The sequence below is a fragment of the Methylicorpusculum oleiharenae genome, from assembly GCF_009828925.2.
Lineage (GTDB): Bacteria > Pseudomonadota > Gammaproteobacteria > Methylococcales > Methylomonadaceae > Methylicorpusculum > Methylicorpusculum oleiharenae.
Genome location: NZ_WUTY02000001.1, coordinates 4,785,249 through 4,842,919, shown reverse-complemented (window position 1 = coordinate 4,842,919; position 57,671 = coordinate 4,785,249). Strand labels below are relative to the sequence as shown.

Sequence of the window (57,671 nt, the reverse complement as noted above, 5' to 3'; positions counted from 1 at the left end):
TCGGGGCGATGATTTCCACGACTGTTAGCGGTAAAGTCATCGCGATGTGGATGCCGATTATGCTGTTCTTTGGAATGACCTTTGAGCACTCCGTTGTCAACATGTTTCTGTTTCCATCCGGTTTAATCATGGGTGGCAATTTCTCGATTATGGATTACTTTGTCTGGAATGAAATTCCAACGGTTTTGGGTAATTTGGTTGGCGGATTGGCGTTTACCGGTTTGACGTTATACTCCACGCATATCAAAACAGCGCCTAAACGTGCGTTCAACTAAGCAACTTCAAGATAATAGAGTTTCAGGTATTAAATTGCCGAGACTCCTTAACAATCGCTCTAATTTGTAAAGGCATTCATCATGACACGCAACGAAGTTACCGAATTAGTCATCTTGCAAAAACTGCGTAAACAACTGACTTGGCCTCAACTGGCTGAGGTTATGGGTCAAAGCAAGGAATGGACAACCGCCGCTTTGCTCGGACAGATGACATTGACTGCTGAACAAGCCGTCAAGATTGGCGACGTGCTGGAATTACCCGCAGACGCTGTTGAGCAGTTGCAAGTGGTTCCCTACAAGGGGTCGCTCCCGACGTCGGTACCGACCGATCCGTTGATTTACCGTTTCTACGAACTGGTCAGTGTTTACGGCACTACCTTTAAGGCATTGATCCACGAAGAGTTTGGCGACGGCATTATGAGCGCTATCGATTTCAGCATGGATCTTCAGCGTGAACCCGATCCAAAGGGAGACCGCGTCAAGATCGTGATGAGCGGCAAATTTCTTCCTTACAAGAGTTACTGAGGCTGCTTTGGCCTGAATAAATGTCCGGTCAATTAAAAATATCGGTAGGGCAGCATTCTGACAAAGGCCGCAAGGCAATTAATCAGGATTTTCACGGCGTTTACAGTCCTAAGGAACCCCTGTTAAGTGCAAAAGGAATTGCCATTGCCTTGGCCGATGGGATCAGTAGCAGTGACGTGAGTCATATTGCTAGCGAAGCGACTGTCAAGGGGTTTCTGGAGGATTATTTTTGCACCTCCGAAGCCTGGTCGGTCAAGAAGTCTGCGCAACGGGTTTTGACGGCAACCAATTCCTGGTTGCATTCGCAGTCTCAGCAAAGCCAGTTCCGCTACGATAAAGACAGAGGCTATGTGTGCACCTTGAGCGCCATGGTTATCAAGTCGACAACTGCGCATATTTTTCATGTGGGTGACACGCGAATCTACCGCCTGCATGAAAACGGGCTTGAACAATTGACCCATGATCACCGGTTTTGGTTGTCCAAGGACAAAAGCTATCTCAGTCGCGCCTTGGGAATCAATCCTTATCTGGAGATAGATTATCAAACGCTGTCAGTCGATGAGGGGGATATTTTCGTATTTGCGACAGACGGTATTTATGAATTTACCCCTGATCTTTTCATAATCAATGCTATTCATCAGTACGGTAATGATCTGGATGCTGCTGCTAAAGCCATTGTGGACGATGCCTACCAGCTAGGCAGTACGGATAATCTTACTGTTCAGATTGTCAGAATTGAGCAATTGCCGAGTCAGGATGCCAAAGAGCTGTATCAGCAGTTAACCGAATTGCCGTTTCCACCGATACTGGAAGCAAGAGCGGTTTTTGATGGTTACACCATTATCAGAGAAGTGCATGCCAGCAGCCGCAGCCACGTTTATCTGGCAGTGGATAGCGAAACAGACAGGCCGGTCATCTTAAAAACTCCGTCAATTGATCTCAGGGATGATCCGGCTTATCTGGAACGCTTTCTGATGGAAGAGTGGATTGCCAGGCGCATTAATAGTGCCTACGTACTCAAGCCTTGTTTGCAGACCCGGAAGCGCCATTTCCTGTATATCGCCATGGAATTCATTGATGGTCAGACATTGACTCAGTGGATGATCGATAACCCGAAGCCAGACCTGGAAACAGTGCGTGGAATAGTCGAACAAATTGCCAAAGGGTTGCGCGCTTTTCACCGCCTGGAAATGCTTCATCAGGATCTGCGGCCAGGCAATATCATGATCGATAAGACCGGCACGGTAAAAATCATAGATTTTGGTTCTACCCGCGTGGCCGGTATCATGGAAATCACCAGCCCGATCGAACGTAGCAATTTGCTGGGCACGGCTCAATACAGTGCCCCGGAATACTTGCTGGGAGAGCATGGATCATCGGGTTCGGATATTTTTTCTTTGGCTGTTATTGTCTATCAAATGCTGACTGGAAACTTGCCTTACGGAACTCAAGTGGCCAAAACCAAAACCAGGGCAGAGCAAAGGAAATTAAAATATCAGCCTCTCCCTGAAAATAGCCGGGAAATTCCTGCGTGGATCGATGAAGCCATCAAGAAGGCCGTTAATCCCGATCCACACAAGCGCTATCAGGAAGTCTCCGAGTTTATATTCGACCTGCGCCATCCCAACAAAGACTACCTGAATAAAACCCGCTCGCCGCTTATGGAGCGCAATCCGGTGCTTTTCTGGAAATCCATTTGTTTAATTCTGAGCTTTATCATTGCACTCTTGTTGGCCAAGTAACCACATTTAACCCCTTTACTGTATCTGCTCACCCCCTCCAATTATAGTGGGTGTAGGTGGTTGATTGAAAAGGCTTCTGCAACAGGGATGTTGCAGAGAGCTACAGGGACGTATTGATGCGTCCTTTGAAATCAAGCACCTACAACCATAATTCAAAGCGAGCGAGTAGTTACCGTTTACTTTACTCACTCGGCTGATTTGATTTTTTTAATGAGCGCATCAGAAAATAGGGCGCGGCAATACCAACCAAACATGAAAAAAACAGCACTGCAAAGGTAGAGTTGTTCCAGTCTACCGGATAAATATCGGCTTTAACCGGCTCGCTTATGCCCGGAATTCCGGGCAGATCGACGTCCCCGCCATCGACCTTGAGTTGCGCTTTCATGCCTTTTTCCATGTGCTGTGGGATTTCGCAGTGGACCAGATAGGTTTTTTTCTGGGCAGGCACAATCAGCGATGCCTTGAGTTCACCTTTTCCATACAACTCCAGATGAAACATGCCCTGCGGGTAGAGGTAGCCGGGTAATCCGTGAATCATCAATTGATGGCGAATCTGATCATCATTAATGAAGGTGATATTGATGCGTGAACACGGCGCAACATCCCACTCCTGCTGATCAAAAGCATACATTTTTCCGTTGAATTTCTGGGCATGTTCATGGCCTGCGCGGATAGTAATGTCCACATCCCCGGCAATTTTTTGGCAATCCTGAGGCACTTTATCCTTGTTGGCGTTCATGATCATGCCTGTTTCGTCCATCATCATGCCGCCATGGTCCATCATGGCCGTTGATAACCCCGGATAACCCAATGTCAGAAGGCTGATTAGAACAAATGTGAGTGCTGGGTTGATCTTCATTGGGTGTTTCTCCTTTTCAGAACGATCACGAGGAAAATAGCCAGACCTATGACTAAGCCGCATGTCAGTCCGAAAACGATGATCAGCAAATAGTCAGGCGCGAATTGACCGGCTTCACCCAGGAAATGAGCGAAGTCGCCTTCACCCCAGACAGCTTTTTTCTTTGCATAGTAATTTTTATTGAACACCTGATCAAAGACGGCGTCATGATGGGTTGGCATGCCTTGTTCATCGAGTAACTGTTCATAGGCTAATATGGACATGTTGCCGCCCGGTTCCATGCCGTCCGTCGTCGTTCCGGTTTCGACGTGGTCATGAAACATCCAAAGGCCGGGTCCATAACTGTTTAAACCGTCATTGACTGTTTTAAGCAGTAAGTCAATGCGTTGCGCGGGAGCTATATCAAACACATCCCGCGTGATTTGCAACCCCGCCGGTGCCTCTACGCCATCGTAAGCCGTTATCGCCGCTTTGTGTCCGTGAAAATGGACCGCGACAGAAGAGCGTTGAGCGTTGGCTAGCCGCAATTTTATTTTTTCGTTCTCACCGGCCACAATTAAACTTTCACGCAAGGTGTAAGGAAATGAACGTCCGTTCAACATGAAATAATTTTCAAATGATTCGGTGATGTTGTATTCCCGGGACATCCTGTGCGCAATAAGCCTGGGATCATTGGCGTTTTGAATGATCTGAGCCAGACGTTTGTCCACCGATTGATAATACAGATCGTATTCCTGCGCTGCGGTTTCCTTGACGGCGACGGAAGGGTGACGGACTTGTCCGGCGCCGATGTTAAACGTCTGTACCCAGTTGTTGGGCCGGTTTTCCTCGACCACAATCATCCCGTTCAAACCCATCGCAAAGTGTTGAGCGGTCTGGACATGGCAGTGATAGAACATCGTTCCGGCATGGCGGGTCTGGATTTCATAAGTATGGTTTTTGCCGGGAAACACCGGATGCTCTTCGCCGCCGTCATTGTCGCCATTGGCCGTATGCCAGGGATGATCGACGCCATGCAAATGAATGGTATGCGGTAAGTAATGTGTGTTTTCCAGCGTAATCATCACCTTGTCGCCTTGCTCGACGCGAATGACCGGTGAAGGCGCTCTCAGCATAGGATTGGCAACCGGCGAATTAAAGTTTTTGACACCCATGCCTACCGATTTGGGCGCGTAAACCCATAATCCGGGTTGTATGCCGGGCGCAATATCGAATGTGTTGATCAAAAACTCGCCTTCAGGCGTTGCGCCGTTGAGTTCAATCACTTCCAGTTTGATATGGATGACATCTGGGTCGCCGTCGCCGTCCAGATCGTCGGTTTTTGTCAAGGCATCCTGAGCCATATGGGTCTGCATCAAACTGTGCATCGACAGGTTATTGATTCCTTTTACTGATGCTGCAATGTCATAAGGATTATCCGGTTCACAGAGTTTGGATGCTTCAATCTTCACGCCGTCAATGACTTGTTCTTCCCGCCATTCCGGATGTTCATTGGAACAAGGCTTTTCCGCGCCACTGGTTTCTCCTGCGATACCGATGAGGGTTCCCGGTGGGTTAATGCCGGATTTTTGCTGTTGTGTTGGCGCTAAATACACCGCAATCACGATCAAAATCGGGATCAGGGCACTGATTAACAGGTAATAGGTTTTCTTCATTTTCGGCAGAGAGGTATCTAGGGTATTAATGTAAGGATTGAAAAAGTAAACCGCTTGTGGCTTTTTTTGACTATCTGGCTATGAACAAGTTCTTAATTTACGGCGTTCGCTATTCGCTTTATCCTCATCTTTTTAATTATTGAGTAGGGGTTGCATGCTTTTAGCAAGCCAACAATAAACGCCATGGCCTTTAATGTTGGGTTGGCTATCGCCAACCGCAACCTACGTGTAGCATCACCTTTGTTTTTTGCTCCGCTGAATACACACTGATTGTTTCATCAGGAAACTGAATTTTTTACTGTCTTTATTATACCACTGGATTTTTTTAATCTCTGTTTGGCTGCAAGGCTGTCGGCAATTGCCAGTTTGAACTTTAATCGGGACTATGAAGGTGTGAAAAAGCCTTACAAGGAAAGCCAACGTATCCAACATAAGGGCTTGTTGAGTGACAGTAGCAAATTAAGTCAATCGGAACGTATAATTTGCACACTTTTTATAATGAGCTCATGACACTATGAAAGATCAAGCCTTAAGCACACCCGATTCCGATTATTTTTCTTCCGCTTTTATGATCCCCAATGTGGGTGGTCCTTTTCTTGTAGGGCTTGCTGTCGGTTATTTTGCTAAAAAAATGTTGAAGATGGCTCTATTTGTCGGGGGCGCCGCTATCGTAGCCATGTTTATTTTTGAATATTACGGTATTGCTTCGATCAGTGATGCTGATCTGGAAAACGCGGCAAAGAGTGCTGCTGATGCGGCGGAGCAATCCGGTGATTATTTAGTGTCACGATTGTCGCAAATCACTTCGCGGGGTGTCAGTGCAGCCGTCGGTTTTTTTGCAGGTTTAAAAATCGGATGAACTGTCAGTGCCGTATTCCATGTTTTCCCAAGGGAGCGGCAACTGCCTTTTCCCAGAAGGATAGCTCTCTTACGATGGGGTTGATACAAGCTTCGTATCCCTGATATTCAATCCCTTTAAATACTTCATCCTTAAGCCATAAGTAGCTGGACGGGGATTGTGTTTTTAGCTGAAAGGGAATCAAAATATATTGCGCGAACAATTCGGCCAATTTTTCATTTATTTTTCCATTGTAGCGGCCGTTATTGACTTCCCACATAAATTCAAAAGCTTCAAACCATTTTGATGGCCAAAGTGCCAGATCGGCATCTTTGATCAAGTAGATGTTAACAATGTCGCTAGACAACTTTTTGTACCACAGAAAAAAATACAGTTCCGTTTTGCCATCCCAGAAATGAAAATTATCAATGACATGAGCGAATTCATGCACCATAAGCGGTAGCCTGAAGTCGACCAAATAAGTGAGTTCGATATCTCTGTACGCGTTTTTTTCTTTGGCCTTGTCAAAATTGTGGATGGTAATCAGAACGCGATTGCTGCCGCTGTAGACTTGGGCAACCACCTGAGCGCGAAAGCCCAGCCCTGGCTCGATAGCCAGCGGCAGCGTCCCGTCCAGCCATACGCGGGTATCGGCATCATCCGGCGCAGCTTCTCTTATCAACGCTTGTGTAGCGGGTTTTATTTGATGAGTTTCAATGGCGTGTTCAAGCTGGCTCATAGGTTTTGCCTTCGTCATGGATGCCCTCATAAAAGGCGGTATTTTACGAATGGCTTTTTCGAATAATCTGAGATGATCGGCTTCAAAGCGGGGTAAATCAAAGTCATTGCTGTGTTTGATCAGCGTTTTCGTGTCGTAAAAAAGCGCTAACGCCCGCAACGCCGCCTCGCGGCTTTCCCAATAATTTTCCAAAACGCACAGGCTATCGGCTTGATCTTCTTCGCATTCGCTTTTGATCTTCCGGAGACGGCCAAGGTGTTCCGGGTGAGAGTGACGGGTTAAAAAATCGATCGCTGTTTGCCGTAAAGCGGGCTGCTGCTTTTCGTAATAGTCAATAATCTCAAGCAACTGAGCTTTCTTAAAATAACCGGAATGACTGGTCGTGCATAAGAGCTCAGGGCCTTGTGAAAGCGTGAAAAAGTGATGTTGAAATAAATCGGGAAAGGTATTGCCTTGGACTTCTGGATGAACAGATCCCGGCAAAAACAGGAGGACCACCAGTGTCAGTCGCGATAGCATAGGTCTTGGCGCTACAGGTCTTTTTCACGGATTTTCAGTAATAAACTGACCCTGCGGTTTTTTTTGCGCCCCTCGGCTGAATCGTTGCCGGCAATCGGTTGTGTATCGGCGTAACTCACGGCCCGCAGACGTTTGGCGTCAAGTCCTTGCGTGGTCAGATAGTGTAATACATTGGTGGCTCTGGCCGCACCCAGCTCCCAGTTAGTTGGAAACTGCTTGGTTTTAATGGGGCGGTTATCGGTGTGGCCCTCAATAAAAATAAGCCCGGTTGCCTGATTGAGAAGTCCTGACAGACTATTGAGCAAAGTTTGTCCTCCGGGTGTCAGTATCGCCTTCGATGACTCAAACAGTATATTGTCCTGAATTTCCAGCTGGGCGTAGTCTTCAGTGACTTTAAGATTGACTTTTTGATCCAGGCCTAATTGATCCAGTTTTTCGGATAATTTGATTTGCAGTTGATTTTCTGTGTTTTCGATATCCGGCGGTACCTCGCTTTTTGTTTCAATGGTTTCAATGGTTTCAATGGGCGGAACGATCGGTTTGTTAGCCGGGGCCGGGGCGGTTAAAATTTCATTCGTCAGTTTTTCTGAATCGGCCTGTTCGAGTTCAATAGGGCTGGGTTGGGCTTTGGTGACGACGCCTGTGATGATTTTTTGGGTCGGTTTTTTAGCCGCCTCTTCGGATTGCTTGGGGACAACAGGTTTTGATTTTTGCGGAGAAGAGGCTTTTTCTTCTTCTGTTTTAAATTCACTGACTGAAATAAGGGAAATGATCAGCATCACTATCAAAACAAAAACGTCCAGATAACTGAGCAGCCAGTTTTGCCGGGTGGATGGATCCGGATCATTCAAAAGATCTTCCATTATTTTGGAAGACTCAAGTTTAAGAAAGGGATCTTTATTCATAGAGATAACCGGAAAAACAGGCTTTTGTGCGATTAGTTTGAGCCGTTATTGAGTTCATTTTCATAGCGGACAATAAAAGAGCGCAAGGTCTCACGAACGAATGATGGGCTCCGTCTTTCCGCGATCAGCGTGATGCCTTCCATAATCATGCTCATGATCATGATGCGTTGCTCGGTGCGTCTTTCCAGCTTGAGCGCGATAGGTGTGAAAATTAGATTGGCAAAAATCAACCCGTAAAAGGTCGTGATCAAGGCCACGCCCATATTCAAACTCATCGCGCCAACGTCTCTAAGATCAATTATTTCCAGCATGTTAATCAGACCAACCAGCGTACCGAGCATCCCGAAAGCCGGAGAAAATCCGGCCATACTATGAAAGATATTGGCGTCCGCTTTTTCCTGAGCCCTGAGTCTGGCGATTCGCCATTTTAATAAGGACAAAATATCTTCGGTGGGTGTTTGATCGACAACCAGTTGAAATCCGGTTTTAAGATAAGGGTTATTGATAGTGTCGATGACATTCTCTATCGCGACAAAATTTCGGTTAAACCACATTTTCGAAACAGAGATTATTTCTTCAGCTTCTTTCTCGGGGTTCAGGCTTTCATAAAGGAAAATCAATTTAACTGACTTGATGCCTTGTTTAATGTCTCTCAGCGGGTAGCTTAAACAGACGGCCGCGATGGTTCCGATCACGACGATGAAAAGTCCATAAAGGTTGAGGTATGACCGGGCATCGTTGGCGGCAACAAAGACGATAAATAAAAATAAAAGCAAGCTGAATATTAACCCTAATGCCGTTGAATAATTAAGCGAACGGGTTTTATATGCAGTGTAATTGAATAGGTCGAATTTGTTCATGGCTTGATGATAACAGACAGTCCGTATTATGTAGATAGTAATGTAGCGACTGGTGAAGGAAAATGGCAAGGCTTAAAAAGATGCGGGTCACTCAGGCGGAGCTGCCGGTTTCATCCGTTTAATTTTACAAAGAATCCAATGTGTTTTTGACTGAAAGTGTTCAAAAGTCTTGCTGATAGGGGAAAACACTATTTCTGGTATCTAAAGTCATTCGACAAAAATTGATATATCAATCCGATTTTGGCAAACTATAAAGGTAGCATCGTAGATTATCAGAATTTTCAAGTAGCAAGCCCATCAGGAGAATTTCAGGCATTATGATTAAAGTGTTACTTGTCGATGATCATGAAATTGTTCGTTCGGGTGTTGAATCTTTGCTCAACGGTACTGGGGATATTTCGGTAATTGCCGTTGCAGGTTCAGGTGAGGAATGCCTCGAACTGTTGGCCGAAAATCAGCTGGATGTAGTTCTGATGGACATCAGTATGCCGGGAATCGGCGGGGCAGAGGCCAGTCGTAGGATTTTGCTGGAGTTTCCCGCTATAAAAGTGATAGCGCTTTCTGTTTACAGTGACGGCCATGTCCCTCATCAGCTCATGAAAATGGGTGCTGCCGGATTTATTTCAAAAAGCTCGCCTGTTGAAGAAATGGTTATCGCCATCCGGAAAGTCATGAACGGGGAGCGTTATCTTTGCTCTGAAGTAGCCAGAAATCTGGCATTTTGGGGCCTGGATCCCGATGATAATTCACCTTTTAGCCGCTTATCTCAACGCGAATCAGAAGTCGTGGTGATGATCTTGAACGGCAAATCAATAAAAGAGATGTCCGAATCATTGACGCTTAGCGATAAGACCATCAATACATACCGTTACAGGCTTTACGAAAAACTGAATGTTAAAAACGATGTGGAACTCACTCGTTTAGCCATTAAGTTTAACTTTATGAATTAGGCTTAGGCTTCCAACCGCTTATGCAATAAAATCAAATCAACCAGATGTTATTGCCAGCCATTCCATTATTGTTAAAAAAAAAGCCGAGGTAAGGTCTTTCCAGTCTGTTACAATAACCTCCTTTACACCGCTCAGTCTGCGGTGTTCCTCGCGGTCACCTCTTCCGGTACACTTCGATCTCATCCACCCTACACGAATTCCGCCTAGACTGACCCAGGGTATTCCCCGGTTAGGCCATTCCAGGAGCTTTATCCAAAATGTTATTTTCAGAACTCGGCTTAGCTGCCGAATTAGTCCGTGCTGTGTCCGAAGAAGGCTACACCACCCCAACTCCGGTTCAACTTCAGGCCATTCCTGCGATTCTTGAAGGACGCGATGTCTTGGCCGGTGCTCAAACCGGTACCGGTAAAACTGCCGGTTTTACACTACCCCTGTTACATCGCTTACACACCCGCAAGCCACTCGGCAATCGCCGCCCCGTCCGGGCGCTGATTCTCACCCCGACCCGTGAGCTTGCCGCACAAGTTGCCGAGAGTGTCGCTACCTATGGCAAATATTTATCATTCAAGTCAACGGTTATCTTCGGTGGTCTGAGTATCAATCCTCAGATTGCGCAATTGCGCCGAGGCCCAGAAATCGTTATTGCTACGCCCGGCCGTTTGCTTGATCACATCGCTCAGAATACAGTCGATTTATCGCATCTGGAAATTTTGGTTCTGGATGAAGCTGACCGTATGCTGGATATGGGCTTTATTCGCGATATCCGTAAAATTCTTGCCTTGTTGCCGCCTATTGGTGTCGACGGACGTCAGAATTTGTTGTTCTCGGCGACTTTCTCCGATGAAATACGCCAGCTTGCCAACGGATTGCTGCACAACCCTGCGCAGATCGAAGTAGCCCGACGCAACACCACTGTAGAAACAGTCAGTCAGGTCGTTCATCTTGTCGACCGTACTCGTAAACATGAGCTTTTGTCTCATTTGATCAGTAAACAAAACTGGCGTCAGGTGCTGGTTTTTACACGCACGAAACACGGAGCCAACAAGCTTGCTGAACAGCTTAACCGCGACGGATTAGGTTCGGCCGCTATTCACGGCAATAAAAGCCAGGGTGCGCGCACCAAAGCCCTTGCGGATTTTAAGAGCGGAGCGGTTCGTATTTTGGTTGCTACCGATATCGCCGCGCGCGGGCTGGACATCGATCAGTTGCCGCATGTCGTTAATTTCGAGCTGCCCAACATACCGGAAGATTATGTTCACCGGATTGGACGCACCGGGCGCGCCGGAAATGAAGGGGAAGCGGTTTCTCTGGTTTGTATCGATGAGCGTGATTTTCTTCGGGACATTGAGCGGCTGATTAAACACGAAATTCCCAAGGAGGCGATTGAGGGTTTTGCGCCAGATCCTACTATCAAATCCGAACCGGTTTTTAAACAGCGTCAACAGCGGCCTTCCCGTTCTTCTAATGGTGCCAGGTCCAATAGCAGCCATGGCAAACAGCCCGAGCAGAAACCGCAGGCGAAGCAAAGTCATCACAATCCTCGCAACAATAGCGGTCAGCAGCGGGTTTCCGATCAGAGCAGTCGTTCTAACGACAGCCGGACCGGGCAACGCACTTCTCAGCGCCGTGTAAGCGCTTGACAGCGAACGGGCCGGTTCCAATTTAAATTGTCGCCGTTACGGCATTCGATCCGTAACGGCGAATATTTGATTCTTGGTAACTGTTCAGAGCAAAGCACAACAGTCACTCTCCAGCGGAGCAACAAAAAAGGTGATGCACCGCGTAGGTTGCGGTTGGCGATAGCCAACCCAACATTTCAAGGCCATGATGTTTATTTTGGGTTGCGAAAAGTATGCACCACAGCCTGCGCTGAATAATTACTTCTTATCAAGAAATCAAAATGCTGACGATTGGCTGAAAATTATTCATAATCGGGCTCAATTTTATTTTTGACGGAAATTCCAGATGAAAGCTGTTGTCATGACTGCCGTTGGTGGTGCCGAAGTTTTGCAGGTTAAACAGATTGATGAGCCGCAAATTACTGAGCCTCATCAGGTCAAGATCCGGATCAAAGCGGCTGGCGTCAATCCGGTAGATACCAAAATCAGGCGGAAAGGCCTTTTTTATGGAGCCTTGCCGCCCGCTGTTTTGGGGTGTGACGGTGCCGGAACCGTTATCAGTACCGGTGCTGACGTTATTGGTTTTAAACCGGGCGATGACGTGTGGTATTGCCATGGCGGCTTGGGTCGTGAGTCCGGTAACTATTGCGAATATACAGTTATTGACAGCCGTTGGCTCGCTGCAAAACCGCAGTCCTTGACCTTCATCGAAGCCGCAGCAGCGCCATTGGTTCTGATCACGGCCTGGGGCGCTTTGTATGACAGGGGAGCTTTGCAGCCCGGACAGACCGTTTTAATCCATGCCGGTGCCGGCGGCGTCGGCCATGTCGCTATTCAGTTGGCCAAGTTAAGAGGAGCGAGGGTCATTGCTACGGTAAGCTCCCAGGAAAAGGCCGATTTTGTGGCTGCATTGGGCGCCGATGTCATCATCAACTATCACGAGATTGATTTCGTTGAGGCTATCATGCAGTTAACTGATAACCACGGCGTTGATTTAGTCTTGGATACTGTGGGTACCGAGGTGTTCCAAAGCAGCATTTATGCAACAGCCTGTTTTGGAAGCTTGGTGACACTATTGGATCCGGGCTTGGTCGATCTTGCCGAAGCAAGGGTCAGGAATCTTAAAATTGGTTTTGAATTGATGCTGACACCGCTTTTGCGTGACTTAAGACCGGCCCGTGAGAAGCATATTGCTATATTGAATAGCTGCAAAAACTTGATAGACAACAACCGGCTTATGGTCTCCGTAGGGCGTATTTTTCCACTGGAGCAAGTGACCGATGCTCATCGATTGATAGAAGAAGGGCACTGTACGGGCAAAATTGTGCTGGAAATTTGAAAGGAAAAAGTAGCTCAGGTCAATATTTGCTTCAACGCTTGGGATAAAAAATTGCGAATATTTCTTCAAATTGGTCATGAACGGAATTCATTATTTCAACCAGTAAGCTTTGGGAAATATTAAAACGTCCTAGTTCATTATCAATGCTGTCCTCTAATTCCATCTTGCTTAATTTTGCAGCCAGTCTGACAATGGCCGCTGTTTCGTTGAAAGGGCCGGTATTATAGGGGGCATTGTGTTGAGCAATGGATTCGGTAATGACTTCCGGCAATTTCCATAAGCGGCTGAGTTCAGCGCCGACCTGATAATGGTCGAAACCTAAAAGTCTGCGTTCCAATGCACTGTCCGTTTCATCGGAGGATTCGATTAACAAGCTGATCTCTCTAGCTAATTCCGGTATCCGCCTGAAGAGAACCAGTTTGCCTATTTCATGCAGCAAACCACAGATAAAAATCGTTTCCCGTTTCTCTGCTGATTGAGTTCTTTTTGAAATTTCTTTAGCGGCCAACGCTGTTCTAACGCTTTGTGCCCAATAGTCATTTAGCGAAATAGAACCTGCAGGCACATTTGAAAATTTTTCAATAATCAGAGTGCCCAATACCAGGTTTTGCAGTTCCTGCGTCCCTATAATGGATATGGCTCTGGAGATGGTTGAGATTTGAGATTGAAAACCAAAAAAAGCACTGTTAACCAGTTTTAACAAGCGCATCGTAAGCCCCGGATCCTTATCTATAACGCTTCCTGCATCGGCTGTAGTTTTATTAGGGTCATCAATTACTTTTTTCAATTGAAAATAGATGGCAGGCGGTGAACTCAGCTGCAAATCGCCTTTAAATAGATCCGATATGGTTAAATCGTTGCTGTTCAGTGAAAAAGACGAATAGGGTTTGTTCATGGGAATCATTTGGAATTTGTAAATACATGACTATGATTACCTGAAAGCATAGGGGAGCATTTTTCATAATGCAAGGAAGCATCGGTGGAATCAAATACACTAAGAAACGGACTGTTTAAATGGGATCTGTTGATGGGGTAGATAATCCGAACTTACCAAAAGTCAGATGCTCAGCAAATCATTACAACGCAAGAAAATAATCATAGCCGGTATCGATTCTAAGCTAGTGATAGCCATAGAATCGATGCTTTTGAGAAAAGGCTTTTCCAATTTATCATTTGCGAGTGAATGTGCAGATATTTATCGTATCATTCGTCCGTTTGCAGAGAATTCAGTGGATCTGGGTCTGGTCATCGTCGATGAGTTTTTGCCTGGAGGCGATGTGGAACACATGTGTACCTCACTCTCGCGCGAAAATAACGGTATTGCCTTGCCTTTTATTATTTTAAAAGCTGAGTCTTCGGATGAATTAAATGTCTCCATCCAGTCTTCCGGGGATTTGATTTACGATCTTTATGCGTCGTTCAGAGAGTCTGAATTACTCATTCTGGTCGAATTACTGTTAGTTTTAAAGAATGAGCGTTATTTACGTAATCAGCAGCAGGAAAAATTAATCACTGAACTGGCAACCCGCAAACTGCTGGATGCCAAACTAAAATATTTGATCGCCCATGATGAACTGACCGGCTTGATGAATCGTGCCAATCTGGAGCAACACATTCGGTTGAGCCTGATGCGATTTAGAACGCTGCATCAGAATGGTGCACTGTTATTGATTGATCTTGATCGCTTTGGTCTCATCAATGATCTGGAAGGCTTTGATATTGCTGACCGATTGATTATTGAGGTGGTCGCATTAATCAGAAAGACACTGACGAGAGACGTTTTTTTTGCGCGTATCGATTCAGATGAGTTTTGTCTTTATTTCGAAAACTTTTCTCTCACTCAGGCGAAGGAATCGGCTGAAGCTATTCGCAAAAGTCTGGAAGACTGCCGCTTCACTACCGGAGATGTTTGTTACAACATCACTGCATCGATTGGCATCGCTGTGTTACCCACTCAGAGAGTGATTGTCCATCCTGAGGAATTGATTTCCAAAGCCCATCAGGCCTGCTATCTGGCAAAACAAAACGGCCGTAATATGGTCTGGATCTATAACGAAGACGATAAAGCCATCAAGGAAAGGCACCGTGATGTTTACTGGGTTCCGCTGATTCGGGAAGCTTTGGTCGACAAAAATTTCTTTCTGGTATTTCAGCCAGTTATTAACCTGAAAACAGGCATTGTCTCGCATTATGAGGTACTAATAAGGATGCGGGGGCAGGCCGATAGCGTGATTCATCCCATAGAATTTATTCCGGTAGCCGAAAGGATGGGCTTGATTCATTGCATAGATATCTGGGTGGTTGAAAACGCATTAGATTTTTTGGCCGCTTTGCCCGTTGAATTGTCAGATGTTTGTCTTGCGATTAATTTGTCCGGTTTTGCTTTTCAGGATGGGAGTTTATTACCGACGCTGAAGCGAAAGCTGGAACTCACATGGGTTAATGCGGACCGGATTACTTTTGAAATTACCGAAACTGCCGCCGTTGATAATTTCGACCAAACCCGGCAAATGATTAACAAAATAAAAGCGCTTGGGTGTCATTTTGCTTTGGACGACTTTGGCGCAGGGTTTTGTTCATTCAACTACCTCAAAAAATTTCCTGTAGATTATGTCAAAATTGATGGCCAATTCATTCGCAATCTGGTCAATGATGAAACTGATCAAGTCCTGGTAAAATCTATGGCGGATGTCGCCAGGAAACTGGGGAAAAAAACTGTGGCAGAATTTATAGAGGTATCGCAGGTCATACCGATATTGGTCAGCCTGGGTATTGAGTACGGACAAGGCTATCTTTTTGGTAAACCCAGTCGCTATTTAATTGATGGAGGGCGGGTTCCTCTTGCGCAATTATTAAATGAAGGCCAAACAAAATCGCATTTTTCGTATAATAGGCTGGATTAAGGAAATTCAATTCGAGCTTTCTTCTCATACAGGCAATCTTTGCACCTCAACTTAATTTTTATTGAATTGTTAAAACTAACCTTGTTCAGGTTTACTTCATAACGTTGAGTTATTTTTATCCAACACGCAAGGCTGTATTCTGGAAATTCCTAGCGATCAAATTGTCATCATTAGGCAGTTTTATACCTTAATGTTGTTTCCTTTGCTGCCGGTAATATTCATCCGTAGCTTTCAAGGAGTGCTGTGTTATTAATGGCGGCATTGATTTAATTCGCCGGAAAGCCCAATATAAATAATAACCTGATAAACCTCCATAAAGTCCGGTTAATGACTTTAAATCAGGTTCATCCTTGCTCCAAGAATCAACTATCAACACTTTGGCTTCGCTGACAGGTTCTCTTGAGTATTGATGCGGCTGGTTATTCTTCGGCAAATAGGAAGCGTATACCGATTAATCAATTTTTTAAAATATGGCCACAAGACCTCAAAGTACACTAAAAAGAAAATCAACGGTTCGCAGAAACAAAAAAAAACAGCCCGTCAATCCTGTTAAAAGATGGCTGGTCAAATTAGTGGTGTTGTCTCTGGTTTTCGCCTCTTTTTTGTTGGCCAGTTACATCGGTTATCTTGATTACAATGTACGCAATCAGTTTGAAGGTAAACGCTGGGCAATTCCTGCTCGCGTTTATGCCAGTCCGCTTGAATTGTATACCGGACATAAAATGACTTTAGCCAATCTGGAAAGTCATTTGCAATTTTTACATTACCGTGAAGATCCGCAGCTTTCTTCCGAAGGCACTTACTCCAGGCAAGCGTCTCAGATAACAATTAAAACGCGCACGTTTAGTTTTTGGGATGAAAAACAGGATAGCCGTTTGGTCAAGGTGCAGTTTTTCGATAGTGAAATAGCGCGAATATTTGATGCAACCTTGTCAAAAGACCTGACCATTTTTCGGCTGGATTCATTGCAGATCGGCAGTTTTTATCCTACCCGCAAGGAAGATCGCGTGCTGATCAAGCTGGCCGAAGCGCCGCCGACGCTGATACAGGGATTGTTGGCGACTGAGGACAGGGATTTTTACCAGCATTACGGTATTTCCTTAAAAGCGATTGCCAGAGCCATGTGGGCCAACGTCAGAGCCGGAGGCATCGTTCAGGGTGGAAGTACGATTACGCAGCAGCTGATCAAAAATTTCTATTTGACCAACGAGCGCAGTTTTGTCCGAAAAATCAATGAAGTGTTCATGTCGTTAATCATAGAGTACCGCTATGACAAAGACGAAATATTGGAAGCTTATCTTAATGAAGTGTATCTGGGGCAGGACGGAGCCAGCGCTGTGCATGGATTTGGCTTGGCCAGCGAATTTTATTTTGGTCAGCCGTTAAAAAACCTTCCTTTAACCCAGGTGGCCTCGCTGGTGGCTTTAGTGCGAGGACCGTCTTACTATGACCCACGGCGCTATCCGGAGCGAGCGCTTGAGCGTCGTGATCTGGTCCTCGATAAGATGGCCGAGATGAATTACATCAATGAACAGCAACGCGCCGAGTCAAAAAAAGAACCGTTAAAAGTCATTGCCAACACGCACCGTTCTGTAAACCGTTATCCGGCGTTTCTGGATTTGGTTAAACGACAATTAAAAGAGACCTACAAGGAAGAAGATTTGACCTCGGAAGGGCTTAATATTTTCACGACCTTGGAACCCCATGTGCAAGACGCGTTGGAAAAAACTGTTGCTGAAAAAATCAAAGAGTTACAAAAAAATCCAAAAGCGCGGGAACTGGAAACTGCTGTGGTCGTTACCCGTAAAGAAGACGGCGAAATCGTCGGCCTGGTGGGCGGCAGTGATCCGAAATCAGCCGGTTTTAACCGGGCGGTCGATGCGGTGCGCCCTATTGGTTCGTTGATTAAGCCTTTTGTTTACCTGACCGCGCTTGAGTATCCGTCAAAATATACGATTACTACACCGGTCAGCGATACTACCATCAGAGTCAAGGCGGCAAAAGGCCAGCTATGGGAGCCCAAAAACTATGATAATACCCAGCACGGTATTGTTCCGTTTCATAAGGCTTTGGCCAACTCTTACAACCTGGCCACAGTCCGTATTGGCATGGATATAGGTGTTGCGCGTGTTGCTAAAACGTTAAGAAGCATGGGTATTACGCGCTCGTTAGAACTGTTTCCGTCGTTTCTTTTGGGCGCTTCGCCCTTAACTCCGATGGAGGTAACGCAAATCTATCAAACACTTGCTGGTGATGGCTTTACATCGCCCTTGAGATCCATCAGGGGCGTTGTCAACAGTGATGGTGAACGCTTGCAAAGTTACCCTTTTACCGTCAGGCAAACGGTTGATCCGTCGGCAACTTATATTACCAACACGATCATGCAGGAAGTGATGAACGAGGGAACGGGTCGTTCTGCCTACAATTATGTGCCCAGAGAATTTCAGCTGGTGGGCAAAACCGGAACAACCAATGAAATGAGAGACAGCTGGTTTGCCGGATTCAGCGGCGATTATCTCTCGGTCGTGTGGGTTGGCAGAGACGACAATAAACCGGCAGGACTAACCGGTTCAACCGGTGCGCTGAAATTATGGGCTAGTCTTATGCAGAAAATCAGTACGCGTCCTGTGCTGTTGACGCCCCCTGACAATGTCGATCTGGTCTGGATAGACCCTTTCACCGGTTTGTTGGCAAACAAGGACTGTCCCGGCGTCAGCCAATTTCCCTATATTCGCGGTTCTGCTCCTAAAGCCAGTTCACCCTGCGTCAATGGCGGCGGTACTGAGAATCCGGATACCTGGTTAAATAATCTTTTTCAATAAATTAAAGCGAGCATTATGTTGCGATTTAACGTGTTTCAGTGGTTAGGTATTTTGTTAATGTTAACGGCTCTGAATGCTCAGGCCCAGGAAAAACCGGTAAGCCAGTTACGAGCTTTTTTAACGTCATCCAAGGCGCTGAAAGCCGATTTTAAACAAATAGCTGTCGATGAAGCAGGCAATGCCCGTCAAGCCAGTTACGGGGTGTTTTATTTGCGCAGACCCGGAAAGTTTCGCTGGCAGTACACCAAGCCTTTTACACAGGAAATTATTTCCAATGCAGGCAAGGTCTGGTTTTACGATGCGGACCTGGAGCAAGTGACGGTTAAAAAGCTGGACCAGTCGGTAGGCTCAACTCCCGCTTTGTTACTTAGCGGTGACATCGACCTGGAAGAAAACTTTATCATACAGGATCAAGGCACCGACGAAGATATGCAGTGGATCAAATTGCTACCCAAAAACGAGGACAGCGGCTTTAAATATGTTTTGATCGGCCTGGATAAAGGCACCTTGGGCGGCATGGAATTAAGCGATAATTTTGGTCAATTAACCCGTATTTATTTTTCGAATATCGCTGTCAATCCATCATTGGATGATGAGTTGTTTATATTCACGCCGCCACCGGGGTCGGATGTATTTGAAGAATGACACTTCTCTTAGTGTACAGACAACGATTGGAATGACATGGTAAGTTTTTTATCTTACTCGGGGCCGGGCGGTGATGATACTTTGATCAAGCCCTTGGCAGAGCGAATGCGGCCTACTCAGCTGGATGAGTACACCGGTCAGCGGCATCTGTTGAGTCCGGGTAAACCGCTGTATGAAGCAATAGCGGCAGGACGACTGCACTCAATGATTTTCTGGGGCCCGCCCGGTACCGGTAAAACCACGTTGGCAAGGATGATTGCCAACCATTCTGAAGCACTGTTTATTCCTATTTCAGCGGTGTTGGCCGGTGTCAAAGAAATAAGAGCGGCTGTGACAGAAGCGCAAGCCGCCAGGGAAAGTCGACGGCAACGCACCATTTTGTTTGTTGATGAAGTGCATCGATTTAATAAAGCCCAACAAGATGCCTTTTTACCGCATGTCGAGGATGGCACGTTCTATTTTATCGGGGCTACGACTGAAAATCCGTCGTTTGCGCTGAACAATGCGCTTTTGTCCCGGGCCAGAGTTTATGTGTTGAATGCACTGTCAACAGAGGATTTACTGGCGGTATTAATCAAGGCGTTAACTGAAAAGGAAAAAGGCTTGGGCAATCTGGCCATCGAGATGGACGATGAGATCAAGCGTCAGTTTGCAGCGGCCGCCGATGGTGATGCCCGGCGAGCGTTAAATCTGCTTGAGATTGCAGTGGAGTTGGCGGCATCGCAAAACAGCACCTGTATTAATGAGGCCGTCTCCAAAGAAGTGCTGTCTGGCGGAACCCGCCGTTTCGATAAGCAAGGCGAAGAATTTTACAATCAGATTTCAGCATTACATAAGTCGGTTCGGGGCAGTTCGCCGGATGCCGCGTTATATTGGCTGTGCCGGATGATGGATGCCGGTTGTGATTTGTCTTATCTGGCCCGCAGAATTGTCAGGATTGCTTCCGAGGATATCGGCAATGCGGATCCAAGAGCGTTGCCGCTGGCCATAAGCGCATGGGAAGCGCAAGAACGGCTGGGTAGTCCCGAGGGAGAATTAGCCTTGGCGCATGCCGTCGTTTATCTTGCTTGCGCAGCTAAGAGCAATGCGGTTTATAGGGCCTATAATGCGGCCATGCGCGATGCCAAGGAAAGCGGCAGCCTGCCAGTGCCGGTTCATTTGAGAAATGCGCCCACTTCGCTGATGAAATCGTTGGATTACGGAAAAGCCTATCGTTATGCGCATGATGAGCCCGATGCTTATGCTGCCGGTGAGAATTATTTTCCGGAAAGTTTGAAGGGTTCTCAGTATTACACGCCGGTCAATCGTGGATTAGAAATAAAAATTGCAGAAAAATTAAAACATTTACGGAATTTAGATAAAATGTCCCGTACTGATAGGAGCTGACCTTTAACAAAGGTGATCCTGGACGATCCGAATCATTTTATCTAGTTTATGTAGGATTATGGACCTTAAATTTCTCGATTTTGAACAACCCATCGCCGAATTGGAAGCCAAAATAAAAGAACTTCGCCGAGTTCAGTTCGATAACGATATCAATATTTCCGATGCGCTGGAACAACTGGAAAGTAAGAGCAAGGCGCTGACCGAATCAATTTTTTCCGGGCTTAGCGACTGGCAGATTTCACAATTATCAAGACATCCCGGGCGTCCTTATACCCTGGATTACATTGATTTGATATTCTCCGACTTTCATGAGTTGCATGGCGACCGGACGTATGCTGATGATCCGGCCATTATATGCGGACTGGCTCGTCTTGAAGGTCAGCCGGTTGCACTGATAGGGCATCAAAAGGGCCGGGATACCAAGGAAAAAATTTATCGAAACTTTGGAATGCCCAGACCTGAGGGTTACCGCAAAGCCCTAAGAGTCATGAAAATGGCCGAGCGCTTTGGTTTGCCTATTATATGTCTGATCGATACACCGGGGGCTTATCCCGGTATCGGTGCTGAAGAACGCGGCCAAAGCGAGGCAATAGCCCGTAACTTGTTTGAAATGGCGCGTTTACACACGCCGATCATCTGCACGGTCATCGGGGAAGGCGGTTCTGGCGGCGCATTGGCCATCGGCGTCGGCGATCGCTTGATTATGCTTGAATACAGCACTTACTCGGTGATTTCGCCTGAAGGTTGCGCATCGATTCTTTGGAAAAGTGCTGATAAATCCCAGTTGGCGGCTGAAGCGATGGGAATTACTTCCGATCGTATCCGTGAACAGGGCTTTCTCGATGAAGTGGTCAGAGAGCCTTTAGGCGGTGCACACCGTGATTTTCAAAAAACGGCAATGAATCTGAGAGAAACCTTGTTAAGGCATCTGGAAGAACTCAAGCGTGAATCGATGGAGCGTTTAATGGAAAAACGTTATCAACGGATTATGGCTTTTGGCGTTTATACCGAGTAATTCGAAAGACAGCTTTTTCGTCTACTCCCAAATAATCTAAAAAACGTTTAAGAATTTAAAATGTGCTAAGGCTGGCAGCAATGACCAGATTGATTGCCGGCATCACCAAATGTTTATCATGGCTCAATAGCGGTTTTTAAGATGATCGATTATTAAGTTAAATGGAAGTCAATCAAAAGCTCGCTGTTGGCGAGCTTTTTTGTTTGGGGCTTATGACCAACATTCATGCACAGTCAGTGGAATCTCATTTAATCGATACCATCCGTCCTTATCAGGGCTCTCGCCGCGTATTTGTGGCTTACAGTGGCGGCGTTGATTCCCATGTGTTATTGCACCTCTGCGCGCAGCAGCATTGGTTGAAAGAAAAGCTCACAGCTGTTTATGTTCATCATGGTTTGCAGGCGATAGCCGACCACTGGGCCCTTCATTGCCAAGCAACAGCAACAGCTTTGGATATTGCTTTTAAGGAATTGCGAGTCGATGCACGGCCGGTCAACGGACAAAGCCCTGAAGAAGCCGCCAGAAATGCACGGTATGGCGTATTAAGCAGTTTGCTGGATGATCAGGATCTGTTGTTGGTGGCCCAGCACAGGGAAGATCAGCTGGAAACTGTTTTATTGCAACTGTTTCGAGGCGCCGGATTGCCCGGTTTATCGGGGATGCCGGTAGTGATGCCGATGGGGAAGGGTATCCTTTTGCGGCCTCTGTTGAATGTTTCTAAACAGGAAATTGAGGCCTATGCCGCCGGACATGAACTTGATTGGGTGGAAGATCCCACTAATCAAAGCACCGAATTCGATAGAAATTTTCTTCGAAATGACGTTTTGCCGGTATTAAAAAAGCGTTGGCCGGCGCTGGACAAAACTGTATCTAGGGCGGCCGGACATTGTGCAGAAGCTCAGGCAGTGATTCGGCAAGAGGGTGGTGAACTACTCAAAAAATACCTGGACATTGAGTTTCAAGCCTTGTCACTGGAGCTTTGGTCGTGTCTTGAGAATGCCCGGCAGGCCTTATTGTTACGCGCCTGGTTTGGCTTTATGGGGTTGAGAATGCCTTCCCGGCGGGTCATTCATCAGATTATCAATGAAGTGATTGATGCGGCAGAAACCGGTAAAGCTGAGGTTTTTACCCAAGGTTATGCGATCAGGCGGTTTCGCAATCGTCTCTATTGCTTTAAATCTAAATGCTTTCAATTGCCGGAAATACACGATTTTGAGTGGTCCAGCCAACAAGCGTGTCTTGACTTATCTGAGTACCTGAAATTGCAGCGAATTGAAGACTCCTGCGGCATTGCGATTGATCAGTGGAAAAATGCAAAAATCACCGTAGCATTTCGCCGAGGGGGTGAAACCATCAGGTTGCCGGGTCGAAAGGGACGGCATACGTTAAAAAATCTATTTCAGGAAGCGGCGATACCGCCCTGGGAAAGGCCGGTCATTCCGCTTGTCTATCTGGATGGACAGCTTGCGGCCGTTGCAGACCGGTGGATCAGTGACGAATTTTACACAGTGTCTCCAGGCGCTTGTTACCGCATCAAATTCATCAAGCAAACGCCAGGCTGATCACGCGTTATCAGCAATCCCAGGTTGATGATAAAAAAGGGTAGGCGTAAGCTTTGCGGGAATGTCGGCAGCAGGGTTGCTGCAGTCAAGCTCCCACGAATGGGTCTGCGGGGTTCAACGCAAGGCTTACGCCAATCCTAAAAGCCACATAAAAGTTCAAGCTGGGAATTGCTGAGGCGTTATAGGTGATTGTTTTTTCTGGTGCCGCACTGATGCCTGTTTACAAATGGCATCGGGAAAAAAAACAGTAAAGGCAATGACTAAGCACGCATTGTCGATTAGAATATACCAGCTTTAAATGGCTGCAAAAGTCACCCTCTAAACGCTTTTCTTCATTACATGACAAAATATATTTTCATTACCGGTGGCGTCGTCTCATCCTTAGGTAAAGGCATCGCTGCGTCGTCACTTGCTGCCATTCTTGAAGCCCGCGGGCTTAAAGTCACGATGACCAAACTGGATCCCTACATCAATGTCGATCCAGGAACCATGAGTCCTTTTCAACACGGAGAGGTTTTCGTCACTGACGACGGTGCAGAAACCGATCTTGATCTGGGTCATTATGAGCGTTTCATCAGAACGACCATGACCAAGAAAAATAACTTCACGACCGGTCAAATCTATGAAAACGTTCTGCGCAAAGAACGTAAAGGCGATTATTTGGGCGCGACCGTTCAGGTAATTCCGCATATAACGGATGAAATCATCAGACGCATTCACGAGAGTGCGGTGGGCATGGATATCGCCATCATTGAAGTCGGCGGGACGGTAGGTGATATCGAGTCACTGCCGTTTCTTGAAGCGATTCGTCAGATGCACGTTGAATTGGGGCGCGATCGTGCCATTTTTATTCATTTAACGCTGGTGCCTTATATCCGTTCTGCGGGTGAACTCAAAACCAAACCAACTCAGCATTCTGTAAAAGAACTCAGAACGATAGGGATTCAGCCCGATATTTTAATTTGCCGTTCCGAACAACCGATTCCGGTCAGCGATCGCAGAAAAATTGCGCTTTTTACGAATGTGGCAGAAAAAGCTGTTATTTCCGCTATTGATGCTGACACGATTTACCGCATCCCTTTATTGCTGCATGAACAGGGATTGGACGATATCGTTGTTGAAAAATTACGTCTGGATGTGCCGCCCGCCGACCTCACCGAATGGAAGAATGTGATTGACGGACTGACTCATCCGGTTGAAGAAGTCACCATTGCGATTGTCGGTAAATATGTCGATCACAGCGATGCCTACAAGTCACTCAACGAGGCATTGATTCACGGCGGTATTCACACCAGAAATAAAGTTAAAATCCGTTATATTGATTCTGAAACCATCGAAGATGAAGGCGTTGAACACCTGAAAGGACTGGATGCCATCCTGGTGCCTGGCGGCTTTGGTGAGCGGGGCGTAGAAGGAAAAATTGCGACAGCCCGTTTTGCACGGGAAAACAAAATTCCCTATTTAGGCATTTGTTTGGGAATGCAGGTTGCGGTGATTGAGTTCGCCAGAAATGTCGCCAAGCTGGAAGGTGCGCACAGTACCGAATTCCTGCCCGATTCGCCGCATCCGGTTATCGGTTTGATCACTGAATGGATGGATGCAGAGGGGCAGTTGGAAACACGCAATATTCATTCTAATCTGGGCGGAACAATGCGTCTTGGTAGTCAAAAATGCAGGCTTGAATCAGGATCTTTGGCCTTTGCGATGTATAAAAAGGAAGTCATCAAAGAGCGTCACCGGCACCGTTACGAATTCAATAACAAGTATCTGGAAAAAATGGAGCGAGCTGGGCTGACTTTCGCAGGTAAATCGATAGACGGTCGTCTGGTCGAAGTGATTGAATTGAAAGATCACCCCTGGTTTTTAGCCTGTCAGTTTCATCCGGAATTCACTTCGACGCCACGAAGAGGCCATCCGCTCTTTTCAGGATTTGTAATGGCCGCTGCTAAACATAAAAAGGAAACCCATCAATGAAATTATGTAACTTTGAAATCGGCCTTGATAAGCCTCTATTTTTAATCGCGGGTCCTTGCGTCATTGAGAGCGAAGCTCTGGCACTGGAAACAGCCGGCTATTTAAAAGAAATAACCGATCAATTGGGCATTCCTTTTATTTACAAATCTTCATTCGACAAAGCCAATCGTTCTTCACATAACACCTTCCGTGGCTTGGGCGTTGATGCGGGGCTAAAGATCCTCGAAAAAGTCAAACAACAAATCGGCGTGCCTGTTTTAACCGATGTACATGAAGACACACCCTTGGAAGAAGTGGCAAAGGTCGTCGATGTGATGCAAACGCCAGCTTTTTTATGCAGACAGACCAATTTCATTCAGAATGTCGCCAAACAAGGCATTCCGGTCAATATCAAAAAAGGCCAATTTTTAGCGCCTTGGGATATGGTTCATGTGGCCGAAAAAGCCAAGGCCACAGGCAATGAACAAATTATGGTGTGTGAGCGCGGCGTTTCATTCGGCTACAACAATCTGGTGTCTGATATGCGATCACTGGCGGTGATGCGAGATACCGGTTGCCCGGTAGTTTTCGACGCCACCCATTCGGTGCAACTGCCCGGAGGTCAGGGCACCTGTTCAGGCGGGCAGCGTGAATTTGTTCCTGTTTTGGCCAGAGCCGCTGTTGCTGTGGGCATTTCCGGATTGTTCATGGAAACGCACCCAAATCCGGCCGAGGCGAAAAGCGATGGTCCAAACTCCTGGCCTATGCACCGCATTAAAGAATTATTAGAGATTTTAATCACCCTTGATCACGCTGTTAAAGCAAGCAGTTTGATCGAAACAACCTTATAGGAAAAACGATGGCGGCAATAGTAGATATTAAAGCAAGAGAAATCCTGGATTCGCGTGGTAACCCGACGATCGAAGCCGATGTCATTCTTTCATCCGGAGTAGTCGGCAGCGCGATGGTGCCATCGGGCGCCTCCACCGGCGAACGTGAAGCGATCGAATTACGCGATGGCGATAAAGCACGTTATTTGGGTAAAGGTGTTTTGAACGCAGTAAACAACGTCAAAACTGAAATTCGTTCAGCCGTTTTAGGAATGGATGCGGCGGATCAGGCCGGCATTGATCAAAAAATGATAGTACTTGATGGTACCGATACTAAAGCCCGTTTAGGCGCAAACGCAATGCTGGCTGTTTCTATGGCTAGCGCACACGCTGCTGCAAAAGAAGCGGCACAGCCTTTGTATCGCTATCTGAACAAATCCGGTGAATTCGTTATGCCCGTACCGATGATGAACATCATCAACGGCGGCTCCCATGCCGATAACAGTGTCGATTTGCAGGAATTTATGATTTTGCCTGTGGGTGCGCCCACTTTCCGCGAAGCGATTCGTTATGGAACTGAAGTTTTTCACACGCTGAAAAAAGTATTGTCCGATAAAGGTTTGGCAACAACCGTAGGCGATGAAGGTGGTTTTGCACCGAATCTTTCTTCCAATGAAGAGGCCATCAGCGTCATTCTGCAAGCGATTGAAAAAGCTGGTTACAAACCAGGCGTAGATATCTACCTGGGTCTGGATGCGGCTGCTTCTGAATACTATAAAAACGGCGTATACGATCTGGCTTCAGAAAAGAAAACCTATACCTCCGAAAAAATGGTCGATTTCCTGGCTGATTGGGTTAATAAATATCCGATTATCAGTATTGAAGACGGTCTGGACGAAAACGATTGGGACGGCTGGAAATTACTGACTGAAAAACTGGGCGGTAAAATCCAATTGGTTGGTGATGATCTGTTTGTCACCAATCCGGCTATTTTGAAACAGGGCATAGAAAAGAACATTGCCAACTCTATTCTGATCAAAGTCAATCAAATCGGTACCTTGACCGAAACTTTGGCCGCAATCGATATGGCCCAGGCTGCAGGTTATTCTGCCGTTGTTTCTCATCGTTCAGGTGAAACCGAAGACACCACTATTGCTGATTTAGTGGTTGCTACCGGCACCGGTCAGATAAAAACAGGTTCATTGAGCCGTTCCGACCGTATTGCCAAATACAACCGCCTGATGAAAATCGAGGATGAGTTGGAAGGCAAAGCCCTTTATGCAGGCCGCAAAGCCTTCAGAATGCTCTAGGATTGACTGGTGAGAGCGGTCCTGCCGGGCCGCTCTTGACTAATCGTATTGATCATATGAGCGCTTATAAAATTATTTCAATCATTATTGTTCTGTTGATAGCCCATTTGCAGTATCGTTTGTGGTTAGGTGATGGCGGTATCAAGCAGATTGAACAATATGACCAAAAACTGCAGGATTTAAGCTTGCAGGTCAAGGAAAAAAAAGAACGCAACGATCAGCTTTACAGTGAAGTGCTGGACTTGCGCAAAGGCCAGGACGCCATTGAAGAAAGAGCCCGTTACGAATTGGGAATGATTAAGGAAAATGAAACTTTTTTTCAGGTTCTGGAATAAAAGGTCTTTTTCTTTTAATCCGGCACTTCCAAAATGCGCTTCGCGCATCACCTCACTAAACCGCTTTTTGCTAACGCGCTATTTTTAAATGAACACAATACACTCCCGATTTTGGGCTATTGTTCCTGCGGCCGGGGTTGGCAAAAGGATGCAAGCCGATAAGCCCAAACAATATCTCTCCCTGGCTGGAAAAGCCGTATTAGAACAAACTCTGCTGCGTTTGTTGGACGTTGAACAATTGAGCGGAATAGCGGTTGCTATTTCTCAGGAAGACCCCTATTGGCCTGAACTGGGAATTGCCGGACACCCCAAGGTTATCACTGCGCCCGGCGGTAAAGAACGGGCCGACTCAGTGCTGTCCGGTTTAAGATCGATTCGCGAACGTGCTGATGACAATGATTGGGTGCTGGTGCATGATGCTGCAAGACCTTGTATTACTCGTAGTGATGTTGTTTTGTTGATGGCGTCCTTGAAAGACGATGCTGTTGGCGGCATTTTGGCTTTAGCTTCGCATGACACACTCAAGCAGGTTGAAGGACGAATCATTCATGGCACTCTGGATAGGACACATATTTGGCGGGCATTGACACCGCAAATGTTTCGCTACGGAATGTTGAAAGCTGCACTGGAAGCAGGGGAGGGCAATCCGGCGATTACCGATGAGGCCAGCGCACTGGAATTAATGGGTTATCAACCCAAAATAGTCGAAGGCAGGCCGGATAATATAAAAATCACGCGTCCCGAGGACTTGGCGCTGGCGCAATTTTATTTGGAGCAACAATGATTCGAATTGGTCAAGGCTATGATGTTCATCGGTTTAAAGACGATGGCGATGTGATCCTGGGTGGCGTCACTATTCCGTATGAAAAAGGCCTGGAAGCGCACTCTGACGGCGACGTGGTGCTGCATGCATTGTGCGATGCGTTATTGGGCGCGGCGGCATTGGGTGATATCGGCAAGCATTTTCCAGATACCGACCCGGAATTTAAGGGTGCCGATAGCCGGGTTTTATTGCGGCATGTCCACCGTATCGTGCGGGAAAAAGGTTATAAACTGGTCAACGCGGATATTACCATCATCGCCCAGGCGCCCAAGATGGCGCCTTATATTCCTGAGATGTGCTTCAATATTGCCGAGGATTTGGATGTGACTGTCGATGATATCAATGTCAAAGCGACCACTACCGAGAAACTGGGTTTTGAAGGACGAAAAGAAGGCATTGCCGTTCAAGCGGTTGTCCTGATAGAAAAGTAAAGTATTTTGGCCTTTAGTTTCGTAGCGCAGAGTACACATCAACTGATTAATCAGGTATCTGACTGTTCTGACCGCATCAATGGGAGCGTGAATTTTGAAGCGACTAATGTTTTTCGTTATATTTCAGTTACTGATCGGGTGCGCTGCGCAATCCGATAGATCCACTTCTGATGCAATACAAAGTCAAAAAGATGCAAAGACGCTCGATGTGCAAGATAGCCGTTGGCAACTTAAGCACTTTGTCACTGCTACTGGCGAAATAATCCCGATGCTGGAAGGTACGGCAATCGATGCGGTTTTTACTAACGGTAAACTTACCGGGCGCGGCGGCTGCAACCGCTATTTTGGCAGTTTTAAGCTTAAAGAGAAGACCGGGTTATCAGTGGTTAACCCGATCGGCTCAACAATGATGGCCTGTTCCCCAACAATTGACGAACAGGAACGCCGCTATTTTGATTTTTTAGCAAAGGTTGATGCATATCAGTTAGGTGAAAACGGTCACTCTTTAGTTCTTTTGAATAAAGAGGGAAAATCCTTGCTGGTATTCGATGTGCTTGTGCCGGCCGCTCTTGAAAATACGCCATGGCAAGCGACGGGGGTTAATAATGGCCGGGGTGGTGTCGTAGCGGATAAAAACACCCCTTTGGCGGTGGCGACGTTTGCTGGCGGGATTGTTCAAGGAAAAGCCGGATGTAACGGATTTTCAGCTGTTTATAGGGCAGAATCCGGAAATTTAAGTATTACGGCGGTAAAAACAACGCGTATGGCTTGTGCCGAGGAAGGGGTCATGGCGCTTGAAGCTAATTATCTGAAGGCATTGACTCAGGCCGTGAGGTATGAAATCAATGGCGATCAACTGAGATTGCTCGATAAAGAGGGTTCCTTGCTGATCAGTTTTATCAGACAGACCCAATAGAACCTTTCTTGTAACTCGCCCGTCTTGAATTGAGCGTGTAGGTGATTGATTTCAAAGTGTGCGTGAATAACTCCCTCTTGCTGAATCCTGTTCAATCAACTACCTAAACACAATATTGCTGGAGGAGTCGTCGATACTTACTCAGGCCGCAGGGAGCGGGACGAAACCATCCTGTAGGTTCCTGAAAGACATGGTATCAGACTGTTGCAACTGCTTATAAAGATTTGTTCGCTCTCAATTTGATCGTGCATTTATCGAATGGAGCAAATGAAAAATCGCTGTCCGCTACGTCAGCCGCTCATGCTTAGACTTAGGCAAAGCTCAACACTAACTGATTTACGCGTCTTGTACCCATTTTTGTAAGCTGCTTTTGAACATATCCTTGGTAACGCGTCAATTGATCAGCAGATGGGCATAAATACTGATGAAATAGCCAAGTGCAATTGCCGGAGTCCATTTTAAATGGCTAAAAAATGTATAGTAGCCTCTGGCCTGCCCCATTAACGCAACGCCTGCAGCAGAACCTATCGATAAAAGACTGCCTCCCACCCCGGCTGTTAACGTGACTAAAAGCCACTGGATTTCCGGCATCTCCGGATTCATGGTCAATACTGCAAACATGATGGGGATGTTATCAATAACTGCAGACATTATTCCGATGAGAATATTGGCCGAGGTAGCGCCCATTTCCCCATACATGAACTCGGAAGTGAGGCTCAAATATCCGATGAAACCCAATCCCCCCACAGACATAATGACACCGTAAAAGAAAAACAGTGTATCCCATTCGGATTTGGCTATATGACTGAATACGTCGAAGGCGCTGCCGCTGACTTCGGAGCCAGGGATCATGTCGAAAGAAGATTGCTCGCGTCTAAAAGCGGTCCTCAAATAATATCCGAACATTTTCAGATACCCAAGGCCCATCAACATGCCAAAAGCAGCTGGCAAGTGGAGAAATTGATGGAAAACAATTGAGGTGGCAATCGTGGATAAAAATAAAATAATAATTATAATGCCGCCGTGTTTGATAGTTAAATTTTCTTCGTCTGGGAGTTCAGGTCGGCCCTTGGGGATATACCTGTGCATAATGGCTGCAGGGATTAAAAAGTTAATGAGTGAAGGTATGAACAGTTTAAAAAAAGTCCAAAAGTCTAAGATATCTTTTTGCCAAACCATTAATGTAGTGATGTCGCCAAAAGGACTAAACGCTCCTCCTGCATTTGCCGCTACAACAATATTGACGCAGGCAATGCCTATGAATTGCGGTTTTGAGGCGCCTACAGTCAAAACGACTGTGCACATAATTAATGCGGTGGTCAAATTATCGGCCACGGGAGAGATGAAAAATGCTAACAATCCTGTGATCCAGAAAAGCTGCCTATAGCTGAATTCCCGCGAGACCAAGCGATAATGAAGGGCATCAAACACGCCCCGCTCAATCATTGCGCTGATGTAAGTCATTGCAACCAACAGAAAAAAGAAAAGTTCCGAGTATTCGAGAAAATTATGTCTCAATGCGATCGATACCTGATCAGTCAAGCCTTGTGATTGATATGCGAACGCAATTAGCGCCCAAATTAAACCGGCGACAATTAGAACCGGTTTGGATTTTTGTAAATGTAGCTTTTCCTCAAAAATGACCAGGAGGTAGGCCAGAAAGAAAATAAAAAGCGCTATATACCCCGTGGTCTCTGTAGTTAAGTTTAACCGATCACTATCAGGTTCAGAGCTCCACGCTGATAGGGGTAAAAATAAAAAAAGGTTAAACAACATTGAGTTGAATACGGTTTTCATAGACAAATATTCCAGGTGAGAAATGGAAAAGGCGTTATCCATTTTAAGATATGAAAAACTGAAGTCTTCATGGATCTATCAGTTACTGTTTACGGAACCTTTAAAAAATTATCTGCTCATATTCGTGCACAAGGTACTATGTAAATAATGCCCCCGTACTTACTAGTCGCTCGCCTTGAATTGAGGGTGTAGGTGATTGATTTACAAAGAACGCGTGAGACTATCCTGGTTACATAAGTGGTAAATAGCATCTTGTTTTACTGACCATAACAGATATAAAAATGATTCTCTTCAGGAAATTGGTTTGAGCAACAAACAGGTCTTTAAAAAAATATACGTTTAAGCATAGCTTTTTTAACTTTCTATTACCTTTCAAGTATTTCTGTCCCATGTCGATATGAAAATTTTATTAGTGGAAGACGATAATGTATTGTCCGATGGTTTGACCCATACGCTGTCCAAAAGCGGTTATTCAGTCACTTGTGCAACTAGCGGTAGCTATGCAGAGCATGCGTTGGCGGCGCAGGACTTTGACTTGATTGTCCTGGATTTGGGTTTGCCTGATATGGATGGTTTAAAGCTTTTGAAGCGCCTAAGAAGCCGGAAGATAGGTTTGCCCATTATCATATTGACGGCTCGGGACGGCATGAATGACCGTATTGAGGGAATAGCCCAGGGAGCGGATGATTATTTGACCAAACCGTTTGAATTACGAGAGCTGGAAGTGCGAATCAATGCTTTGATAAGGCGTTGTTATGGTGGTTTCAGTAACGTAATTCAAGTTGGCCGATTGTCATTGGATACACAAGATCATCAGATATCAGCTGATGGGCAATTACTATTACTTTCAGCCAGAGAATTCGGAGTTTTGGAAATGTTGTTAATGCAAGCGGGAAAAGTGGTTTGCAAAGAGCGGATTTCTCAACGCCTGTCCAATGATGGCGAGGGACTGGCCGACAATGCCATAGAAGTTTATGTCCACCGGTTGCGTAAACGAATTGAACCCTATGGCGCAGTGATAAGAACGGTCCGGGGCTTGGGTTATTTGCTTGAAACTTCAAAAAATGAATAAAAAAAGGAGCTTGAGGACAGAGATTATTCTGCGCTTGTCGGTGCCTGTCATTTTTTTCATGGCGGTTGAAACGGTGTTGTCTTATTTCACCACACTGCATTATGTCGATGAGGCCTATGATCGATGGCTGCTCGATTCTGCAAGGTCTTTAATGCAGGAAATCAAGCTTATAGAAGGACAGGCTGTAGTTGATTTGCCCCCGGAAGCGTTAGCTATTTTTAAATGGGATGATCTGGATAAAACCTATTTTAATGTTATCTCCGAGGAAAGAGGCTTATTGGCCGGCGATGCATTTGTACCCGAAACATTGGGCTCCTCGCAAGAAACTGAAAAGCCCATTTATTTCAATGCGATTGTCAATGACGAGTCGGTCAGAGTCGTGTCAATCAAGGTTCCTCTTGCTTATGAGGCGACGGAGACTATCCATATTCATGTCGCAGAAACACAGAAAAAGCGAAGAGTCATGATGTTCGATATTCTCATGGCGGATTTAATTCCTCAGCTTTTACTGGTCATAATGGCTGGGTTTTACTTGTTAAGGGGTGTTAAACGGGGGTTGCAGCCTTTACACGAACTGGCTGACGAAATAGCTCAGCGTTCACCGCAAGATTTAAGCCCGATTCCCGAATCTCATGTTTTTCAGGAAGTGCATACGCTCACGGACACGATTAATAACCTGTTTAATCGATTGGCTTTGGCAATTGCCGGTCAGCAACGCTTCATATCGAATGCCGCTCATCAACTGCGTACACCGCTGGCCGGACTTAAATTACAGGCAGAACGCGCGCTTCGAGAAAAAGATCTGGCAGAGATGAAGCCTGCTTTGGAGCAGATTCAGGTCAGTGCCGACCGAATGTCTCATTTGATAACTCAACTTTTGGTATTGGCTAAGTCAGGTCCTTTAGAGGCAGGCTATCAGCTTAAGCCTTTGGCGCTCTGTAAATTGGTCAAGGCGCTTGCGATTGATTATGCACCTTTAGCAATTCAGCACAACATGGAGTTGGTATTTGAAGGTCCTGATAACGATATTATCATTCAGGGCGATGAGATTCTGTTGCGGGAATTATTGGGTAATTTAATAGACAACGCGATTAAATACGGGCATGAGAGCGGTGTTATTGTTATTAGTGTACTTATTAAGCCCTATCCCTCGTTGATTGTCGAAGATGATGGGCCTGGTATTCCTGCAGCAGAGCAGGAAAAGATTTTTGAACGATTTTATCGTATTCCCGGCAGTCTGGGAGACGGTTGCGGTTTAGGACTTGCGATAGTCAAAGAAATTGCGATGCTTCATCAGGCTCAACTTAACCTGGGTAGCTCGGATCAATTGGGAGGAGGGCGGTTTGAGGTTATATTTAACGGAAAACCGGAAAATATGCGATAAAAGTAAGGATTTATCATGTCTTACGACCGGTATTTCGCTTAAATCCTTAACTATTGTGTTTAAAAGACCGGCTTGCCCTGGTTTTTGGTTAAAAAAGAATGACTATGCCATGAATTTTATCCATGTTAATCTGTTTAGCCAATTAAGAAGTCATAATGCCAGTGATTCTGGGGGCATTGGAGAGAGTTTTTTGTAAGCATCTACTCACCCCCTTCAATTTTATGGGGTGGAGGCGGGTGGCTTGAAAGGGCTTCTGCAACAGGGATGTTTCAGATGCTACAACAAGGCTGACTTTTTCTTTTGAATTATTGGAAATTGAACTCTTTATGAGGCCTTTTGAAAAATTGATTCGTGTTGCGATTGAAGAGGGTGCTCAAAATACGGTGAACAATATTAAGAACTTATTGGTGCCTGATGCAGTATCAGAAATCAACCCAGGCTGATTTTTGGGGCAGTTAGTCATTAGTTTTATGATTGCCTATGAGGTGTGCTGATTGGGCTGAAAAAACAAGTCGCATTATTTTAGTGTGGCTTATCGTAAATAAAATTCATAACGCTGAGGAGCTTGGCTCTGATCGTATCAATCAATGGAGTTAATTTATGCCTTTTATCACTGAAAAAGATCCCGGGCTCATTCCTCAGATACTCTCCGAGATACTGGATGAATGTGTTAACGGCGTCACTCTGGCGGATCCGGATTTACCAGATATGCCGATAGTTTATGCGAACAAAGCGTTCGAGACGATGACAGGATATTCTCAGGAAGATGTCATAGGACATAACTGCCGGTTTCTGCAGGGTCCTGACCGCGATCAAGATGCACGCTACCAGATTTTCCAGGCCATCCGGAATAATCAGGGGGTAGTCGTTACCCTTCGTAATTATAAGAAAAACGGGGAACTGTTTTTCAATCGACTCAAAATTATTCCTCTCTTTGATAGAAACGGCCGCATTATCTACTACCTGGGTGTTCAATACGACGTAACCGAGCAGGTTAAAGCCGATGAAAGAATTAAGGAATTAAGTTCCGGAATTTCTAGCGTGGCGGGTGAGTAGTTTAGCCTGTGACTAATATAACAAGCTATCAGAATACCTGTTGCACCATCCTAACGTTCATGAAGGTTGGCATCACCCCTGCACATGAAAGGCCGCCGTATGGCGCGGTTACTCGTTAGACAGGACGCCGTAAATACCTTAGTGCACGCTTGTCGGCAGCCTCCGCTGCCGACATCCTAGCCAGACACCCCCGCATCTTCTAAAGCCAGACGTTTTTTCGATTAGACAGGGCAGCTAAGCATTTCCGTTTTTTGAGGCCGGGAATGCTTGGGAACTTAACTTTTAAGCATTTAACGATTTAAGAACCGCCTGTAATGTTTCATTAGCATCCCCAAATAACATCCGGGTGTTTTCCATGACAAACAAAGGATTGCCGACACCGGCATAACCAGAAGCCATACTGCGTTTCATCGCTATCGTGGTATGACTCTTCCAGACTTCCAAAACCGGCATGCCGGCAATAGGGCTGTTTGGGTCGGTAAGCGCAGAGGGATTGACGATGTCATTGGCGCCTATCACGATACTGACATCGACATGTCCGAAATCTTCATTGACTTCTTCCATTTCAAAAACGATGTCATAAGGCACTTTCGCTTCGGCGAGCAAGACGTTCATATGCCCTGGCATACGCCCGGCTACCGGATGAATGCCGAATCGTACGGTTTTGCCCTGGTTACGCAGGAATTTGGTGATTTCAAAAACAGTATGCTGAGCTTGAGCTACCGCCATGCCGTAACCAGGAACGATCATAATACTTTTTGCAGCCGATAATAATTGTGCCGTCTCATCTGCGCTGATCGGAGTTACTTCACCTTCTATTGCAGCCGATTCGCCTCCCGAACTGGTGCCGAAACCACCGGCGATAACACTGATGAAGTTGCGATTCATGGCCCGGCACATGATATAACTCAAAATTGCGCCGCTGCTGCCAACCAATGCGCCCGTCACGATCAATAAATCGTTACTGAGCATAAAGCCGGTTGCCGCTGCCGCCCATCCGGAATAGCTGTTCAACATTGAAACCACGACCGGCATGTCCGCCCCGCCTATGGCCATAACCATATGAACGCCAAAAGCCAGGGCTATCAGTGTCATGAGTAACAAGGGAAATGTTCCGCCGCCGCTTTCAGCTTGTGACAGAAACACATTGCCTAGCAAAATGACAAAAACGAGTAAGCTCAAATTTAACCAGTGCCGTCCCGGCATTAAATAAGGTTTGCCGTCAATGCGGCCGCTCAGTTTGCCAAATGCGATTACTGAACCTGAAAAAGTGATAGCACCTATTAAAATGCCGACATAAATTTCAACTTCATGAATGGATTTTTCTATACCTTCCAGCGGCGATGAGCTATCCATGAAGTTGGCATAGCCGACAAGCACCGCAGCAAGTCCCACCAGGCTGTGCATGATGGCAACCAATTCAGGCATTTGGGTCATTTCAACTTTAGCGGCCGCTTTTGCGCCTATGAATCCGCCAATGAGCAGCGCGGTTATCAATATCGCATAAGCCGTTACGGAAGCGCTGAAAATGGTGGCTAAAATGGCGATGGTCATACCTGCCATGCCGAAATAGTTGCCTCTGCGAGCTGTTTCCTGATTACTTAGCCCGCTCAGGCTGAGTATGAACAAAATCGCAGCGCTGACGTAGGCCATAGAAACTAAACTTTGTGACATGCTGTTCTCCCTATTTTCTGAACATTTCCAACATGCGGCGGGTTACCAAAAAGCCCCCGGCGATGTTGATTGAGGCCACAAGCACGGCTAATCCGGCCAGCAGTGTGATTAAGAAACCCGGTGCCGAGACTTGAATCAGGGCGCCCAGTACTATGATGCCGCTAATGGCGTTGGTGACGCTCATCAGGGGGGTATGCAGAGAGGGCGAGACGTTCCAGATGACTTGGTAGCCGATAAAACAGGACAGCACAAATACGGTGAAATGCGACATAAAAGATGCCGGGGCTACCGAGCCTAACTGGTATAGAAGCAGGGCGCCCAGGATCATCGGAGCATATTGTTTGACAGGAGCAGGAATAATACTGGTTTTTGGCTGTTCGACTTTGACCGGAACCGAGGCCGCAGGTTTTGCCGCCGGTGCTACGGAAAGTGTCGGCGGTGGTGGCGGCCAGGTAATTTTTCCGGCTTTGATGACGGTGGCGCCGCGGATGACTTCATCTTCCATATTGACGTTCAGTTCGCCGTTTTTCTCGGGACACAAATCAGTCAACAAATGACGAATGTTGGTGGCATATAACTGACTGGCCTGGTTGGCCAGGCGGCTGGGTAAGTTACTGTAGCCGATAACGGTAACGCCGTGTTTGGAAATCACCTGATCTTTGGTGCTGACTTCGCAGTTTCCACCTTGTTCAGTGGCCAAATCGACTATAACGCTGCCCGGTTTCATAGACGCTACCATGGCCTCAGTGATTAGAACCGGTGCAGGTTTTCCAGGTATTAACGCAGTCGTGATGATGATATCGACTTCTTTGGCCTGCTGGGCAAACAAAGCCATTTCCGCTTCAATGAATTCTTTGGACATGGTCTTGGCGTATCCGCCTGTGCCGGAACCGTCTTCCTTGAAATCCAGCATCAAGAATTCGGCGTCCATGCTTTCAATTTGTTCTTTGACTTCAGGACGGGTATCGAAAGCTCTGACAATTGCGCCTAATGATTTTGCGGCGCCTATGGCCGCCAGCCCTGCTACTCCGGCGCCAATCACCAATACTTTGGCCGGTGGGATTTTACCGGCAGCGGTAATCTGGCCGGTAAAGAAGCGGCCGAAATGCTGAGCCGCTTCAACAACCGCACGATAACCGGCAATGTTGGCCATGGAGCTTAAGGCATCCATTTTTTGTGCTCGGGAAATGCGGGGAATGCTATCCATCGCGAAAACGGTCGCATTTTTTTTTGCCAGCTTTTGCAGCAGAGCCTCGTTTTGGGCAGGCCAGATGAAACTGATTAAATGCCCGCCTTTTTTGAGCAGGTCAGTTTCGTCTTTATTAATTTCGGGGTGCAGTTCGGGCGCTCTGATTTTTACGATAATATCGGAGTTTTTCCAGAGGGTGCGGGTGTTATTGATTATTTCTACGCCTACATTTTTGTAAGCTTCATCCGGAATATCTGCAGCGGAGCCCGCGCCACTTTCGATAGCGACTGAAAATCCGAGTTTGATCAATAGTTCTGCAACTTCGGGCGTTGTCGCAACGCGTTTTTCACCTTCGTGTACTTCTTTGGGGACACCAATTTTCATGAGACTTCCTTTAAGCTAAGACACAGAGAAACACATAGGGTTTAGGTATTTATTTCCAAGCCCGGAGCATAGGCAATTTATGGGGGTAATTCAACAAAATAATAAACGAATCAAACCCCATAGTAGGCTGATGGGAATAAAGAGCTTTCTAAAAATCAAAAAACATGAGAATCAACTTGAAATGATAGGCGTGGACTGATTTTTATGGTTAAAGGTAAAGTCAGCTGGCTGAATGCCCTTTTAAAAAAGCACTGTATTTGGTTTTTATGGCTGAGTTACCTTGTAAACTACTCTTCATGATTGGGCGGCAACTAAAATATCGGGTAACTTAAATTAATGAAATATTGTGTAAAAGACTTTATAGAAGCTCAGGGTGAGCTGCTTTTTGCTGTTGTCGAGTCGGGTATGGAGGCAGAAAAAGTCTTGTGCTTTCTGCGCTACGCCAAAATAAACGGCCTTTGGCAAAAATTATCCACTGAGCAAGCCGATCGCTATCTGGCTGACTATTTTCCGCATTATCTTTACTACTCATCTGCAAAAGATGTCTCGCTTCATGCGGTCAGTGAAACAGCGATCATTAAACATTATCAGCCCAGGCAGCGGTTGCAGATGTTAATGCAGCAACCGTCAAATCAGGCCGTTGAAGAAGATTTTAAAAATCTGCTCAAACATTTCATCGAATATGGCTTGGAAAGCACCCTGATTGGCGTGACAGGATCTTTGCTGCCCGGTGTTCATAATGACGATTCAGACATAGACCTGGTTTTTTACAACCGTCAGCAATTTCACTTTGCGCGCGATTTGGTCAAGCAACTGATTGATGAGCAGCATCTCGCTGCCTTGGATGATGCGAGTTGGGAAAGTTCCTATAGTCGCCGCTCATGCCATATTGATTTGGCGGACTATGTTTGGCATGAACAACGTAAATTCAATAAGGCGTTGATCAATGGGCGAAAATTCGATATCAGTCTGGCCATTGATACGCGCTTGTCTGATATAAATTATCAGAAAAAAGGCTTGGTTACTATTCAGGCAAAAGTCATTGATGATACTCAGGCATTTGATTCCCCTGCTGTTTTTGGCGTTGAAACAGGACCCATTGATATCATTTTGTGTTTTACTGCAACTTATGTGGGTCAGGCCTGCAAAGGTGAATGGATTGAAGTGTCGGGCATGCTGGAAGAGTCGTCTTGTGGGCATCAACGGATCGTGGTCGGTTCAAGCCGCGAAGCACCTGGAGAATTCATTCGGGTGATCCGGTGAAGGCTGTTTTTCCTGATGTTGACGCGGTCATTTTTGATATGGACGGCTTGGTGCTGGACACCGAAACAACTTATTTCACCGCTTGGCAGCACGCTGCAATGCGGATGGGTTATGTGTTGCCGGATGAGTTCTGCCGGTCGCTGAGCGGACTGCATTTTAAGCAGGTCAGTGAAATGATTTTGGCGTATTGCGGGCGGGATTTTTCACTGGACCATTTCAATCAGATTAGTGGTGAAATTTGGCGTGAACAGGTGCGTGATCAGGGTATCCCTGTAAAAAAAGGCTTTTTCAGTTTGTTAGGCGTCATAACGCAATTGAATTTGCCTTTTTGTCTCGCGACAAACAGTTTGCTGGCGAATGCGTTGGAATGCCTTGATTTGGCGAAACTCACTCATCTGTTCACAACCATTATTAGCCGCGAAATGAGTGTTAATCCAAAGCCGGCGCCGGATCTTTTTATCAAAGCTTCCGAGCTTTTGGCAGTTCCGATCGGCCGGTGTTTGGTGCTGGAAGATTCTTTATCCGGTGTCATGGCAGCAGTAAAGGCCGGAGGTATTGCCGTTTATGTACCTTCGCAGACTCCCCTGGATAAACGCGCTGAATTTTTGGCCGATTTTAATGCGATTGACCTGGATCTGGTCGCTCGGATGCTGGCCGGATAAGTTCACTTATTCGAGCTCCTATAGGCTATAATAAACGCTTTTTTGATGAAGATGACTCGGTTTGAAAGCGCAATTCTCTAAAGTGACTGTTATGGCTCCAGCCCGCCTGCATATGGGCTTTATTGATTTGAGCGGGGCGTTGGGGCGGCACTTTGGCAGTATCGGTGTTGCGCTCAATGAGATTGTAACCCGGCTTACCATTACCCGTTCTGATCGGCCTGTAGCCTCAGGTTTTTCTGAGGTTCGCGTTGCCAAACAGTTACAAAGCCTCTGTGCTGCGTTGAATGTCCCTGATACCGTTCATATTCACGTTGATGAAGCCATCCCCGAACATGTCGGATTGGGATCCGGCACGCAAATGGCCTTGGCGATTGGCATGGGCCTCAGTCACTTTTACGGTCTTACCTACAGTGTACGCGACATTGCTCAATTGACTGAGCGGGGACGGCGTTCCGGCATAGGAATCGGTGTCTTCGAGCGGGGTGGGTTGGTGGTGGATGGCGGTCGTGGTGAGCATACAATAACTCCCCCCGTGCTTTCCCAGATGGCTGTGCCCGAGAATTGGCGTTTTATCCTGGTCTTTGATAAGCGCGGGCAAGGCCTGCATGGCAAGCAGGAAATTGAAGCTTTCAAAGCCTTACCGCCCTTTTCCCAAACTGAAGCGGCGCGCTTGTGTTACCTGTTACTCATGCAAGGATTGCCAGCAATTGCCGAGCGTGACATCGCCAAATTTGGAGAAGTGATCACGCAGTTACAAAAAGCGGTTGGCGAACATTTTGCGTCGGCTCAGGGAGGCGTGTTTACCAGTAGCGAGGTGTCTAAGGCCATGTCGTGGTGTGAGCGTCATGGCGCTGTGGCGCTAGGTCAGACGTCTTGGGGTCCCACCGGCTTTTGTGCACTGGAAGGACTGGAATGTGCTGAAGCCCTTTGTTTAAAAGCTCAGCAGGAATTTTCCGGTTATGAGAATTTGCAATTTAAAACAGTGAGTGCCAGAAACAGTGGTGGTGAGATCACTGGTTTCGCCTAGGCATCGCCAGAATTTGCTCGTCTTTCGCGCTTGATATGTCTGAAGGAGTGAGGCCTAAGAGGGTGCTGATCGTTGCCCATTCAGGAAGAATGCTGGCGCAAGCGGCGAAGAACGCTGGTTTTATACCTTTGGTGGTGGATCTGTATGCAGATCAGGACACACAGGCCTTGTCGGCGAAGGTTTTTCAGGTCACCGAGCTCAGTCAGCAGTATTTGCTTCCTGTCTTGAATATGATTAAGCAGGAATATGTTGTCGATCATGCTTGTTTTGGCAGCGGTCTTGAAGCTTATCCCGAGAGCTTGTCAGCTTTGAGCAATGCGTTCAATCTAAGTGGCAATGTTCCTTCGGTTGTTCAAAAGATTCAGGATAAGGCTGTTTTTTTTTCAATTTTAAAACGCTTGGCCATTGCTTTTCCTGACACAGTTTTTTCAGCGCCGGACGATGATGCCGATTGGCTGATTAAGCCGATGCAGGGTCAGGGAGGCTTGGGCATAAGGCACCGTATCAGGCAGGATGATTTTCACGATAATGTTTATTGGCAACGCTATATCGAGGGTGTGCCCGGTTCGGTTTTGTTTCTAGCCAATAGCTGCCAAAGCCACATCATTGGTTTCAACACCCAGTGGTGCAGGCGCGATGATGATCAGCACGCCTTTCTGTTTTCCGGTGTGATCAATCAAAGTCCGTTAAACGAATTTCAACAGCAAACCGTCGCTGAGTGGCTGGAATTGCTGGTTTCCGAGTTAGGTTTAACCGGCCTCAATTCGTTGGATTTTATGGTTCAGGGCGATAAGGTGCTGGTGGTAGAAATTAATCCCCGGCCTTCTGCGAGCATGCAATTGTATGACATGGGCGGCCTGATGGCGGCCCAAATTGATCCTTTGGCAGGACTGATGCCTGGGCACAGTTTTCGATATGATGGTTTTTGCGCTTATCAGGTCGTCTTTGCCGGGCAGGATCTGCTTGTTCCTGATGCCGTTTGCTGGCCGGTCCATGCTGTCGATTTGCCCGGTCCAGGCCAGCGCATTAGACAAGGTTCGCCTTTATGCAGTTTGATTGTCCGCAACGCCACCGTTGAAGGTCTTTTGCAGGCTCTGAAGGCGACCCGGAAACGAATTTTTCAAATCTTCAATACAGGATAAACAATGCATTACACAGCTAGCGTTAATAAACTGACTCAACCTTTGGTTAAACAATTGATTGATCAGGCGGATAAATTCCGTGTGGGTGTAGAGAGGCTCGAAAACGGGTGTACAGTGATTGATGCAGGTATCAAGTTTCCTGGTGGACTGGAAGCAGGCCGGTTGATAGCTGAAATATGCCTGGGTGGCATGGGGACTGTTACTTTGACGCACAGTACCTATACGGCTGATTGGCCGCTAAGTGTCAATGTGCATACCGGTAATCCGGTTTTGGGTTGCCTGGGTAGCCAGTATGCGGGTTGGAGTTTGTCGCATGAAAAATACTATGCGCTGGGTTCGGGTCCTGCGCGTGCGATGGCGTTCAAAATTAAAGACGGTAAACGTGAGCCGGTAGAAGAGCTCTACAAAGAATTGAGCTATCAGGATAGCGCTGACGAAACAGTGCTAGTCATTGAAAACGATGCAGTGCCCCCTCTGGCGATTGTAGAAAAGGTAGCTGCTGCCTGTGGGATTGAGCCGTCAAAATTGACAATTATTGTGACGCCCACCAGTAGTTTGGCGGGCGGCGTGCAAGTTGTGTCCAGGGTGTTGGAAGTGGCCATGCATAAAGCCCATGCCCTGCATTTCCCCCTGGAAAATATAGTCGATGGCAGCGGCAGTGCTCCAATCTGTCCGCCCCATCCTGATTTTATCAAGGCGATGGGTCGAACCAACGATGCCATTCTGTTTGCAGGCCAAGTTCACCTGTTCGTAAAAGGGAGTGATGCGGATGCTGAAAAACTGGCCAATGAATTGCCTAGCTCAACCTCCAAAGATTACGGCAAGCCATTTGCACAAGTTTTCAAGGAATATGGCTATGATTTTTTCAAAGTCGATCCGATGTTATTCAGCCCTGCCAGCGTCATCGTAACCGCAGTGGAATCGGGGAAAAGTTTTAGAGCAGGGCAGTTGGATAATGCTTTGTTGAATCAATCCTTTGGCCGATAAACAACAGTCAGATCGATGTCAGGGGCCGCTTGTGTGGTCTCATTCCGAAATTTAACTTATTGATTAATGATTGTGGGCAGCATAGCAATATTTACGGACGATCCCGGTTGGCATGGCAGGCAGTTGGTTCAGGCGTTTGCCAAACGGGGCTATGACAGCGTTTATAGCTCTTTGACGGCCTGTAAGATTCAACTGGAGCATGAGCTTTTACCGATTCATATTCCCGGTTTTGAGCAATCTCTACCGGATGCTGTTTTCGTCCGGGGTGTGCCCGGCGGATCGCTGGAAGAGGTCGTTTTTTACCTGGACATTCTGCATGGGTTAAAAATTCTGGGTATTCCTGTTTATAACGACGGTCATGCCATTGAGCGCAGTGTTGATAAGGCGATGACCAGTTTTTTGTTGCAGCACCATAGGATTGCTACGCCGCCCACTTGGGTGCTGCGAGACAGGGAAGACGCCTTGGCTTTGGTTGAGCAGGAATTACAGAATGGCCATATGGTTATCAGTAAGCCTCTCTTTGGCTCGCAAGGCGAAGGCATCCGGCGACTGGAGAAAATGACGGATTTGATCTGGCTGACCGGCAGTCATGGCATTTACTACCTGCAGCGGTTTGTTGAATGTGAGGGGCTTGGTTATTCGGATCATCGCGTCTTTATAATTAACGGCAAAGCGGTTGCGGCAATGCGAAGAAAAGGGCTGTCCTGGTTGAATAATGTAGCCCGGGGGGCTGCATGCGAAGAAATTGTTCTGGATCCGGTGATGGCCGAGTTAGCGGTGCAAGCGGCACAGGCTTTATCCATGAGCTATGCTGGCGTTGACATTATTCGTGATAAAGACGGTCACTATGTGGTGATTGAGGTCAATAGCATTCCTGCATGGAAAGGCTTGCAAAGTGTCTGCAACATTTCAATAGCCGACTTGCTGGTAGAGGATATGCTTAAGCAACTTGCCTGTTCCCGTCAATCACGGCTGATGGCGATGGCGTAATGATTTCGCACTTACAGTTGGCGGAGCTCTATATAAGCGCCTGCGAAATTGAATTACAGGCTTTTAAGCCGGGCAATGTCAGTGTTTATTCGGCGGGTCATGATATGACGGTCGATGATTTCAGGCTAAGTGCTGCCGCAAGTGCACCGGCGATCAGTAACCCCGGTTATTCATTGGGAGAAAAAATTTATTACGCAGTGCAAGCCACGCGGGAAGCGGTTGGCTGCAACACCAATCTGGGCATCATATTACTGTGTGCGCCACTGTTTGAGGCTGCGCAACAGGCGATTGCCGGGCAATCGATAAGAGCCAGCCTGCATAATGTTCTTAATCATACGACGTGCGAAGATGCTGACTGGGTGTTTAAGGCCATTGCTTTGGCATCGCCAGGCGGGTTGGGCCAGGCAAGTGAGCAGGATGTTCATTCAGCGCCAAGTGTTACCCTGACAGATGCAATGAAACTGGCCTGTGCAAGGGACAGAATTGCCTTGCAATATGTAACAGATTTTAAAGATATTTATGAATTGAGTATTTTAAGCTATAATGGCGGCTTAACTCGATGGGGTTCATGTTATTGGGCGGCGGCTTCGGTATATACTACGCTTCTTGCTCGCTATCCTGATAGCCACATTGAGCGAAAATATGGCGATCGTTACACCGGATGGGTGGCAGAGAAAATGGCTGCTATCAATTCGCAGCTGCAGGGCGCAACTGATCCGGAAGATATATTGCCTTTACTTTATCAAGTTGATAAAGAATTAAAAGCACATCATATCAATCCCGGAACAACTGCAGACCTGACAGTAGCAACGGTGATGGCTGTATTTTTAGAGGATCTTGTCAAGTAGGTGATTTATACTTCAGATAAGGTTTCAGACGGAATTGATCACTTAAATATACCTGTGACATTTCCTAATGTCTGTATAGATTTAAACTTTTTATTTTTTTTCTCCGAAGGAAACAACAAGCATGGCTAAAATAACAAACTTGCGCGTAGGCGAATCATTAATAGGCGAAGGCAACGAAGTTGCACACATCGACTTAATCATTGGCCCACGCGGTTCAGCTGCAGAAACTGCTTTTGCAAACACTTTGACCAATAACAAAGACGGCTTTTCAAGCTTATTAGCTGTTGTTGCACCTAACCTGATGGTTAAGCCTGCAACTGTTATGTTCAATAAAGTAACCATTAAAGGTTCTAAACAAGCTGTTCAAATGTTTGGACCAGCACAACGCGGCGTAGCTATGGCTGTTGCTGATTGCGTAGAAAACGGCACAATTCCAGCTGACGAAGCAGACAACCTGTTCGTATCAGTCGGTGTTTTCATTCACTGGTTGGCTGAAGACAACGCTAAAATTCAAGAGTACAACTACAAAGCAACTAAAGAAGCGCTTGAGCGTGCTGTTGCCGGCTTACCAACTGCTGCTGAAGTAGTTGCTGCCAAAGGAACTGCTGTTCATCCTTTTGCTGCTAACTAAGCGATTCATTTCGTCTGGTTAAAAAATACCCCGTTTCGGGGTATTTTTTTGCCTGAAAGATTTGTTTGTCTTATTTTTCCAGATGTTCAAGTTCTCTCTTACCGATAGCGCCGGAATGCAAGGCGCTTGCGACAAGTGCCTGATGTATGTCCAATTTTTTTAGTGTCACTAAATCAGCCAGATTGCGAATGCCACCGGCAGCGACAAATTGCTTGTCTGGATAGTGGATTTTAAATTGTTTCAACAGGTTAAAATCAGGTCCTTCAAAACTCCCGACTTTATTAAGATTCATGATAATGATGGTTTCAGGCCAAAATCGGATGTCTTCGAATACAGTTGCCGCACCCAGTTTTTTATCTTTTGTGTGATCCAGGGATAAAATGTAGCTACCGTTCATCTGAATCAAACGGGTCAAATCCGACTCCTCAAGTGATTCTGAACCGATGACCGGAACAGCGTTTTTAAAATCGCTGTATGGTCTTTCAAAATAGGTATAGCCCTGATCTATCCAAAATACCGTGTGCGGGAAGCTGCGGAGAACGGCTTTAATTTCTTTTTGATGCGAGCCATTGCCAGTGATGGCGTCAAGATCGGCCAGATAAAATAACTTAAATGGATGCAGCTTGAGTAAAGCCTCAATGATAATGATAGCCTCGTGGGATGCGCATAATCCGGATTTTATGGGTTGATAGTGTTCCCTTTGGCCGTACTTGGCCGCCACGACACATCCGTCTTTTAAATCAATGACCGGTATTATTTGCATAGCATTATTAATAGTGTGTTACGGACTTGTTAACTTTATCGTCATTTCTCGCTGAACGGTTATGTTAATGGAATGTTACAATATCATCCGTTATTTTTTGAAGCGGCATTCGATTGGGCCTATATGAAGCTCCTGGTTTTTGAATATATTACCGGTGGAGGTTGTTGTTCTGAACGTGTCCCTGAACATTTGGTTAACGAGGGACTGTTAATGCTGACCGCCTTGTTAAGGGATCTGGCTGAGCTGGATGGCGTCCAGGTCACTGTTATGGTTGATGCTCGAATATTGCCTTCGATAAGTTTCGATTTGACTCGGTTCAATACAGTGCCCGTTTATGCAGAGCTCGATTGGGTTGAGGTCATGGAAATGCTCTTGCCCTGTTGCGATGGCGTTTGGCCAGTCGCTCCCGAAATGAATAATACGCTGTTGAATTTGACTCGGCGTATTAACGCACACGGCAAAATACTGTTGTCATCTTCCGAGCAGGCGGTGGCTTTGACTGCCAATAAGTTCAATACATGGGAAACACTGGTAGCCCATGGCATTAAAACAGTGCCAACCGAACGCTATACTTCTGAGCGTTTGGCAACCACCGGCCTGTTTGTGATTAAACCGATTGATGGCATGGGGTGTGAAACGACATATTTAATAGATAAAGGCATTCTTTCCGTAGCGTTGGATGCTCCGGAACGATACATTATTCAACCCTATATTGAAGGTCAGCCAATTAGCTTTTCCTGTTTGTTTGACGGCGGAAATGCACGGCTCATTTGTGTCAATACGCAAGTGATAGAAATTGATAGTGGGCAATTTAAATTAGTTAAATGTCTCGTTAATTCAGATGTTCAAACCACTGTGCATCAAGCTCTGGTCGATCGCATAGCCAAGGCTTTTCCGGGTTTATGGGGTTATGTCGGCATAGACCTGATTGAACATGACTCTCAACTGTATGTTTTAGAAATTAACCCTCGATTGACTACATCTTATGCCGGTATTTATGACGCATTGGGGCTTAATATTGCCGGGACGGTCATCCAAATGAATGAAAAAATCCCAGAACTTGTGGCTAAAAACAATAAAACTGTAACTGTTTCCGTCAGCCGGATTACAAATGCAAATTGACGTGGTAGGCTGGGATATCGGTGGCGCGCACCTGAAAGCTGTCGTGTTGGATGCGCAGGGTGCACCTGTTCAGGTTTTGCAACACCCTTGTCCGTTATGGAAAGGCCTGGATCAATTGCAAAGTGCTGTTAATGAATTGTTGAAAATAGTACCCCCTCACCCTGTTCGCCATGTAATCACAATGACAGGCGAGTTGGCGGATTGTTTTCAAAGTCGGTCAGAGGGTGTGGAGCAAATTCTAAACGTCATGAAATCTGTGCTGCCTGTGGGTAATTTGAGTGTATACGCAGGGTCACTGGGCTTTCTGCACATTGATTCGATCAACGAAGGGAATTATCAGGCTATTGCTTCTGCCAACTGGTTGGCGAGTGCAGATTATGCTGCGAAACAGTGCGGGAACGGGCTTTTTATCGATATAGGCAGCACTACCACCGATATACTGGCGCTTGCCAATGGACAAGTGCTGGCACAAGGGTTAACCGATTATGAAAGGCTCATTACCCGTGAGTTGATTTATACCGGTGTGGTTCGCACCGCGGTGATGGCGATTGCCAACCGGTTTTTTTTCAAGGGTCATGATGTGGGTGTAATGGCTGAGTACTTTGCTACGATGGCGGATGTGTACAGGCTCACAGAAGAACTGGATGAAGCTCATGATCAATATGAAACAGCCGACGGTGCAGAGAAAACCCGACAGGCCAGTGCGAAACGTCTCGCACGGATGATAGGGCAAGAATGGCAAGATGAGCCTTTATTCAGTTGGTCTCAGTTGGCTCAATCAATCCGGGCCGAACAAATTAGAACTATTCAATTAGGATGTGAGCGGCAATTATCCAGATCTTGCTGGACGCAACCACCGCCCTTGATTGGTGCCGGTGTGGGCCGCTTTTTGGTTAAACAGCTGGCCGTTAACATGGGCATGTCTTATATGGATTTTAATGACTTGCTGCCGAATGTGCCCGAAACATCGGGATTGAGTCCGGCTGATTGCGCGCCTGCGTTGGCCATCGCTTTCTTGTCAAGAAGCTAAAAAACACAGTTAATTGAGCATTGATCTAATGTCTTCACCGATAAAAACCATTCACCCGCTGCCTTATTTTGAAGACAGCGCGCAACTTTTTGCGCCTTTGTCCGGACAGCCCTGGGCGGTGTTTCTGGATAGCGGTTTTCCCAGTGTTCAACAAGGCCGATTTGATATCATCGCGGCCGAGCCGGTTTGCACATTGATGACGCATGGACAGATCACTGCCATTGAAAGAGATGGAGAAACAATTTTTTCTGATGAAGATCCTTTCGAACTCGTTAAGCAGGCTTTGAACCTGGATTGGCCCGCTTTACCGGATATACCTTTCAACGGTGGAGCGATCGGTTATTTTGCTTACGATTTAGCGCGCCGGTTGGAAAAAATGCCGCAGATCAGCACAGATGAGGAGCATCTTGCCGAAATGGCGGTAGGAATTTATCTTTGGGCCGTGGTGGTTGATCACGAAAAAATGCAAAGTCAGCTGATCGGTTTTCTGACTGAAAAACAGCGTGAAGAACTGGTTGCCCGCTTCAGTCAGTTGCCGGAGACGTGCCCGGAAAAACAATTTGAGGTGACCGGGCCGATAGCATTTAATATGGATCAAGCCGGTTATGAACTGGCTTTTAACCGGATCAAACATTATCTGAAAGAGGGAGACTGCTATCAGGTTAATTTATCGCAACGGTTTTGTGCGCCTTGCCAAGGAGAGCCCTGGGTGGCTTATCTCAAACTCAGAGAATTGAATGCAGCTCCATTCAGTTGTTTTATGAAAACGCCCGAGGCAACCGTTCTGAGTTCATCGCCCGAACGCTTTCTCAAAGTGCATGAAAGACGGGTTGAAACCAAACCGATTAAAGGAACTCGGCCTCGCCGGGCTATCATTCTTGAAGATCAGGAGCAAGCCGCATTACTTGAAAACAGCGATAAAGACCGCGCTGAAAATGTGATGATTGTCGATTTACTGCGGAATGACATCAGTAAAACCTGTAAAAAAGGCTCTGTAAAAGTACCTAAATTGTTTGCTGTTGAAAGTTATGCGACCGTTCACCATTTGGTGAGCACCGTGACGGGTGAATTGGCAGACGGTAGGCATGCGCTGGATTTGCTTAAAAGCTGTTTTCCGGGCGGGTCGATCACCGGTGCGCCAAAAATTCGCGCCATGGAAGTCATTGAAGAACTGGAGCCGAATAGACGAGGAATATACTGCGGCGCAATCGGCTATATCGGCTTTGATGGTAATATGGACACCAATATCGTCATCCGAACCCTGATTGAATCAGCGGGAACAATACGTTTCTGGGCGGGCGGCGGTATTGTCAATGATTCCGAAATGACCGACGAATATCAGGAGTGTTTCGATAAAGCATCTGCACTGCTCGAAGTATTGCAGCAAATGCAACCTGCATGAAAGTTGTAAAAGTGGGCGGTAGTCTGGAGCGCTGCAGTAACTTAAAGGCTTATCTGACGAAAATAGATGAGCATTATCCTTCGGATTTAATTATTGTGCCGGGCGGCGGTGTCTTTGCCGATACCGTGCGGCAAACCCAGCAGCGTTGGCAATTTGAAGATGTTAGAGCCCATCAGATGGCGATTATCGCGATGCAGCAAATGGCGCTGTTATTTCAATCGATTCTGAGTGGCTTCCATTTTGCGGATAGTTTACAAGAAATCAACGAAAGGGTTAGCAATGGAGAGCGATTGATCTGGTGGCCCGATTTTAAATTGCTGGAGCAGGCTGGAATTGCTGCTAGTTGGGATGTCACGTCGGACAGTTTGGCTGCCTGGCTGGCAGGCGCGGTGAATGCGGACGAATTGATTCTGGTTAAATCTGTGGAAATTCCGGCAGGCTTGGATCTGCCCGCATTAACCCGGTTGGGTATTGTCGACCCTTGTTTTATAGAATTTACAAAAAATAACGCTTATCGCATTACCCTCATTAATAAAGATGCACTCTAAATGGAAGACATTAACCTGATTCAAAAAACAGTCAATTTGATAAACCGTTATTTAAAAAGACAATTACGAAAAGTTTATTACCAGGCAAGGGAGTCTTTGGGGCATCATAAGCGGGACATCGTCGTTTGTCAGGTTGAACAGGCCTGCGAAAGTTTACAAGATACCAAAGTTCATTTTGAAGGGGCGTTGGAACGGTTTAAAGCCATTGTGGTTATGGATGAATCGTCGCTTGAACATAAATACAGGCTTTTGCAGCGCCAGTATGATTTTTGCAAGACAAAGGCCGATACGGTAACTCAGCGGATCAAAGCCATTGAAGAAGTCAGTAACGCGCTGTTTGTCGAGTGGGAAAGCGAACTGAATGAATATTCCAACCGTTCGCTAAAAGCCCGCAGCCGCCAGCAACTTAAACTATCCCAGCAGCATTATGCAAGACTGATCAAAGCCATGCAGCGCGCTGAAGCGAGAATCTCACCGGTGTTAATGGCATTTAAAGATCAGGTCCTTTATCTCAAGCACAATCTGAATGCTCAGGCTATTTCTGCGATAGAGCATGAATTTATAGAAATCAGCCTGGATATGTCTCAACTGATTCAGGCAATGGAAATGACAATTGCCGAAGCCAGCCAGTTTGTTGCCAGTTTATCGGAGCAAAAAGCGTTGCCGGGATACTGAGCGGCAGGCTGTTAAACGTGCTTTTCATCATGCATTACCCGGCAATATTAGCTGTGTTAAACATATGCCCTATGGCATAATAAACGCCATTTTTGGGGTTGACTAAAAGGCAGGACATAATGGACGAGAACAAGAAAAAAGCGTTGAGTGCCGCATTATTACAAATTGAAAAACAATTTGGTAAAGGCTCTGTCATGCGAATGGGAGATAGTACTGCTTCCCGCGATATTCAAGTCGTCTCCACCGGTTCTTTGACCTTGGATATTGCCTTGGGCTGTGGCGGTTTGCCTCGAGGCCGTATTGTTGAGATTTACGGTCCGGAATCTTCCGGTAAAACAACACTGACATTATCCGTCATTGCCCAAATTCAAAAATTAGGTGGAACCGCTGCTTTCGTCGATGCTGAACATGCGTTGGATCCCAGTTATGCCGAAAAAATTGGTGTGAATGTCGATGATTTGCTGGTTTCGCAACCCGATACCGGCGAGCAGGCCTTAGAAATCACGGATATGTTGGTTCGTTCCGGCGCTGTTGATATCGTGGTCGTTGATTCGGTTGCCGCGCTGACGCCTAAAGCCGAAATAGAGGGCGATATGGGCGATTCGCACATGGGATTGCAGGCGCGCTTAATGTCCCAGGCATTGAGAAAGCTGACCGCCAATATCAAACGATCCAATACACTGGTCATTTTCATCAATCAAATTCGTATGAAAATAGGTGTGATGTTTGGCAACCCTGAAACGACTACAGGCGGCAACGCGCTGAAATTTTATGCGTCAGTGCGCCTGGATATTCGCAGGATAGGCTCGGTCAAAAAAGGCGAGGAAGTTATCGGCAACGAAACCCGTGTAAAAGTCGTCAAAAACAAAGTGGCTCCCCCCTTTAAACAGGCAGAATTTGAAATTCTCTACGGTGAAGGCGTGTCATTTTTCGGAGAACTGGTAGATCTCGGTGTCACCTACGGATTTATCCAAAAAGCCGGTTCCTGGTACAGTTACGGTGATGAAAAGATTGGGCAAGGCAAGGATAATGCTAAACAATATTTTAGGGAACATGCCGATAAAGCCAAGGAAATAGAAGAAAAAATCAGAAACGAAGCCTTTGGTAAAGTCAGTTTGATCGAAAGTGTTGCGGACGATACGCTTACAGAAGAGTAAGTAATACTTGGCTGCAGAAAGTTGAATGGATTCAAAAAAAAGGATTAAAGCGATTTGTTTGCAACTCTTGGCACGTCGTGATCACAGCGTGTTGGAGTTAATCAGAAAGTTGAAATTCAAAGGATTCGAACTTTCATTGATCAATGAAGTGCTTGCGCAATTGCTTGCCGATAACTACCTGAATGAACAACGTTATGCAGAGAGTTTTACTCGGCAGCGCATTTTAAAAGGTTATGGGCCCAAGCGAATTGAGTATGAGTTAAATCAGGCGGGTATTGATGATTTTGACATGGATTCTGTGCTTGATGAAACGGCAGACAGTTGGATGGATGTTTTAGCCAAGGTTTATGAGAAAAAGTTTTCACAAGAGACCGTTATAACCCCTAATGAGTGGGCTAAACGCAGCCGTTTCTTGCAACAACGAGGTTTTACCGGTTCCATGGTCAGCGCCTTGTTTAAAACATTAAACATACGATTTGAATAAGTTCCAAGACTTGTAAACACTATCATGATGAAAAATATGACCAGCGCCGAATTGCGCTCTGCCTTTTTGAGTTTCTTTCAGAATCGCGGACACTCCGTTCAACCTTCCAGTTCTTTGGTTCCCGGTAACGATCCCACACTGCTTTTTACCAATGCCGGTATGGTGCAGTTCAAGGATGTATTTTTAGGACGCGAACACCGTGACTACACCCGTGCCGTCACCAGTCAGCGTTGTGTCCGTGCGGGTGGTAAACATAACGATTTGGAAAATGTCGGCTATACGGCCCGTCACCACACTTTCTTTGAAATGTTGGGTAACTTCAGCTTTGGCGACTACTTCAAAGAAGACGCAATTAAGCTAGCCTGGGAGTTTTTAACCCAAGAGCTGAGCATTCCGGCTTCAAAACTCTGGATAACGGTTTTCGAGGAAGATCCAGAAGCTGAAAAGATCTGGCTGCAAGACATAGGTATCGATCCTGAACGATTTTCCAGGATAGGCGCAAAAGATAATTTCTGGGCGATGGGTGATGTGGGTCCTTGTGGTCCCTGCAGTGAAATATTTTATGATCATGGTGAAGGTATTCCGGGCGGTCCTCCGGGGTCACCTGATGAAGAAGGCGATCGGTATATCGAGATTTGGAATCTCGTATTCATGCAATATGATCGCGATAAATACGGTCAGCTTCACCCTTTGCCTAAACCTTCGGTAGATACCGGAATGGGGTTAGAGCGCATATCGGCAGTGATGCAGCACGTTCACAGTAACTATGAAATTGATTTGTTTCAGCAGTTACTCCAGGCAGCAGCCCGCTTGGCCGGGACCAACGATGTGACTAACAGCTCGTTACGTGTCATAGCCGATCATATCCGCTCGTGCGCATTTCTGGTGACTGACGGAGTGATGCCATCGAATGAAGGGCGGGGTTATGTGCTGCGCCGTATCATAAGACGAGCCATTCGCCATGGTTACCGCCTGGGTATCCGGGATGTTTTCTTTTACAAACTGGTCGCACCGTTGGCTGATGTGATGGGCGATGCCTACCCGGAACTGGTTCATGCTCGAGAACAAGTTGAGCGCGTTCTAAAAAAAGAAGAAGAGCGTTTTGCTGAAACGCTTGAGCAAGGCATGAAAATTCTTGAAGCCTGCGTTGCCAAGTTAGAGGGAGCTACGATACCCGGCGAAGTGGTTTTTCAACTTTACGATACCTACGGTTTTCCTGTTGATTTGACCGCTGATTTTGCGCGAGAGAATCATTTAACCGTTGATCATGCCGGGTTTGAAACCGAAATGGCGGCCCAACGTGACAGGGCAAGAGCCGCCAGCAATTTTGGTACGGATTATAAAAACGCAATCGCTATCGAAGGGGCTACCGAGTTTACCGGTTATCATCTCCTTGAAGATCAGGCGAAAATCGTCGGATTGTTCAAGTCAGGACAAGCAGTTGAGTCTCTTAATGAAGGAGAAGAGGGTATTGTGGTGCTTGATAAAACGCCTTTTTACGGAGAGTCGGGAGGGCAGGCGGGTGATTGCGGATTGCTGGAAGTTAATGCTTCAGTTTTTCGCGTTGATGCGACCCAAAAGCAGGCTGGCGATCAGTTTCTTCATAGAGGCATCGTCATAGCCGGTAGCTTGAGTTTAAATCAAACCTGCCTTGCTAAAGTCGATATGAATAATCGCAAGGCCACGGAACTCAATCATTCGGCTACCCATTTACTGCATGCGGCTCTGCGAAAAACTTTAGGTGAACACGTTGTCCAAAAAGGTTCTTTGGTTAATTCCGAACGGCTTCGTTTTGACTTCGCACATTTTGAGCCTGTTACTGAGAGTGAGTTAAACACGATTGAACAGCTGGTTAATGACCATATACGCTTGAATGATCCGGTAGTTGCTGAAGTGATGGACAAGGAATCAGCCATGCAGGAAGGTGCAATGGCGTTATTCGGCGAAAAATACGGCGATGAAGTAAGGGTTTTGAAAATTGGCGATTTTTCGGTCGAGTTGTGTGGCGGTACTCATGTTAATCGTTCGGGCGATATTGGTTTGTTCAAGATTGTCAGCGAAACCGGGGTGGCTGCGGGAATAAGACGGATTGAGGCGGTTACCGGAAAAGCTGCAATGGATTGGCTGGACTCCAGAGAGAAAACTTTATCGCTGATCGCCAGCTTGATGAAGACACCACAAGATAAGGCCTACGAAAAAGTGGAGCAGCTGGTTGAAAAACACAAGCAGCTGGAAAAAGAGCTTGAAAAGCTCAAGTCAAAACTAGCCAGCTCTGCTGGGACTGAACTATCGTCGCAAGCCATCGATATCCAGGGTGTAAAAGTATTGGCAGTGCGTTTGGATGGCATTGATCCTAAGTCCATGCGAGAGATGGTCGATCAGTTGCGCAATAAATTAGGCTCCTCTGCAGTAGTGCTTGCGACTGTTGCTGATGGTAAAGTCAGTCTGATTGCCGGTGTATCATCAGATCAAACGTCACGTATCAAAGCCGGAGATCTGGTCAATCAAGTCGCTTCCAAAGTAGGCGGCAAAGGGGGCGGTCGTCCCGATATGGCTCAGGCAGGCGGGAATGACCCCACACATTTGGATGAGGCATTAAGTGCCATTCCGAAATGGGTTGAACAACAGTTAAGTTCTTAAACCAGGGATAAAACAAGAATGGCATTATACGTCTACAAATTTGGCGGTACGTCTGTCGGTTCGGTTGAGCGAATCAAAGCGGTCGCTGAACGCGTTAAAAAAGTACATGATCAAGGCCACCAATTGGTCGTGGTCGTCTCGGCAATGAGCGGAGAAACTAATCGACTGATCGGTTTAGCCAAAGACATACAGCAGTCACCCAGTTCTCGGGAATTGGATGTTCTGGTCTCGACTGGCGAACAAGTAACGATGTCCTTATTAAGCATGGCGCTGCACGATCTGGGGTGTCCGGCTTGCTCATATACCGGAAGTCAGGTAAAGATTTTAACCGACAGCAGTTTCACCAAAGCTAGAATTCGTAAAATTGATGATGCGCGGATGCGTAAAGATCTCGATTCTGGTCGGGTAGTTGTGGTCGCTGGCTTTCAAGGTGTCGACGAAGACGACAATATCACCACATTAGGACGCGGCGGTTCTGACACAACCGCGGTTGCGCTGGCGGCAGCACTTAAAGCGGATGAATGTCATATTTATACCGATGTTGACGGAGTTTACACAACAGATCCCAGGGTGGTGCCCAATGCCCGTCGATTGGATAAAATTACGTTTGAGGAAATGCTGGAAATGGCCAGTCTTGGCTCTAAAGTGCTTCAAATCAGATCAGTTGAATTTGCCGGTAAATATAACGTGGCATTGAGAGTTTTATCATCATTTCAAGATGGTCCCGGGACCCTTATAACCTACGAGGAAGATCAAATGGAACAAGCTTTAATATCCGGCATCGCGTTCAACCGGGACGAGGCGAAACTGACTATCACCGGTGTTCCCGATTTACCCGGAGTAGCTTTTAAAATTCTGGGTCCTATCGCCGATGCAAATATTGAAATCGACATGATTATTCAGAATATTGCGGGCGACTTAACTACGGATTTTACCTTTACAGTCAATCGAAACGATTACCCGAAAGCTAAAGAAATACTGGATTCTATTTGCAGTGAACTTAATGCCAAGGCTGTGACAGGTGACGATAAGATTGTCAAAATATCCATAGTAGGGGTTGGTATGAGATCTCACGCAGGCATTGCCAGTACCATGTTTAAAACCCTGGCGCAGGAAAATATTAATATCCGTATGATTTCGACATCGGAAATTAAAATTTCAGTTGTTGTAGATGAAAAATACCTTGAACTTGCCGTGAGAGCTTTGCACGAAGCTTTCGACTTAGCGCATAAGCCCCAGGAAAGTTAGGCTTTATTTATCTATTTAATCTGATATAATTACTGTCTTGGTTGGTTACTGCATGAATGCAGTCTATATTTTAAAATACAAAAGGGAGAAGCCATGCTTATCTTGACTCGTCGGGTAGGAGAGACTCTTATGATTGGTGATGAAGTAACTGTCACTGTTCTTGGGGTTAAAGGAAATCAGGTTCGCATCGGTGTAAACGCACCAAAAGAAGTCTCTGTTCACAGAGAAGAAATATACGAAAGAATTAAAAAAGAACAGTCAGAGTCGACAGGTTCCCAAGAGTAAAGAATTTGGAGAGTTGGCCGAGAGGCTGAAGGCGCTCCCCTGCTAAGGGAGTATGGGCTTTAACTCCCATCGAGGGTTCGAATCCCTCACTCTCCGCCAAATTTAGTAAGATAAAGCTTGACACAAAAACAATAAAAAAAGATAATAAGCGGCTAAATTAAGCGCCCGTAGCTCAGCTGGATAGAGTACTCGGCTACGAACCGAGCGGTCGGGAGTTCGAATCTCTCCGGGCGCGCCAATTTTAAAAAAGTTATTCCCCTGTAGCTCAGTCGGTAGAGCGGGTGACTGTTAATCACTAGGTCGGCGGTTCGAGCCCGTCCGGGGGAGCCAATCAAGATAAGGCCTGAAGAGTTTTTTTCTTCAGGCCTTTTTTGTTTATAGTGCCTTTCGTAGTGCCTTTCAAAAATAACCATCTAAAATTCAGTCATTTAGTATCTTTTAATCTGCCTTGATAA

53 protein-coding genes and 3 tRNA genes (2 of these 56 cut by a window edge) are annotated in these 57,671 nt (G+C 46.3%); 45 read left to right on the top strand and 11 right to left on the bottom strand.

Annotated features, from left to right (window positions below; genetic code table 11):
* The 3 genes from GO003_RS21585 to GO003_RS21575 all read left to right on the top strand — a co-directional run.
* Nucleotides 1–275, top strand: the 3' end of a protein-coding gene (locus GO003_RS21585; RefSeq protein WP_159658394.1) for a formate/nitrite transporter family protein. Its footprint begins 538 nt before the window's first position; the window shows 275 of its 813 coding nt (coding positions 539–813); its start codon lies off the left edge, out of view; it ends in the stop codon at nt 273–275.
* Nucleotides 276–356: 81 nt separating this feature from the next.
* Nucleotides 357–800: a cyanase gene (gene cynS, locus GO003_RS21580; RefSeq protein ID WP_159658395.1), complete on the top strand. Its 444-nt coding sequence runs from the start codon at nt 357–359 to the stop codon at nt 798–800.
* 20 nt (nt 801–820) lie between these two features.
* A complete protein-coding gene (locus GO003_RS21575; protein ID WP_159658396.1) occupies nt 821–2,542 on the top strand; it encodes a bifunctional protein-serine/threonine kinase/phosphatase in 1,722 nt (573 codons plus the stop codon).
* A gap of 181 nt (nt 2,543–2,723) precedes the next feature.
* Here GO003_RS21575 and GO003_RS21570 read toward each other — a convergent pair whose 3' ends face one another.
* Both GO003_RS21570 and GO003_RS21565 read right to left on the bottom strand, forming a co-directional pair.
* Nucleotides 2,724–3,401, bottom strand: coding sequence for a multicopper oxidase domain-containing protein (locus GO003_RS21570; RefSeq protein ID WP_231089135.1), 678 nt, complete (start codon nt 3,399–3,401; stop codon nt 2,724–2,726).
* The gene (locus tag GO003_RS21565) at nt 3,398–5,056 is read right to left on the bottom strand and encodes a multicopper oxidase domain-containing protein (RefSeq protein ID WP_159658397.1); all 1,659 of its coding nucleotides are present in this window, start codon (nt 5,054–5,056) and stop codon (nt 3,398–3,400) included. Before GO003_RS21565 ends, GO003_RS21570 begins: the two co-directional genes overlap by 4 nt.
* A gap of 514 nt (nt 5,057–5,570) precedes the next feature.
* Here GO003_RS21565 and GO003_RS21560 point away from each other — a divergent pair.
* On the top strand, nt 5,571–5,915 hold the full coding sequence (locus GO003_RS21560; RefSeq protein ID WP_159658398.1) for an FUN14 domain-containing protein: 345 nt from the start codon (nt 5,571–5,573) through the stop codon (nt 5,913–5,915).
* Nucleotides 5,916–5,919: 4 nt separating this feature from the next.
* Here the strand turns inward: GO003_RS21560 and GO003_RS21555 are convergent, their stop codons facing one another.
* Genes GO003_RS21555 through GO003_RS21545 form a run of 3 tightly spaced genes read right to left on the bottom strand, consistent with a single transcriptional unit; the run spans nt 5,920 to nt 8,917 of the window.
* Nucleotides 5,920–7,152: a hypothetical protein gene (locus GO003_RS21555; protein WP_159658399.1), complete on the bottom strand. Its 1,233-nt coding sequence runs from the start codon at nt 7,150–7,152 to the stop codon at nt 5,920–5,922.
* An 11-nt stretch (nt 7,153–7,163) separates the two neighbouring features.
* Entirely contained in the window at nt 7,164–8,057 is an 894-nt protein-coding gene (locus GO003_RS21550; RefSeq protein ID WP_159658400.1) for an OmpA/MotB family protein, read from the bottom strand.
* Nucleotides 8,058–8,089: 32 nt separating this feature from the next.
* Nucleotides 8,090–8,917, bottom strand: coding sequence for a motility protein A (locus GO003_RS21545; RefSeq protein WP_159658401.1), 828 nt, complete (start codon nt 8,915–8,917; stop codon nt 8,090–8,092).
* A gap of 317 nt (nt 8,918–9,234) precedes the next feature.
* On the opposite strand from GO003_RS21545, the gene GO003_RS21540 reads away from it, so the two are divergent.
* The 3 genes from GO003_RS21540 (at nt 9,235) to GO003_RS21530 (ending at nt 12,825) form a co-directional block, all read left to right on the top strand.
* Nucleotides 9,235–9,867, top strand: a complete 633-nt coding sequence (locus tag GO003_RS21540; protein ID WP_159658402.1) for a response regulator — start codon at nt 9,235–9,237, stop codon at nt 9,865–9,867.
* Nucleotides 9,868–10,124: 257 nt separating this feature from the next.
* Nucleotides 10,125–11,507 (top strand): DEAD/DEAH box helicase, encoded by a 1,383-nt coding sequence (locus tag GO003_RS21535; RefSeq protein ID WP_159658403.1) that lies wholly within the window; start codon nt 10,125–10,127, stop codon nt 11,505–11,507.
* 325 nt (nt 11,508–11,832) lie between these two features.
* Nucleotides 11,833–12,825, top strand: a complete 993-nt coding sequence (locus GO003_RS21530; RefSeq protein ID WP_159658404.1) for a zinc-dependent alcohol dehydrogenase family protein — start codon at nt 11,833–11,835, stop codon at nt 12,823–12,825.
* A 31-nt stretch (nt 12,826–12,856) separates the two neighbouring features.
* Here the strand turns inward: GO003_RS21530 and GO003_RS21525 are convergent, their stop codons facing one another.
* Nucleotides 12,857–13,720, bottom strand: a complete 864-nt coding sequence (locus tag GO003_RS21525; RefSeq protein WP_159658405.1) for an HDOD domain-containing protein — start codon at nt 13,718–13,720, stop codon at nt 12,857–12,859.
* A 166-nt stretch (nt 13,721–13,886) separates the two neighbouring features.
* On the opposite strand from GO003_RS21525, the gene GO003_RS21520 reads away from it, so the two are divergent.
* The 13 genes from GO003_RS21520 (at nt 13,887) to GO003_RS21460 (ending at nt 29,756) form a co-directional block, all read left to right on the top strand.
* Nucleotides 13,887–15,728, top strand: coding sequence for a putative bifunctional diguanylate cyclase/phosphodiesterase (locus GO003_RS21520; RefSeq protein WP_159658406.1), 1,842 nt, complete (start codon nt 13,887–13,889; stop codon nt 15,726–15,728).
* 470 nt (nt 15,729–16,198) lie between these two features.
* A complete protein-coding gene (gene mrcB / locus GO003_RS21515) occupies nt 16,199–18,550 on the top strand; it encodes a penicillin-binding protein 1B (protein WP_159658407.1) in 2,352 nt (783 codons plus the stop codon).
* Between the two features lie 15 nt (nt 18,551–18,565).
* Nucleotides 18,566–19,195, top strand: a complete 630-nt coding sequence (lolA, locus tag GO003_RS21510) for an outer membrane lipoprotein chaperone LolA (protein WP_159658408.1) — start codon at nt 18,566–18,568, stop codon at nt 19,193–19,195.
* A 36-nt stretch (nt 19,196–19,231) separates the two neighbouring features.
* On the top strand, nt 19,232–20,581 hold the full coding sequence (locus tag GO003_RS21505; protein WP_159658409.1) for a replication-associated recombination protein A: 1,350 nt from the start codon (nt 19,232–19,234) through the stop codon (nt 20,579–20,581).
* Between the two features lie 58 nt (nt 20,582–20,639).
* The gene (accA, locus tag GO003_RS21500) at nt 20,640–21,596 is read left to right on the top strand and encodes an acetyl-CoA carboxylase carboxyl transferase subunit alpha (protein WP_159658410.1); all 957 of its coding nucleotides are present in this window, start codon (nt 20,640–20,642) and stop codon (nt 21,594–21,596) included.
* Nucleotides 21,597–21,757: 161 nt separating this feature from the next.
* On the top strand, nt 21,758–23,158 hold the full coding sequence (tilS, locus tag GO003_RS21495) for a tRNA lysidine(34) synthetase TilS (RefSeq protein WP_231089134.1): 1,401 nt from the start codon (nt 21,758–21,760) through the stop codon (nt 23,156–23,158).
* Between the two features lie 339 nt (nt 23,159–23,497).
* Nucleotides 23,498–25,132, top strand: a complete 1,635-nt coding sequence (locus GO003_RS21490) for a CTP synthase (RefSeq protein ID WP_159658411.1) — start codon at nt 23,498–23,500, stop codon at nt 25,130–25,132.
* Nucleotides 25,129–25,962: a 3-deoxy-8-phosphooctulonate synthase gene (gene kdsA, locus GO003_RS21485; RefSeq protein ID WP_159658412.1), complete on the top strand. Its 834-nt coding sequence runs from the start codon at nt 25,129–25,131 to the stop codon at nt 25,960–25,962. Before GO003_RS21490 ends, kdsA begins: the two co-directional genes overlap by 4 nt.
* A gap of 8 nt (nt 25,963–25,970) precedes the next feature.
* Nucleotides 25,971–27,251, top strand: coding sequence for a phosphopyruvate hydratase (gene eno, locus GO003_RS21480; RefSeq protein WP_159658413.1), 1,281 nt, complete (start codon nt 25,971–25,973; stop codon nt 27,249–27,251).
* 56 nt (nt 27,252–27,307) lie between these two features.
* The gene (gene ftsB / locus GO003_RS21475; protein WP_159658414.1) at nt 27,308–27,586 is read left to right on the top strand and encodes a cell division protein FtsB; all 279 of its coding nucleotides are present in this window, start codon (nt 27,308–27,310) and stop codon (nt 27,584–27,586) included.
* Between the two features lie 88 nt (nt 27,587–27,674).
* Nucleotides 27,675–28,370, top strand: coding sequence for a 2-C-methyl-D-erythritol 4-phosphate cytidylyltransferase (gene ispD, locus GO003_RS21470; protein ID WP_159658415.1), 696 nt, complete (start codon nt 27,675–27,677; stop codon nt 28,368–28,370).
* The gene (ispF, locus tag GO003_RS21465; protein ID WP_159658416.1) at nt 28,367–28,840 is read left to right on the top strand and encodes a 2-C-methyl-D-erythritol 2,4-cyclodiphosphate synthase; all 474 of its coding nucleotides are present in this window, start codon (nt 28,367–28,369) and stop codon (nt 28,838–28,840) included. The genes ispD and ispF overlap by 4 nt, the downstream gene beginning before the upstream one ends.
* 106 nt (nt 28,841–28,946) lie before the next feature.
* Nucleotides 28,947–29,756 (top strand): META domain-containing protein, encoded by an 810-nt coding sequence (locus GO003_RS21460; RefSeq protein ID WP_159658417.1) that lies wholly within the window; start codon nt 28,947–28,949, stop codon nt 29,754–29,756.
* A 393-nt stretch (nt 29,757–30,149) separates the two neighbouring features.
* On the opposite strand, the gene nhaD is transcribed toward GO003_RS21460, so the two are convergent.
* Nucleotides 30,150–31,553, bottom strand: coding sequence for a sodium:proton antiporter NhaD (nhaD, locus tag GO003_RS21455; RefSeq protein ID WP_159658418.1), 1,404 nt, complete (start codon nt 31,551–31,553; stop codon nt 30,150–30,152).
* A gap of 397 nt (nt 31,554–31,950) precedes the next feature.
* Here nhaD and GO003_RS21450 point away from each other — a divergent pair, with 397 nt between their 5' ends.
* The 4 genes from GO003_RS21450 to GO003_RS21440 all read left to right on the top strand — a co-directional run bounded on the left by GO003_RS21450 (nt 31,951) and on the right by GO003_RS21440 (nt 35,065).
* Nucleotides 31,951–32,625 carry a response regulator gene (locus GO003_RS21450; RefSeq protein ID WP_159658419.1) on the top strand — a complete coding sequence of 225 codons (675 nt, stop codon included), beginning with the start codon at nt 31,951–31,953 and terminating at the stop codon, nt 32,623–32,625.
* Nucleotides 32,618–34,009 (top strand): sensor histidine kinase, encoded by a 1,392-nt coding sequence (locus tag GO003_RS21445; RefSeq protein ID WP_159658420.1) that lies wholly within the window; start codon nt 32,618–32,620, stop codon nt 34,007–34,009. Before GO003_RS21450 ends, GO003_RS21445 begins: the two co-directional genes overlap by 8 nt.
* Nucleotides 34,010–34,317: 308 nt before the next feature.
* Nucleotides 34,318–34,452, top strand: a complete 135-nt coding sequence (locus GO003_RS26300; RefSeq protein WP_269144437.1) for a hypothetical protein — start codon at nt 34,318–34,320, stop codon at nt 34,450–34,452.
* Nucleotides 34,453–34,609: 157 nt separating this feature from the next.
* The gene (locus GO003_RS21440; protein ID WP_159658421.1) at nt 34,610–35,065 is read left to right on the top strand and encodes a PAS domain-containing protein; all 456 of its coding nucleotides are present in this window, start codon (nt 34,610–34,612) and stop codon (nt 35,063–35,065) included.
* Between the two features lie 282 nt (nt 35,066–35,347).
* On the opposite strand, the gene pntB is transcribed toward GO003_RS21440, so the two are convergent.
* The gene (pntB, locus tag GO003_RS21435; protein WP_159658422.1) at nt 35,348–36,739 is read right to left on the bottom strand and encodes a Re/Si-specific NAD(P)(+) transhydrogenase subunit beta; all 1,392 of its coding nucleotides are present in this window, start codon (nt 36,737–36,739) and stop codon (nt 35,348–35,350) included.
* A gap of 10 nt (nt 36,740–36,749) precedes the next feature.
* Complete coding sequence (locus GO003_RS21430; protein WP_159658423.1) at nt 36,750–38,312, bottom strand: Re/Si-specific NAD(P)(+) transhydrogenase subunit alpha; 1,563 nt, start codon at nt 38,310–38,312, stop codon at nt 36,750–36,752.
* 336 nt (nt 38,313–38,648) lie between these two features.
* Between GO003_RS21430 and GO003_RS21425 the strand changes: the two genes are divergently transcribed.
* The 8 genes from GO003_RS21425 to fae all read left to right on the top strand — a co-directional run bounded on the left by GO003_RS21425 (nt 38,649) and on the right by fae (nt 45,862).
* A complete protein-coding gene (locus tag GO003_RS21425) occupies nt 38,649–39,575 on the top strand; it encodes a hypothetical protein (RefSeq protein ID WP_159658424.1) in 927 nt (308 codons plus the stop codon).
* Nucleotides 39,572–40,237, top strand: a complete 666-nt coding sequence (locus tag GO003_RS21420) for an HAD family hydrolase (RefSeq protein WP_159658425.1) — start codon at nt 39,572–39,574, stop codon at nt 40,235–40,237. The genes GO003_RS21425 and GO003_RS21420 overlap by 4 nt, the downstream gene beginning before the upstream one ends.
* 91 nt (nt 40,238–40,328) lie before the next feature.
* Entirely contained in the window at nt 40,329–41,264 is a 936-nt protein-coding gene (locus GO003_RS21415; RefSeq protein ID WP_159658426.1) for a beta-ribofuranosylaminobenzene 5'-phosphate synthase family protein, read from the top strand.
* A 35-nt stretch (nt 41,265–41,299) separates the two neighbouring features.
* Nucleotides 41,300–42,406 (top strand): ATP-grasp domain-containing protein, encoded by a 1,107-nt coding sequence (locus tag GO003_RS21410; RefSeq protein ID WP_159658427.1) that lies wholly within the window; start codon nt 41,300–41,302, stop codon nt 42,404–42,406.
* 3 nt (nt 42,407–42,409) lie between these two features.
* On the top strand, nt 42,410–43,393 hold the full coding sequence (gene mch, locus GO003_RS21405) for a methenyltetrahydromethanopterin cyclohydrolase (RefSeq protein WP_159658428.1): 984 nt from the start codon (nt 42,410–42,412) through the stop codon (nt 43,391–43,393).
* 72 nt (nt 43,394–43,465) lie between these two features.
* Nucleotides 43,466–44,383 carry an ATP-grasp domain-containing protein gene (locus tag GO003_RS21400; RefSeq protein WP_206444751.1) on the top strand — a complete coding sequence of 306 codons (918 nt, stop codon included), beginning with the start codon at nt 43,466–43,468 and terminating at the stop codon, nt 44,381–44,383.
* Complete coding sequence (locus GO003_RS21395) at nt 44,383–45,231, top strand: triphosphoribosyl-dephospho-CoA synthase (RefSeq protein ID WP_159658430.1); 849 nt, start codon at nt 44,383–44,385, stop codon at nt 45,229–45,231. The genes GO003_RS21400 and GO003_RS21395 overlap by 1 nt, the downstream gene beginning before the upstream one ends.
* Nucleotides 45,232–45,352: 121 nt before the next feature.
* Nucleotides 45,353–45,862, top strand: coding sequence for a formaldehyde-activating enzyme (gene fae / locus GO003_RS21390; protein ID WP_159658431.1), 510 nt, complete (start codon nt 45,353–45,355; stop codon nt 45,860–45,862).
* 70 nt (nt 45,863–45,932) lie between these two features.
* Here the strand turns inward: fae and GO003_RS21385 are convergent, their stop codons facing one another.
* Complete coding sequence (locus GO003_RS21385) at nt 45,933–46,625, bottom strand: HisA/HisF-related TIM barrel protein (protein ID WP_159658432.1); 693 nt, start codon at nt 46,623–46,625, stop codon at nt 45,933–45,935.
* Nucleotides 46,626–46,697: 72 nt separating this feature from the next.
* Between GO003_RS21385 and GO003_RS21380 the strand changes: the two genes are divergently transcribed.
* From GO003_RS21380 to GO003_RS21320, 13 genes are all read left to right on the top strand, one after another.
* Nucleotides 46,698–47,747 carry an ATP-grasp domain-containing protein gene (locus GO003_RS21380; protein ID WP_159658433.1) on the top strand — a complete coding sequence of 350 codons (1,050 nt, stop codon included), beginning with the start codon at nt 46,698–46,700 and terminating at the stop codon, nt 47,745–47,747.
* A complete protein-coding gene (locus tag GO003_RS21375) occupies nt 47,737–48,777 on the top strand; it encodes a hydantoinase/oxoprolinase family protein (protein ID WP_159658434.1) in 1,041 nt (346 codons plus the stop codon). Before GO003_RS21380 ends, GO003_RS21375 begins: the two co-directional genes overlap by 11 nt.
* Nucleotides 48,778–48,805: 28 nt before the next feature.
* Nucleotides 48,806–50,179, top strand: a complete 1,374-nt coding sequence (gene pabB / locus GO003_RS21370) for an aminodeoxychorismate synthase component I (RefSeq protein WP_159658435.1) — start codon at nt 48,806–48,808, stop codon at nt 50,177–50,179.
* The gene (locus tag GO003_RS21365; protein ID WP_159658436.1) at nt 50,176–50,727 is read left to right on the top strand and encodes an amino acid kinase family protein; all 552 of its coding nucleotides are present in this window, start codon (nt 50,176–50,178) and stop codon (nt 50,725–50,727) included. Before pabB ends, GO003_RS21365 begins: the two co-directional genes overlap by 4 nt.
* Nucleotides 50,728–51,402: a DUF2959 domain-containing protein gene (locus GO003_RS21360; protein WP_159658437.1), complete on the top strand. Its 675-nt coding sequence runs from the start codon at nt 50,728–50,730 to the stop codon at nt 51,400–51,402. It begins immediately after the preceding gene.
* A 119-nt stretch (nt 51,403–51,521) separates the two neighbouring features.
* A complete protein-coding gene (gene recA, locus GO003_RS21355; RefSeq protein WP_159658438.1) occupies nt 51,522–52,559 on the top strand; it encodes a recombinase RecA in 1,038 nt (345 codons plus the stop codon).
* 25 nt (nt 52,560–52,584) lie between these two features.
* Complete coding sequence (locus GO003_RS21350) at nt 52,585–53,043, top strand: regulatory protein RecX (protein ID WP_159658439.1); 459 nt, start codon at nt 52,585–52,587, stop codon at nt 53,041–53,043.
* A gap of 27 nt (nt 53,044–53,070) precedes the next feature.
* Nucleotides 53,071–55,683: an alanine--tRNA ligase gene (gene alaS, locus GO003_RS21345; RefSeq protein WP_206444754.1), complete on the top strand. Its 2,613-nt coding sequence runs from the start codon at nt 53,071–53,073 to the stop codon at nt 55,681–55,683.
* Nucleotides 55,684–55,701: 18 nt separating this feature from the next.
* Nucleotides 55,702–56,931, top strand: coding sequence for an aspartate kinase (locus GO003_RS21340; protein WP_159658440.1), 1,230 nt, complete (start codon nt 55,702–55,704; stop codon nt 56,929–56,931).
* Between the two features lie 93 nt (nt 56,932–57,024).
* Nucleotides 57,025–57,216 (top strand): carbon storage regulator CsrA, encoded by a 192-nt coding sequence (gene csrA, locus GO003_RS21335; RefSeq protein WP_159658441.1) that lies wholly within the window; start codon nt 57,025–57,027, stop codon nt 57,214–57,216.
* A 7-nt stretch (nt 57,217–57,223) separates the two neighbouring features.
* A tRNA-Ser gene (locus GO003_RS21330) sits at nt 57,224–57,315 on the top strand.
* 62 nt (nt 57,316–57,377) lie between these two features.
* A tRNA-Arg gene (locus GO003_RS21325) sits at nt 57,378–57,454 on the top strand.
* A gap of 16 nt (nt 57,455–57,470) precedes the next feature.
* A tRNA-Asn gene (locus GO003_RS21320) sits at nt 57,471–57,546 on the top strand.
* Nucleotides 57,547–57,640: 94 nt separating this feature from the next.
* Here GO003_RS21320 and GO003_RS21315 read toward each other — a convergent pair.
* Nucleotides 57,641–57,671, bottom strand: the 3' end of a protein-coding gene (locus tag GO003_RS21315) for a helix-turn-helix transcriptional regulator (RefSeq protein ID WP_159658442.1). Its footprint extends 263 nt past the window's final position; the window shows 31 of its 294 coding nt (coding positions 264–294); its start codon lies off the right edge, out of view — the gene reads right to left on this strand; the stop codon is at nt 57,641–57,643.

Bases quoted from the DNA above. Each gene is read 5' to 3' on its own strand.
- GO003_RS21440 (WP_159658421.1), top strand. From the start codon at position 34,610: ATGCCTTTTATCACTGAAAAAGATCCCGGGCTCATTCCTCAGATACTC.
- GO003_RS21360 (WP_159658437.1), top strand. From the start codon at position 50,728: ATGGAAGACATTAACCTGATTCAAAAAACAGTCAATTTGATAAACCGT.
- GO003_RS21535 (WP_159658403.1), top strand. From the start codon at position 10,125: ATGTTATTTTCAGAACTCGGCTTAGCTGCCGAATTAGTCCGTGCTGTG.
- GO003_RS21460 (WP_159658417.1), top strand. From the start codon at position 28,947: ATGTTTTTCGTTATATTTCAGTTACTGATCGGGTGCGCTGCGCAATCC.
- GO003_RS21450 (WP_159658419.1), top strand. From the start codon at position 31,951: ATGAAAATTTTATTAGTGGAAGACGATAATGTATTGTCCGATGGTTTG.
- GO003_RS21350 (WP_159658439.1), top strand. From the start codon at position 52,585: ATGGATTCAAAAAAAAGGATTAAAGCGATTTGTTTGCAACTCTTGGCA.
- GO003_RS21340 (WP_159658440.1), top strand. From the start codon at position 55,702: ATGGCATTATACGTCTACAAATTTGGCGGTACGTCTGTCGGTTCGGTT.
- tilS (WP_231089134.1), top strand. From the start codon at position 21,758: ATGGAAGTCAATCAAAAGCTCGCTGTTGGCGAGCTTTTTTGTTTGGGG.
- GO003_RS21520 (WP_159658406.1), top strand. From the start codon at position 13,887: ATGCTCAGCAAATCATTACAACGCAAGAAAATAATCATAGCCGGTATC.
- GO003_RS21445 (WP_159658420.1), top strand. From the start codon at position 32,618: ATGAATAAAAAAAGGAGCTTGAGGACAGAGATTATTCTGCGCTTGTCG.
- GO003_RS21490 (WP_159658411.1), top strand. From the start codon at position 23,498: ATGACAAAATATATTTTCATTACCGGTGGCGTCGTCTCATCCTTAGGT.
- GO003_RS21385 (WP_159658432.1), bottom strand. From the start codon at position 46,625: ATGCAAATAATACCGGTCATTGATTTAAAAGACGGATGTGTCGTGGCG.
- csrA (WP_159658441.1), top strand. From the start codon at position 57,025: ATGCTTATCTTGACTCGTCGGGTAGGAGAGACTCTTATGATTGGTGAT.
- GO003_RS21530 (WP_159658404.1), top strand. From the start codon at position 11,833: ATGAAAGCTGTTGTCATGACTGCCGTTGGTGGTGCCGAAGTTTTGCAG.
- GO003_RS21425 (WP_159658424.1), top strand. From the start codon at position 38,649: ATGAAATATTGTGTAAAAGACTTTATAGAAGCTCAGGGTGAGCTGCTT.
- ispD (WP_159658415.1), top strand. From the start codon at position 27,675: ATGAACACAATACACTCCCGATTTTGGGCTATTGTTCCTGCGGCCGGG.
- recA (WP_159658438.1), top strand. From the start codon at position 51,522: ATGGACGAGAACAAGAAAAAAGCGTTGAGTGCCGCATTATTACAAATT.
- GO003_RS21575 (WP_159658396.1), top strand. From the start codon at position 821: ATGTCCGGTCAATTAAAAATATCGGTAGGGCAGCATTCTGACAAAGGC.
- GO003_RS21430 (WP_159658423.1), bottom strand. From the start codon at position 38,312: ATGAAAATTGGTGTCCCCAAAGAAGTACACGAAGGTGAAAAACGCGTT.
- GO003_RS21540 (WP_159658402.1), top strand. From the start codon at position 9,235: ATGATTAAAGTGTTACTTGTCGATGATCATGAAATTGTTCGTTCGGGT.
- lolA (WP_159658408.1), top strand. From the start codon at position 18,566: ATGTTGCGATTTAACGTGTTTCAGTGGTTAGGTATTTTGTTAATGTTA.
- ispF (WP_159658416.1), top strand. From the start codon at position 28,367: ATGATTCGAATTGGTCAAGGCTATGATGTTCATCGGTTTAAAGACGAT.
- GO003_RS21565 (WP_159658397.1), bottom strand. From the start codon at position 5,056: ATGAAGAAAACCTATTACCTGTTAATCAGTGCCCTGATCCCGATTTTG.
- GO003_RS21375 (WP_159658434.1), top strand. From the start codon at position 47,737: ATGCAAATTGACGTGGTAGGCTGGGATATCGGTGGCGCGCACCTGAAA.
- GO003_RS21570 (WP_231089135.1), bottom strand. From the start codon at position 3,401: ATGAAGATCAACCCAGCACTCACATTTGTTCTAATCAGCCTTCTGACA.
- GO003_RS21555 (WP_159658399.1), bottom strand. From the start codon at position 7,152: ATGCTATCGCGACTGACACTGGTGGTCCTCCTGTTTTTGCCGGGATCT.
- GO003_RS21525 (WP_159658405.1), bottom strand. From the start codon at position 13,720: ATGAACAAACCCTATTCGTCTTTTTCACTGAACAGCAACGATTTAACC.
- mch (WP_159658428.1), top strand. From the start codon at position 42,410: ATGCATTACACAGCTAGCGTTAATAAACTGACTCAACCTTTGGTTAAA.
- GO003_RS21560 (WP_159658398.1), top strand. From the start codon at position 5,571: ATGAAAGATCAAGCCTTAAGCACACCCGATTCCGATTATTTTTCTTCC.
- eno (WP_159658413.1), top strand. From the start codon at position 25,971: ATGGCGGCAATAGTAGATATTAAAGCAAGAGAAATCCTGGATTCGCGT.
- pabB (WP_159658435.1), top strand. From the start codon at position 48,806: ATGTCTTCACCGATAAAAACCATTCACCCGCTGCCTTATTTTGAAGAC.
- mrcB (WP_159658407.1), top strand. From the start codon at position 16,199: ATGGCCACAAGACCTCAAAGTACACTAAAAAGAAAATCAACGGTTCGC.
- pntB (WP_159658422.1), bottom strand. From the start codon at position 36,739: ATGTCACAAAGTTTAGTTTCTATGGCCTACGTCAGCGCTGCGATTTTG.
- GO003_RS21545 (WP_159658401.1), bottom strand. From the start codon at position 8,917: ATGAACAAATTCGACCTATTCAATTACACTGCATATAAAACCCGTTCG.
- kdsA (WP_159658412.1), top strand. From the start codon at position 25,129: ATGAAATTATGTAACTTTGAAATCGGCCTTGATAAGCCTCTATTTTTA.
- GO003_RS21365 (WP_159658436.1), top strand. From the start codon at position 50,176: ATGAAAGTTGTAAAAGTGGGCGGTAGTCTGGAGCGCTGCAGTAACTTA.
- GO003_RS21550 (WP_159658400.1), bottom strand. From the start codon at position 8,057: ATGAATAAAGATCCCTTTCTTAAACTTGAGTCTTCCAAAATAATGGAA.
- fae (WP_159658431.1), top strand. From the start codon at position 45,353: ATGGCTAAAATAACAAACTTGCGCGTAGGCGAATCATTAATAGGCGAA.
- GO003_RS21380 (WP_159658433.1), top strand. From the start codon at position 46,698: ATGTTACAATATCATCCGTTATTTTTTGAAGCGGCATTCGATTGGGCC.
- GO003_RS21415 (WP_159658426.1), top strand. From the start codon at position 40,329: ATGGCTCCAGCCCGCCTGCATATGGGCTTTATTGATTTGAGCGGGGCG.
- ftsB (WP_159658414.1), top strand. From the start codon at position 27,308: ATGAGCGCTTATAAAATTATTTCAATCATTATTGTTCTGTTGATAGCC.
- nhaD (WP_159658418.1), bottom strand. From the start codon at position 31,553: ATGAAAACCGTATTCAACTCAATGTTGTTTAACCTTTTTTTATTTTTA.
- cynS (WP_159658395.1), top strand. From the start codon at position 357: ATGACACGCAACGAAGTTACCGAATTAGTCATCTTGCAAAAACTGCGT.
- GO003_RS21505 (WP_159658409.1), top strand. From the start codon at position 19,232: ATGGTAAGTTTTTTATCTTACTCGGGGCCGGGCGGTGATGATACTTTG.
- accA (WP_159658410.1), top strand. From the start codon at position 20,640: ATGGACCTTAAATTTCTCGATTTTGAACAACCCATCGCCGAATTGGAA.
- GO003_RS21410 (WP_159658427.1), top strand. From the start codon at position 41,300: ATGTCTGAAGGAGTGAGGCCTAAGAGGGTGCTGATCGTTGCCCATTCA.
- GO003_RS21395 (WP_159658430.1), top strand. From the start codon at position 44,383: ATGATTTCGCACTTACAGTTGGCGGAGCTCTATATAAGCGCCTGCGAA.
- alaS (WP_206444754.1), top strand. From the start codon at position 53,071: ATGAAAAATATGACCAGCGCCGAATTGCGCTCTGCCTTTTTGAGTTTC.